Source organism: Flavobacterium foetidum (genome assembly GCF_004634245.1).
GTDB lineage: Bacteria > Bacteroidota > Bacteroidia > Flavobacteriales > Flavobacteriaceae > Flavobacterium > Flavobacterium foetidum.
In genome coordinates, this window is sequence record NZ_SJTF01000009.1 from 1 (window position 1) to 57,671 (window position 57,671).

At 34.5% G+C, this 57,671-nt stretch carries 47 protein-coding genes and 1 tRNA gene (1 of these 48 running past the window's edge); 28 read left to right on the forward strand and 20 right to left on the reverse strand.

Annotated features, from left to right (window positions below; genetic code table 11):
* Positions 1–73, forward strand: a tRNA-Thr gene (locus tag E0W73_RS12195).
* A gap of 180 nt (positions 74–253) precedes the next feature.
* Here E0W73_RS12195 and E0W73_RS12200 read toward each other — a convergent pair.
* The 4 genes from E0W73_RS12200 to htpG form a co-directional block, all read right to left on the reverse strand.
* Positions 254–1,003 carry a DUF4369 domain-containing protein gene (locus E0W73_RS12200; protein ID WP_135222360.1) on the reverse strand — a complete coding sequence of 250 codons (750 nt, stop codon included), beginning with the start codon at positions 1,001–1,003 and terminating at the stop codon, positions 254–256.
* A gap of 135 nt (positions 1,004–1,138) precedes the next feature.
* Complete coding sequence (locus E0W73_RS12205) at positions 1,139–1,960, reverse strand: hypothetical protein (RefSeq protein ID WP_135222361.1); 822 nt, start codon at positions 1,958–1,960, stop codon at positions 1,139–1,141.
* Between the two features lie 574 nt (positions 1,961–2,534).
* Complete coding sequence (locus E0W73_RS12210) at positions 2,535–3,206, reverse strand: hypothetical protein (RefSeq protein WP_135222362.1); 672 nt, start codon at positions 3,204–3,206, stop codon at positions 2,535–2,537.
* A 233-nt stretch (positions 3,207–3,439) separates the two neighbouring features.
* The gene (gene htpG, locus E0W73_RS12215; RefSeq protein WP_135222363.1) at positions 3,440–5,323 is read right to left on the reverse strand and encodes a molecular chaperone HtpG; all 1,884 of its coding nucleotides are present in this window, start codon (positions 5,321–5,323) and stop codon (positions 3,440–3,442) included.
* Positions 5,324–5,525: 202 nt separating this feature from the next.
* On the opposite strand from htpG, the gene E0W73_RS12220 reads away from it, so the two are divergent.
* The 3 genes from E0W73_RS12220 (at position 5,526) to E0W73_RS12230 (ending at position 7,795) form a co-directional block, all read left to right on the forward strand.
* Positions 5,526–6,023, forward strand: a complete 498-nt coding sequence (locus E0W73_RS12220) for a lipocalin family protein (protein ID WP_135222364.1) — start codon at positions 5,526–5,528, stop codon at positions 6,021–6,023.
* A 19-nt stretch (positions 6,024–6,042) separates the two neighbouring features.
* On the forward strand, positions 6,043–6,738 hold the full coding sequence (locus E0W73_RS12225; RefSeq protein WP_135222365.1) for an OmpA family protein: 696 nt from the start codon (positions 6,043–6,045) through the stop codon (positions 6,736–6,738).
* A gap of 106 nt (positions 6,739–6,844) precedes the next feature.
* Complete coding sequence (locus E0W73_RS12230; RefSeq protein ID WP_135222366.1) at positions 6,845–7,795, forward strand: ABC transporter ATP-binding protein; 951 nt, start codon at positions 6,845–6,847, stop codon at positions 7,793–7,795.
* Between the two features lie 57 nt (positions 7,796–7,852).
* Here E0W73_RS12230 and E0W73_RS12235 read toward each other — a convergent pair whose 3' ends face one another.
* A complete protein-coding gene (locus E0W73_RS12235) occupies positions 7,853–10,261 on the reverse strand; it encodes a S9 family peptidase (RefSeq protein ID WP_135222367.1) in 2,409 nt (802 codons plus the stop codon).
* Positions 10,262–10,524: 263 nt separating this feature from the next.
* On the opposite strand from E0W73_RS12235, the gene E0W73_RS12240 reads away from it, so the two are divergent.
* Together E0W73_RS12240 and E0W73_RS12245 are read left to right on the forward strand one after the other, a co-directional pair.
* Positions 10,525–11,532, forward strand: a complete 1,008-nt coding sequence (locus E0W73_RS12240; RefSeq protein ID WP_135222368.1) for a 3-oxoacyl-ACP synthase III family protein — start codon at positions 10,525–10,527, stop codon at positions 11,530–11,532.
* Between the two features lie 89 nt (positions 11,533–11,621).
* Complete coding sequence (locus E0W73_RS12245; protein WP_135222369.1) at positions 11,622–12,293, forward strand: copper homeostasis protein CutC; 672 nt, start codon at positions 11,622–11,624, stop codon at positions 12,291–12,293.
* Between the two features lie 101 nt (positions 12,294–12,394).
* Here the strand turns inward: E0W73_RS12245 and E0W73_RS12250 are convergent, their stop codons facing one another.
* Positions 12,395–14,812, reverse strand: coding sequence for a TonB-dependent receptor domain-containing protein (locus E0W73_RS12250; protein WP_135222370.1), 2,418 nt, complete (start codon positions 14,810–14,812; stop codon positions 12,395–12,397).
* A gap of 332 nt (positions 14,813–15,144) precedes the next feature.
* Between E0W73_RS12250 and argS the strand changes: the two genes are divergently transcribed.
* The 4 genes from argS (at position 15,145) to E0W73_RS12270 (ending at position 23,265) form a co-directional block, all read left to right on the forward strand.
* Complete coding sequence (argS, locus tag E0W73_RS12255) at positions 15,145–16,923, forward strand: arginine--tRNA ligase (RefSeq protein WP_135222371.1); 1,779 nt, start codon at positions 15,145–15,147, stop codon at positions 16,921–16,923.
* Between the two features lie 329 nt (positions 16,924–17,252).
* Entirely contained in the window at positions 17,253–17,957 is a 705-nt protein-coding gene (locus E0W73_RS12260) for a hypothetical protein (RefSeq protein ID WP_135222372.1), read from the forward strand.
* A gap of 618 nt (positions 17,958–18,575) precedes the next feature.
* Positions 18,576–21,803 (forward strand): SusC/RagA family TonB-linked outer membrane protein, encoded by a 3,228-nt coding sequence (locus tag E0W73_RS12265; RefSeq protein WP_135222373.1) that lies wholly within the window; start codon positions 18,576–18,578, stop codon positions 21,801–21,803.
* 1 nt (position 21,804) lies between these two features.
* Positions 21,805–23,265 carry a SusD/RagB family nutrient-binding outer membrane lipoprotein gene (locus E0W73_RS12270; protein WP_135222374.1) on the forward strand — a complete coding sequence of 487 codons (1,461 nt, stop codon included), beginning with the start codon at positions 21,805–21,807 and terminating at the stop codon, positions 23,263–23,265.
* A gap of 106 nt (positions 23,266–23,371) precedes the next feature.
* On the opposite strand, the gene E0W73_RS12275 is transcribed toward E0W73_RS12270, so the two are convergent.
* Entirely contained in the window at positions 23,372–24,274 is a 903-nt protein-coding gene (locus E0W73_RS12275; protein ID WP_135222375.1) for a DUF6607 family protein, read from the reverse strand.
* Between the two features lie 105 nt (positions 24,275–24,379).
* Between E0W73_RS12275 and E0W73_RS12280 the strand changes: the two genes are divergently transcribed.
* The 14 genes from E0W73_RS12280 to E0W73_RS12345 all read left to right on the forward strand — a co-directional run bounded on the left by E0W73_RS12280 (position 24,380) and on the right by E0W73_RS12345 (position 42,960).
* Positions 24,380–26,539, forward strand: coding sequence for a TonB-dependent receptor plug domain-containing protein (locus E0W73_RS12280; RefSeq protein ID WP_135222376.1), 2,160 nt, complete (start codon positions 24,380–24,382; stop codon positions 26,537–26,539).
* Positions 26,540–26,551: 12 nt separating this feature from the next.
* Positions 26,552–27,964, forward strand: coding sequence for an HmuY family protein (locus tag E0W73_RS12285; RefSeq protein WP_135222377.1), 1,413 nt, complete (start codon positions 26,552–26,554; stop codon positions 27,962–27,964).
* A gap of 288 nt (positions 27,965–28,252) precedes the next feature.
* On the forward strand, positions 28,253–29,728 hold the full coding sequence (locus E0W73_RS12290; protein ID WP_135222378.1) for an SGNH/GDSL hydrolase family protein: 1,476 nt from the start codon (positions 28,253–28,255) through the stop codon (positions 29,726–29,728).
* The gene (locus tag E0W73_RS12295) at positions 29,725–31,140 is read left to right on the forward strand and encodes a LysM peptidoglycan-binding domain-containing protein (protein WP_244248481.1); all 1,416 of its coding nucleotides are present in this window, start codon (positions 29,725–29,727) and stop codon (positions 31,138–31,140) included. Before E0W73_RS12290 ends, E0W73_RS12295 begins: the two co-directional genes overlap by 4 nt.
* An 8-nt stretch (positions 31,141–31,148) precedes the next feature.
* The gene (locus E0W73_RS12300) at positions 31,149–32,831 is read left to right on the forward strand and encodes an MBOAT family O-acyltransferase (RefSeq protein ID WP_135222379.1); all 1,683 of its coding nucleotides are present in this window, start codon (positions 31,149–31,151) and stop codon (positions 32,829–32,831) included.
* A gap of 324 nt (positions 32,832–33,155) precedes the next feature.
* Complete coding sequence (ffh, locus tag E0W73_RS12305) at positions 33,156–34,520, forward strand: signal recognition particle protein (protein ID WP_135222380.1); 1,365 nt, start codon at positions 33,156–33,158, stop codon at positions 34,518–34,520.
* A gap of 137 nt (positions 34,521–34,657) precedes the next feature.
* Positions 34,658–35,545: a bifunctional 5,10-methylenetetrahydrofolate dehydrogenase/5,10-methenyltetrahydrofolate cyclohydrolase gene (locus tag E0W73_RS12310; RefSeq protein WP_135222381.1), complete on the forward strand. Its 888-nt coding sequence runs from the start codon at positions 34,658–34,660 to the stop codon at positions 35,543–35,545.
* A 406-nt stretch (positions 35,546–35,951) separates the two neighbouring features.
* Entirely contained in the window at positions 35,952–36,878 is a 927-nt protein-coding gene (locus E0W73_RS12315) for a magnesium transporter CorA family protein (RefSeq protein ID WP_135222382.1), read from the forward strand.
* Between the two features lie 513 nt (positions 36,879–37,391).
* Positions 37,392–38,006: a hypothetical protein gene (locus tag E0W73_RS12320; RefSeq protein ID WP_135222383.1), complete on the forward strand. Its 615-nt coding sequence runs from the start codon at positions 37,392–37,394 to the stop codon at positions 38,004–38,006.
* 9 nt (positions 38,007–38,015) lie between these two features.
* Positions 38,016–38,306: a winged helix-turn-helix domain-containing protein gene (locus E0W73_RS12325; RefSeq protein ID WP_135222384.1), complete on the forward strand. Its 291-nt coding sequence runs from the start codon at positions 38,016–38,018 to the stop codon at positions 38,304–38,306.
* Positions 38,307–38,364: 58 nt separating this feature from the next.
* On the forward strand, positions 38,365–39,756 hold the full coding sequence (locus tag E0W73_RS12330) for a DUF4153 domain-containing protein (RefSeq protein ID WP_135222385.1): 1,392 nt from the start codon (positions 38,365–38,367) through the stop codon (positions 39,754–39,756).
* Between the two features lie 237 nt (positions 39,757–39,993).
* On the forward strand, positions 39,994–40,458 hold the full coding sequence (locus E0W73_RS12335) for a hypothetical protein (RefSeq protein ID WP_135222386.1): 465 nt from the start codon (positions 39,994–39,996) through the stop codon (positions 40,456–40,458).
* Positions 40,459–40,484: 26 nt separating this feature from the next.
* Positions 40,485–42,221, forward strand: a complete 1,737-nt coding sequence (locus tag E0W73_RS12340; RefSeq protein ID WP_135222387.1) for an ATP-binding protein — start codon at positions 40,485–40,487, stop codon at positions 42,219–42,221.
* Entirely contained in the window at positions 42,214–42,960 is a 747-nt protein-coding gene (locus tag E0W73_RS12345; protein WP_135222388.1) for a LytR/AlgR family response regulator transcription factor, read from the forward strand. Before E0W73_RS12340 ends, E0W73_RS12345 begins: the two co-directional genes overlap by 8 nt.
* 28 nt (positions 42,961–42,988) lie before the next feature.
* Here E0W73_RS12345 and rluF read toward each other — a convergent pair whose 3' ends face one another.
* The 5 genes from rluF to E0W73_RS12370 all read right to left on the reverse strand — a co-directional run bounded on the left by rluF (position 42,989) and on the right by E0W73_RS12370 (position 47,441).
* Positions 42,989–43,795, reverse strand: coding sequence for a 23S rRNA pseudouridine(2604) synthase RluF (gene rluF, locus E0W73_RS12350; RefSeq protein ID WP_135222389.1), 807 nt, complete (start codon positions 43,793–43,795; stop codon positions 42,989–42,991).
* A gap of 225 nt (positions 43,796–44,020) precedes the next feature.
* Positions 44,021–44,365, reverse strand: a complete 345-nt coding sequence (locus tag E0W73_RS12355; RefSeq protein ID WP_135222390.1) for an antibiotic biosynthesis monooxygenase family protein — start codon at positions 44,363–44,365, stop codon at positions 44,021–44,023.
* Between the two features lie 160 nt (positions 44,366–44,525).
* Positions 44,526–45,395: an alpha/beta fold hydrolase gene (locus E0W73_RS12360; protein ID WP_135222391.1), complete on the reverse strand. Its 870-nt coding sequence runs from the start codon at positions 45,393–45,395 to the stop codon at positions 44,526–44,528.
* 168 nt (positions 45,396–45,563) lie between these two features.
* Positions 45,564–46,343: a zinc ribbon domain-containing protein gene (locus E0W73_RS12365; protein WP_091496387.1), complete on the reverse strand. Its 780-nt coding sequence runs from the start codon at positions 46,341–46,343 to the stop codon at positions 45,564–45,566.
* A 3-nt stretch (positions 46,344–46,346) separates the two neighbouring features.
* A complete protein-coding gene (locus E0W73_RS12370; RefSeq protein ID WP_135222392.1) occupies positions 46,347–47,441 on the reverse strand; it encodes a Nif3-like dinuclear metal center hexameric protein in 1,095 nt (364 codons plus the stop codon).
* Between the two features lie 193 nt (positions 47,442–47,634).
* Here E0W73_RS12370 and E0W73_RS12375 point away from each other — a divergent pair, with 193 nt between their 5' ends.
* The 3 genes from E0W73_RS12375 to lpxK are packed head-to-tail and all read left to right on the forward strand — an operon-like array spanning position 47,635 to position 49,161.
* Positions 47,635–47,877 (forward strand): DUF2683 family protein, encoded by a 243-nt coding sequence (locus tag E0W73_RS12375; RefSeq protein WP_135222393.1) that lies wholly within the window; start codon positions 47,635–47,637, stop codon positions 47,875–47,877.
* A complete protein-coding gene (locus tag E0W73_RS12380) occupies positions 47,859–48,140 on the forward strand; it encodes a Txe/YoeB family addiction module toxin (protein WP_135222394.1) in 282 nt (93 codons plus the stop codon). Before E0W73_RS12375 ends, E0W73_RS12380 begins: the two co-directional genes overlap by 19 nt.
* Before the next feature lie 4 nt (positions 48,141–48,144).
* The gene (lpxK, locus tag E0W73_RS12385; RefSeq protein ID WP_135222395.1) at positions 48,145–49,161 is read left to right on the forward strand and encodes a tetraacyldisaccharide 4'-kinase; all 1,017 of its coding nucleotides are present in this window, start codon (positions 48,145–48,147) and stop codon (positions 49,159–49,161) included.
* A gap of 40 nt (positions 49,162–49,201) precedes the next feature.
* On the opposite strand, the gene E0W73_RS12390 is transcribed toward lpxK, so the two are convergent.
* Genes E0W73_RS12390 through lipA form a run of 3 tightly spaced genes read right to left on the reverse strand, consistent with a single transcriptional unit; the run spans position 49,202 to position 53,312 of the window.
* Positions 49,202–51,373 (reverse strand): tetratricopeptide repeat-containing hybrid sensor histidine kinase/response regulator, encoded by a 2,172-nt coding sequence (locus E0W73_RS12390; protein WP_135222396.1) that lies wholly within the window; start codon positions 51,371–51,373, stop codon positions 49,202–49,204.
* Positions 51,374–51,398: 25 nt separating this feature from the next.
* Positions 51,399–52,397, reverse strand: a complete 999-nt coding sequence (gene gap, locus E0W73_RS12395; RefSeq protein ID WP_135222397.1) for a type I glyceraldehyde-3-phosphate dehydrogenase — start codon at positions 52,395–52,397, stop codon at positions 51,399–51,401.
* A gap of 48 nt (positions 52,398–52,445) precedes the next feature.
* Entirely contained in the window at positions 52,446–53,312 is an 867-nt protein-coding gene (gene lipA, locus E0W73_RS12400) for a lipoyl synthase (protein WP_135222398.1), read from the reverse strand.
* Positions 53,313–53,644: 332 nt separating this feature from the next.
* On the opposite strand from lipA, the gene E0W73_RS12405 reads away from it, so the two are divergent.
* The gene (locus E0W73_RS12405; protein ID WP_135222399.1) at positions 53,645–54,523 is read left to right on the forward strand and encodes a M48 family metalloprotease; all 879 of its coding nucleotides are present in this window, start codon (positions 53,645–53,647) and stop codon (positions 54,521–54,523) included.
* 81 nt (positions 54,524–54,604) lie between these two features.
* On the opposite strand, the gene E0W73_RS12410 is transcribed toward E0W73_RS12405, so the two are convergent.
* From E0W73_RS12410 to E0W73_RS12430, 5 genes are all read right to left on the reverse strand, one after another.
* Positions 54,605–54,985: a PH domain-containing protein gene (locus E0W73_RS12410; protein ID WP_135222400.1), complete on the reverse strand. Its 381-nt coding sequence runs from the start codon at positions 54,983–54,985 to the stop codon at positions 54,605–54,607.
* A 61-nt stretch (positions 54,986–55,046) separates the two neighbouring features.
* Positions 55,047–55,784 (reverse strand): DUF4184 family protein, encoded by a 738-nt coding sequence (locus tag E0W73_RS12415; protein WP_135222401.1) that lies wholly within the window; start codon positions 55,782–55,784, stop codon positions 55,047–55,049.
* 106 nt (positions 55,785–55,890) lie between these two features.
* Entirely contained in the window at positions 55,891–56,730 is an 840-nt protein-coding gene (locus E0W73_RS12420) for an energy transducer TonB (protein ID WP_135222402.1), read from the reverse strand.
* A gap of 151 nt (positions 56,731–56,881) precedes the next feature.
* Positions 56,882–57,433, reverse strand: a complete 552-nt coding sequence (locus tag E0W73_RS12425; protein ID WP_135222403.1) for an RNA polymerase sigma factor — start codon at positions 57,431–57,433, stop codon at positions 56,882–56,884.
* Positions 57,424–57,671, reverse strand: the final stretch of a protein-coding gene (locus E0W73_RS12430; RefSeq protein WP_135222404.1) for a glycosyltransferase. Its footprint extends 859 nt past the window's final position; only the last 248 of its 1,107 coding nucleotides appear in the window; its start codon lies beyond the right edge, outside the window; its stop codon occupies positions 57,424–57,426. The genes E0W73_RS12425 and E0W73_RS12430 overlap by 10 nt, the downstream gene beginning before the upstream one ends.

A 57,671-nucleotide genomic window follows, 5' to 3' on the forward strand; every position in this document is an offset into this window, starting at 1 on the left:
CCGATGTAGCTCAGCTGGCTAGAGCAGCTGATTTGTAATCAGCAGGTCGTGGGTTCGAGTCCCTCTATCGGCTCAAAATGAAAACCATCTACAAAAGTAGGTGGTTTTTTTATTTTTGGAAATTTTTCCAAAAAATACAAAAATTTCAAATTTCAATAATTTAGAATTTGAGAAAAATTGAAATTTAGAATTTAAAGTATTGGAATTTCTACAAAAAAAAGCCCTGAAAATTCGTCAGAGCTTTTTTGTAGATTTATTCGTTTGTTGTCGCTGGAGCGGCTGTTGTAGCTTTCTGTTGCTCTTTTTTGATGTCAGCTACATATTTGGTTAACTTTTTACCGTAAAGCGATTTCGCGACTTTTGGACTCATTGATTTCTGAATGGTGTCTAAAAACTTCACATTGATGTCGTAAATCTGTGACATGGCAATATAAGGCGCGATTTCGTAATCTTTGTTTGTAAGCGCAAAATTTGTTGCGTAAAGATATTTTCTCTTTATATTAGATTCCTGCTTAAGATTTAGGCTGTCCAATGCCTTCTGGTCCTGTCTTTTTATCGCTTTGAAACGAGGTTCAACCATAGAAAGGTTTTCGTCAATAAAACGAGAATTTATCTTTTCATACTGTTCATACAATTCCTGATTTTTAGAACCTGTAATTTTCGCACCAGCAATAAAATTATCCAAGTCGGTGTTGATTGTCATGTTTCCAGGCTCGGCAAAAAATAAAATATTGTTGTCTAATGAATTTGTCACTCCGCGATCTAAAAACAAATAAAGCATTTCTGGAGATTCTAATTTAATAGTGCTTTCAAAAGCAGAGTTTCCGTCAATTTTGATGCTGTCGATAGCTACCAGGTTGGTGTCAACAATTCGTTGAATGTATAAGGTTCCTTTTTTTAAACCCTTAATGTTTCCCGTGATATGTACCGTATCTGTTGATTCTTTTTTGCTGCAAGATGCTGCAATGATTAAGGCAGCAAAAGCAATAATAGTTTTTTTCATTGGTTTTTAGATTTTGGTGCAAAATAAAGAAAATAGTTTAAATGTAAAGAGGTGGCAGTTTTATTTTTATAAAAAAATAAGTCCCAATCTATTTCTAAATCGGGACCATTCTATTTTAAAAAATCAGAACAAGTATTACATTGATAAGGTGTAAGTTGTGCCGTTTTCGTGCGTGTATGTGTATTTGTTGTCGCAGGTATTGTTTCCGTAATCGACCACGCCATTTAAAAAGGTGTTTTGAATTTTTAGTTTGCCTTGAGAAACATACTCGCAAGAATATTTTTTAATTAATGTTTCTTGGATTGTTAGTGTTACTGTTCCTCCAGTTCCTGATGTTACCGTGTGATTTCCTTCTGTCATTTCATAAACATTGTCTTCCAGTACATATGGAGTGTCGACACCAGCAGTTTGTTTTACAGTACAAGTGCCAGAATTTGTAAATGTACGACCAAGAATATCCGTAAGTTTTCCGTTTGTTACCTTTCTGGTCCATTGCGGTACAGTCGCGGTTGCAGTTGTATTTGTGTATTCGATAGTGCCTTCAAGAAGAAAGTTGTTTAGAGAATAATTAATTCGCTCTATGGTCATTTTGCTTCCTGTGGCGATTACTGGCCCCGTAAGTGTAATTTTAAGTTTTCCTTTTCGTGCAATATTGTTTAATGTGCAACCTGTTCCGTAATCTACTGTATAAACTTTGGGATATTCGGTTCCGCTTGGGCTTTCTACAGTAATATTAGCGCAGTTTGTTACAGGAGTCTCAGCGGGTTTTGCTGCCGGATTGGTATTGGTTATGGTTAATGCATTTTTGATATCTAAATCAGTCAAGGCATCTATTACTACAGAAGCGCTTACAGATGTGGTATCAAACTGATTGATAATGTCATCGTTATTTGAGCATGAGACATACAGAAATGCTGATAAACAAACAGCCGAAAGTACAATTACGGTCTTTTTCATTTGGTTTTTGTTTTAAGATGAGATTAATAAGGCATCCAAATGTAATGAAAAAAATCAGTCATAAAAAAAATCCTTAACACGATTTATCGGGATTTTGAAAATTTAAGTAATTAAAAATCAGTTCTGAAAAATGAATCGTAACTCAGGATTAACTGTATTTAGAATAGAGATTCTATAGAAAACAGCGACCAAAGTATTTTAAAAGATGAAAAAGGATTGGAATCTAAAGACGTGAAAAATATAAGTTCTGGCGGCAGCCATGAGCATCGTATTGATACTTTGAGCAGATGTTTCAGCTAAACTTAAAAAAGATTATCATCTTTTTCTAAATATATGCACAGCCTCCGAATTCAATCGAGAACACCGCCGCCTTCCTGAACTGAATTTTTATATTGTCACCTAATGTTTTTCTTGTAGATTAAAACGTTTGTTTTAAAGTTTTGATTTTCAATGGCGTAAAAATATAAGTTAGGGCTTTTGTAAAAAAGGGGATAATTACCCTTTTTTCAAAAAAATAAATCCCGTAAATTAAATTTTTACAGGATTTTTCAGATTGTTTTAAAAACAAGGCTGATTATTCTACTGCTTCAACGCCTTTTAGTGCATAATCTTCATATCCAAAAATAGAATAATCAACAAATATATTGCCGGTGAGGTCTGGTACATCTTGACGGTCTCTAATTCCGTTCGGATAATCGAGTTTTTCAATAAATGAAGCAAGGAAATAGCCAACTTGGTCGTCTTTTTTGTTTTTTGCTAAATCTAAAATGATTCCGGTAACTAGTTTAGAAAGCTCCACCACGGCGCCACTAATCGGATTGCTGGTTTTGGCCAGGACTTCTATTCCTTTTGTTATGGTGCTGATGTTTGCATCAGTCAAAATTGATTTGATTAATCCGGCATTATCGCGTGTTTTTTTGTCTAAATCAACCGCAATAATCTGCCAACTAAAATCTTTCGGAATTTTATTCTCTTTGTAGACAATGTATCCTGTGTCGCCAAAAGTAATTATGCTTTTGTCTTTTACTTTATTGATAGTCAGAAGAATTCTGGATTGAATAACTCTTGAAACCGCATCTTTGATAATCTCTTTTTTTCGGTTTTCATCATTGGTTTCGAAAAATTCATTAAAATCAGGAAAACTATCAGTTGACTGATTAATAAAACTCATAAATTGGATTTCGCCTTTTCCAAGCAAATCTCCATTTTTGATAATTCGTAATTTGTTTAATCGTACATAAAACATTGTTCTTGGGTTTTAACTGCCTACTCGGTTTAGGATTTTGGGCTGGCTCCTCGATAATCGCATTGATTTGTTGGTGGTATTTTCGTATTAAAAGTATTTCAAAAATATAAGTTTTTTTGTATATATACGTAACGTAATTGTTTTGTTTTTAATGAATTCCTTTTTTGTCAAGTACAAAAAAAATAGCCCTGTAGGCTAGCTTACAGGGCTTCGAGAAAAATTACTATTTTTAATTATTTAATCATTTCAAAACTTCTTTTTACGAAAGCAGTTAAAGCTTCGCCTTTTAATAGATTTTGAGATAATTTAGCCAAATCTAAGGCTTGTTTTACCAAATGCTCTTGATGTACTTTATCTTCTGTATTTAAGATGTTTGAAGCTAGGTCAGAATTGGTGTTTACAACCAAATTGTACATTTCTGGCATATTGCCCATTCCGAACATTCCACCTCCGCCAGTCTGGCTCATTTCTTTCATTCTACGCATGAATTCTGGTTGCGTAATGATAAAAGGAGCGGCTTGAGAGTCCATAGCTTCTAGCTGTACGCTATAAGCTTTCGGAATATAAGCTTCCAAAGAAGTTTTTAAAGCTGCTTTTTCGTCATCAGATAATTTTGAAATTGCATTTTCTTCTTTTTTGATCAAATTGTCAATGTGGTCAGAATCAACACGAACAAAAGTAAGGTCTTTATTGTCGTTTTCGATTTTCTGAATTAAGTGCGAAATAATCGGAGAATCTAAAAGCAATACTTCGTAATTTTTGTCTTTTGCTGCCTGGATGTAAGAATGCTGTGCATCTTTGTTTCCAGCGTAAAGAATTACAAGTTTTCCGTCTTTATCAGTTTGGTTCTCTTTTAGTTTTTCTTTTAATTCCTCCAAAGTAAAATAAGTATCGTCTACTGTCGGATATAAAACAAATGCGCCTGCTTTTTCGTAGAATTTCTCCTCAGAAAGCATTCCGTATTCTAAAACGATTTTAATGTCATTCCATTTTTGCTCAAAATCAGCACGGTTTTCGTTGAATAATGCTTTTAATTTATCCGCTACTTTACGAGTAATATAGTTCGAAATTTTCTTAACAGCGCCGTCAGCCTGTAATCCAGAGCGAGAAACATTTAACGGAATATCCGGAGAATCGATTACTCCTTTTAGCATTGTCAAAAATTCAGGTACAATTCCTTCTACGTTGTCGGTCACGTAAACTTGGTTTTGATACAGTTGAATTTTATCTTTTTGAATCTGCATATCAGTTCCCAGCTTAGGGAAATACAAGATTCCAGTCAAGTTAAACGGATAATCAACGTTTAAGTGAATGTTGAATAACGGCTCTTCAAACTGCATTGGATACAATTCTCTGTAGAAGTTTTTATAATCTTCGTCAGATAATTCAGAAGGCTGTTTTGTCCATGCTGGATTTGGATTGTTGATGATGTTGTCGGTTTCAACAGTTTCATTAACATAATCTTCAGGAGCATCTTCTGGTTTTGGAAGAGTTTCAGTTCTAGTTCCGAATTTAATCGGAATTGGCATAAACTTATTGTATTTGTTTAATAAGCCACTAATTTTAGAATCATCCAAAAATTCTAAAGAATCTTCTGCAATGTGAAGAATGATTTCTGTACCTCGTGAAGTTTTGTCAGCTGGCTCTAGAGTAAATTCAGGGCTTCCGTCGCAAGTCCAGTGAGCTGCTGGCTCGTCTTTGTATGATTTTGTAATGATTTCAACTTTTTCAGCTACCATAAATGCAGAGTAGAAACCAAGACCAAAATGTCCGATAATTCCAGAGTCTTTTGCAGAATCTTTGTATTTGTCCAAGAATTCTTCAGCTCCCGAAAATGCTACCTGGTTAATGTATTTTTCAACTTCGTCAGCCGTCATTCCTAAACCTTGGTCGATAATGTGGATTTTTTTACCTTCCTTATCTACTTTAACCTCGATAATCGGGTTTCCGTATTCTACCTTCGCTTCGCCGATGCTGATAAGATGTTTTAATTTTAAAGTAGCATCAGTTCCGTTAGAAACAAGCTCGCGCAAGAAAATTTCATGGTCGCTGTACAAGAACTTTTTAATTAATGGAAAAATGTTTTCTACTGAAACATTAATTTTACCTGTTGCCATATTTTTTAATTTTTGAGTTTAATTTGATGATTTTCACTTAGTCAAATAAAATACCAATTTTTATAAGGTGACAAAATGTCGGAAATGTTAATTTTGAAAGAAAATAAATAGATTCTAAAACGATAAATATTCGAACGAATCGTATATTTGTGGTACAATAATTGTTAAAAAGGCAAAATAATAATCTAAAAAAATTGTACAAATGAAGAAGAGTATTTTTTTATGCATGATTGCCGCAATGTTTTTTGCGTGTAAATCTGCCTCATCGACAGCCTCAACAGAAACACCGCTTTCTAAAAAATTGGACAGACCGACTCAAGTCGCTATAAAAGGAAACTGGGTATTGACAAACGTAACATACGCTGGTTCTGATTACATCAAAGTAAACTCATTTGACCTTGCAGATTCTAAATGTTTTATCGGAAGTTCATGGAGTTTTATTTCAAATAACAACAAAGGTACAATGACTTTGAATTCTCCAAATTGTACAGCATTTTCTTCTCCTATTGCTTGGAGTATAAACGATCAAGGGCTTTTTGTACTTAAAATCGTTCAAGAAGGAACAAAACGAAAAAATGTTAGAGACGGATATCTGCTTAAAGTTGCCGGTTTGACCGATAATTCTTTCCAGTTGATTGACAATATCAACGTTGGCGGGCAGGTTAAAGATGTAACTTACCAATTTCAAAGAGCAAACTAATATTTAAAAAGAGAAAAAAATGAAAAAGATAACTGTTTTAGGTTTAAGCGTATTATTTGTTGTAACTGGTTTTTTTACTAGTTGTGATTCGGTAAAAAACGCAAATAATACACAAAAAGGAGCAGGAATTGGTGCTGTAGCGGGTGGTGTAATCGGAGCTGTTCTAGGAAATAATTTAGGAAAAGGCGGAAACGCAGCCTTAGGAGCTGCCATTGGAGCTGCCGTTGGTGGTGGTACCGGAGCGCTTATCGGGAACAAAATGGATAAACAAGCAAGAGAAATCGATCAGGCTTTACCAGGCGCTTCTGTAGAAAGAGTTGGAGAGGGAATTCACTTGACTTTGAATGAAAATGCTGTTCGTTTTGATACTAATAAATCAACACTTACGCCTCAGGCAAAAGCAAATCTAGACAAATTGGTTCCGGTATTTAATGACTATGCAGATACCGATATTCAGATTTTTGGATACACCGACAGCACAGGAAAACCAGAATATAACTTAACCCTTTCCGGACAAAGAGCTGCTTCTGTACAGGCTTATTTAGTTTCTAAAGGTTTAAAAGCAAGCCGTTTCAAAACTTCTGGTTTAGGAATTGCAGATCCTATCGCAACAAACGATACTCCTGAAGGGAGAGCGCAAAACCGTCGCGTTGAATTTGCCATTACAGCAAACGACAAAATGGTTAATGATGCTAAAAGCGAAGCAGGAAGATAATTTCCAACAAAATAAATAATCAAAAAAGCTGTTTCATATTTGAAGCAGCTTTTTTTTGACTTTAGAACTTAAACATCGTAAATTTGACCTTTTCTAATTACAACTCATGCTCGACATTCAAAATATCACTTTTTCGTATACCGAAAATCCTGTTATAAAAAATATTTCCTTTACTATTGAGAAAGGTCAGAATATTGCCATTATTGGCGAGAGCGGCTGTGGAAAAAGCACACTGCTTAAGCTTATTTATGGATTGTATGATTTGGATGAAGGACAGATTTTTTATGACGGAAAACCAATTTTGGGACCAAAATTCAATTTGATTCCCGGAATGCCCTATATGAAATATCTTGCACAGGATTTCGATTTGGCTCCATATGAAACTGTTGCAGAGAATGTTGGTAAATTCCTTTCGAACGGTTTTGCCAACATGAAAAAACTACGAGTTCAGGAACTGCTCGAAATGGTAGAAATGGAACAATTTGCCAATGTTAAGACTAAATTCTTAAGTGGAGGACAGCAACAGCGTGTAGCTTTAATACGCGTTTTGGCTTTAGAACCCGAAGTAATTTTGCTCGACGAGCCTTTCAGCCAGATTGATGCTTTTAGGAAAAACGCACTTCGTCGTAATTTGTTCCGTTATTTGAAACAGAAAGGAATTACCTGCATTATAGCTACTCATGACAGTACAGACGCCTTGTCTTTTGCTGATCATGCTATTGTGATGCGCAACGGAGAAGTGATTGTAAAAGATAATCCGAGCAAAATCTATGAGGATCCGCAAACAAAGTATGTGGCTTCGCTTTTTGGCGAAGTAAATGAGATTCCGACTCATTTATTATTGCCTTACGAGGACGAAACACATAGGACTTTAGTATATCCGCATCAATTCAAAATGGTTTCTGAGTCCAAACTTTTGGTGAAAATAAGACGGACTTATTTTAGAGGCGGACACTATTTAATAGAAGCGGTTTATAAAAGACAGTTGATCTTTTTTGAAAGTGAAATCGATTTGCCGCTCGAACAAGAAGTTTTTCTGGCTTTAAACTATTTATAAAAATAAACCCGACAAATTCAATCTGTCGGGTTTTCTTTTTTAAATTCAGTGAGAAAATTAGTTTTTTAAATATTTTTCTAAAAACTGATCTTGTTCCCATAACAGGTGCAAGATATTTTCTTTAGCGGCATAACCGTGAGATTCTTTCGGAAGAATAACCATTCGCGCAGGCGCTCCTAAACCTTTCAAAGCTTGGAAGTAACGCTCTGTTTGTAAAGTAAAAGTCCCAGGATTATTATCTGCTTCTCCGTGAACCAGCAAAATTGGTGTTTTCATTTTGTCAGCATTCATAAAAGGAGACATAGTGTTGTACACTTCTGGAACTTCCCAGTAATTTCTTTGTTCTGTCTGGAATCCGAATGGAGTAAGGGTTCTGTTGTAAGCACCGCTTCGGGCAATACCGCAGGCAAAAAGATTAGAATGCGTCAATAGGTTTGCTGTCATAAAAGCGCCGTAAGAATGTCCTCCAACAGCCACTTTTTTCCTGTTGATGTACCCCAAGGCATCAACGGCATCTATAGCAGCTTCTGCATTAGCGACCAGCTGCGAAACAAAATTATCATTTGGTTCTGTCGTTCCTTCCCCAATAATTGGAAATGCGGCATCATCTAAAACTACATAACCTTTGGTCACCCAATACACAAAAGATCCGTAATACGGAAAAGTAAACTCATTTGAGTTTTGTGTAGATTGTCCCGCACTATTTTTGTCTTTGTATTCAGCAGGATAAGCCCAAATTAAAAGCGGTAGTTTTTCTTTTTTGGTTTTGTCGTAGCCGGCAGGAAGATATAAAGTTCCCGAAAGTTCTACACCATCTTTTCTTTTGTATTTGATTACCTCTTTGCTTACATTTTTAATGCTTTCAAACGGATTTTTAAAAGCTGTAATTGGTGTTAGGCTGTTCTTTTTGTGAATGTTTCTAAAATAGTAATTCGGATATTCGCTTTTTGACTGAATTTGAACTAGCACTTTTCCTGATTTAACATCGATTTCAAGCAAGTCTTCTTTTTTATCTTTATATGGAGAAGTATAAATACGCTTGGTCTGAAGCGTTTTGGTATTAAACTCATCAATAAAAGGAAATTGACCGTCTTTGGTATATCCTTCACCAATACGATAAGCGTTGTCTTTTTCGAGAGATAGTACGTGCCTGTTGTATTCATTCTTTTTGGTTTCAAAATTACCTGGGTCAGAATACACGTCTTGAGCGTTTCTATCTGTAATTACTTTTGGAGTTTGAGCAGGATTTGACGGATTTATTAAATATGTCTTGGTATTACGGGTATCGTACCATTGATCTGAAAGAATGGCAATACTATCGGTACCCCAAATAATATTGTCGAAACGTTGCTGTGTTTTGGCAAACGAAACCGGATTTTCGGTAAAAGGAGCATCCCAAAGAAATAATTCGTCTCTATATTCAACCTTATTTGCGGGATCACCTTCATCTAGAGCCACAACATAAGCTAAAGAAGCCGGTTTGTCGTTTCTCCATGTCATTTCTCTTTTTCCTTTTCGGACAGCCATAAAACCTTTTGGCATGATTTCGCTTAGCGGCACTTCGTTTACGGTCTTGATTTCTTTTCCTCTTATGTCGTAAACAACGGTTTTAGAAGGGAATCTGTATAACGGAACTACGTAAGAAAATGGTTTGTGAATGGTAGTCAGCATGATGTAATTTCCGTCTGGCGATATTCTTTCACTTGAAAACATAGCCGCTTCTTTAAACAAAACAGCATTTCCGTTTAAGCTTACTTTGTACAATTCAGAAGTAATGATGTTTTCAAAATTGATTTCGTCATTTTTGTTTTTAAGCATGTCTGGATAAGTTCTGTTTTGAGATTTTTCCCCAGATGCATTAGAAATAATTGGGCCAGTCGGCAAATCTTTTTTAGAATCAAGCAAAGGCTTTCTGTTTTTTGGAAGCATTTTCACCAAGATTGTTTCGTTGTCTGGCAACCAACTAAACGGATTTCCAAGATTGGCATTTACAGTGGCTTCTGTCAATCTAGTAGCTTGAGCAGAGGCTACATCCAAAACCCAAAGCTCTACTCCAGTAGCTGTAGTGTTCGAAAAAAGTATTTTCTTGTCGTTTGGAGACCAAGCTATATTGCTGATTTTTGGGTTTGCAGGAAGACCCGTAACTTGTATGTCGTTTGTACTGTTAACTTTGCGTATCTTAAGGTTGGTCGTATAAGTTACTGTGCTTGAAATATTAGTAATCGGATTAATTCTTAAACCAGCTAGACGAAGTTCTTCCTGATTCAGATCATCTAAGGTTTTGTAAGTACTGCGGTACATTAAGAGCAGATTTTCGTTTTTAGTATCCATAGACACTGTTGGAGCTCTTTCGTAATCGGCTAAATCCAAAATTGATTTAGAGGGTTTTTGGTATGTCAGATTCTCCTGCGCCACGGCGAAAAAACCAACATTCAGCATTAAAAATAAAGTAGCCTTTAATTTCATGTTTTGTTTTTTTTGGGATTAAAAAATGGTGGTAATGATTGTTTGTCTAAATACATTTAGACTTGTTACAATTTACACCGCTAATTTAATTCTTTTTATCTTTTGGCAGATTTATTTGTTTTTTTTGAATTAAAAAGCGCATAAGTTATCTCATTATTAGAAGATAATAAATTGTCGATTACGAAAAAAATAGTAATTTGTACGCTTATGTTTTAAAGTATGCGTAAATTTGCAATCCAATTTTTTAATAAATAATAAAGAGTATGTATCATTCAAAAATAGCGGGCTTAGGATATTATGTTCCTTCTAATGTTGTGACTAATGATGATTTGTCTAAGATAATGGATACCAATGACGAATGGATTCAGGAAAGAACCGGGATTCAGGAAAGGAGGCATATTATTCGTGGCGAAGATACCACAACCTCGATGGGAGTTAAAGCAGCTGAAATTGCTATAGAGCGTTCTGGAGTTGCCAAAGAAGATATCGATTTTGTTGTTTTTGCTACATTAAGTCCGGATTATTATTTTCCGGGACCGGGTGTTTTAGTACAAAGAGATCTTGGCTTAAGAACAGTTGGTGCCTTAGATGTAAGAAATCAATGTTCAGGATTTGTTTACGCACTTTCTGTTGCAGACCAATACATAAAAACGGGAATGTATAAAAACATTTTGGTGATTGGTTCAGAGGTACACTCAACAGGTTTGGATATGACCACACGCGGACGTGGTGTTTCTGTGATTTTTGGCGATGGAGCAGGAGCGGCTGTTTTGAGCCGTGAAGAAGATTTGACTAAAGGAATTTTATCGACACATTTACACTCTGAAGGACAACATGCCGAAGAACTGGCTTTGCAAGCGCCTGGAATGGGAGCAAGATGGGTAACCGATATTATTGCAGATAACGACCCGAATGACGAAAGTTACTATCCTTATATGAACGGACAGTTTGTGTTTAAAAACGCTGTTGTTCGTTTTGCGGAGGTCATTAATGAAGCATTGGAAGCAAACGGATTGCAGATTTCGGATATCGATATGCTGATTCCGCATCAAGCAAACTTGAGAATTTCGCAGTTTATTCAAAACAAATTTAAACTGAGCGATGATCAGGTTCATAATAATATTCAGAAGTACGGAAATACAACTGCCGCATCTATTCCGATTGCTCTGACAGAAGCTTGGGAAGAAGGAAAAATAAAATCTGGAGACACTGTTGTTTTGGCAGCTTTCGGAAGTGGATTTACCTGGGCGAGCGCAATCATCAAATGGTAGCATTTCATCTTAATTTTATATTAAAACCTGCTTAGATAATGAGCAGGTTTTTTATTTTTGGCAAGGAATAGTTTTTCGAAAAAACAAAAATGAAAAAAAATCAACTCGAAATAGCGTGCTTTAATTACGACTCAGCTTTGATTGCGCAGGAAAACGGAGCAGACAGAATCGAACTTTGCGAAAACATGAAATTGGGAGGCACAACGCCAAATTCGATTTTGGTTGTAAAAGTTCGCGAAAGCCTGAACATAAAAATGCATGTCATTATAAGGCCTCGCGGTGGTGATTTTGTTTATTCTGACGAAGAACTCACCGAAATGAAACAAGACATCAAACAATATAAAAAATTGGGAGTAGATGGTTTCGTGTTCGGAATTTTAAAAGACAACGGGAAAATCAATAAAAAGCAAAATAAAGAGCTGGTACATCTGGCGCATCCGCTTTCTTGTACTTTTCATCGCGCTTTTGATGTGGTCAAAAATCCAGAAAAAGCAATTGAGGACTTGATTGAATGTGGCTTTAAAACCATTTTGACTTCTGGTCAGGGAGTTGATGTTACAGAAGGAATTTATGCTTTAGAAAGACTGCAGCAACTGGCTGGCGACCGAATCGAGATTATGCCAGGCGGAGGCCTTCGGTCTTCAAATATCAAATTGATTTCAGAAAAACTAGAGCCAACGTTTTATCATTCATCAGCAATTACAAACGGAACAGAAACAGCAAATCCTGAAGAAATAAAAGAATTACGGAATTTTTTATAAAATTCAAATCAATAAAAAAAAAGGCCTGAAGTTGGCAAAAACTTCAGGCTTTTTCTTTTCTACAGGTATGCTAAAAAATAAAATTATTTCCAAAAAGCGGTTTAGAACATACCGCCGCCACCCTTATTGGTGTTGTCTTCTCTTTGTTTACGTTGCAGATTTTTGATTTTTGCACCTCCAAAGTTATAAGTTAATCCTAGATATACTGTTTGACTTTCCCATGTAAATTCTCCAGTTTGTGGGTAAGGATAGATTCCGTCAAACGAATATTTCATCGTATTGAAAACGTCATTAAATCTAACGCTGATATTCATTTTGTTGTCTAGCAAAGTGTAACGCGTCCCAATATCCATTTTATACATTTCATTTCGTTTCTGCTGAATATCTTCAACTGGACCTCTGAAAAAACCAAACAATAAAAAGCTTAAACGTTTGGTTGGTTTGAAATTTGAGTTCATACGAGCATTAAATGCAGAAGTTGTCACACTTCTCTCCTTGGGAGCACTTGTGTTGGATGTTTCATCAAAAACAAAAACTACACCTTGTTGTTTAATGCTTGAAAAGTCGATAGAAGGCTGGATATCCCACCATTTTGTAAGTTTGTAGTTGAACGACGCATCAAAACCGTATGAAGTATTGTCGTCATAATTCATAAAACTCAAAACTTGTTTGTATCCTGATGGATCATTAGGATCCGGGCTCAACGTTCTGCTGATTTGGTCGTTTATGCTTCGTACAAATACTCCTGCAGTAAAAGTTCCTTTTTCAAATGTTTTGGTATAATTTACTTCAACAGAATTTGTAAACTGTGGTCGTAATGTAGGGTTTCCGTAAGACGTTACCAATGGAGTAGAAAACTCACGTATCGGTTTTGTCTGCTCCAAACTCGGACGGTCAACACGACGGCTGTAGCTTAGCTGCAGCATGTTTTTGTCATTCAAATTATAGGTTAGATAAGCTGATGGGTACAATGTAAAATAATCGTCTGTAAACTTATCTTGCCCATAATTCAAATTAGCCACAACTTTGTAGCTCTCAAAACGAGCGCCAACCTGATAGCTGAATTTTTTATATTTCTGTCCAAAAGTCACATACCCAGAATAAATATCAGTATCATAAGTATAATTCGAAATCTGGTCTTCTAGAGCAACAGCAGGATTTCCAGTATTGTAATTGTTTTCTGTTCTGGTTAATCTTGCTTCGGCACCAGCTTCAAGCGTAGTTTTTTCGTTTAGCGGATTAACATAATCGACATTTAGCGTGGTTAATTTTCTGGTATCGGCAATATTGTCACTATAAACTATAGAGCTTGCTGTATTGTCTGGTCTAGTAGTCTGCGTATCGAAAGAAGCATTTTGAGACACTTTTGTATCACTATAATTTCCTTCAAAATCAAGGGTATGGCCTTCTTTTTTAAAGATATGTTTGTATGCTAAATTGTAAGTTCCCGTTTTATTTGGACCTGCATATCTTGATTTCTGAAAAACATTCAAAATGTTTGGATCATTATTGTCGTAATCGATATTAGTGTCTACAAGACCTGTTCCTGTTGATTTGTTTTGGTTAGTATAAATCGAAATTGTATTATGGTCATTAATCAAATAATCCATTCCGACTTTATATAAATAATTATCATTGTCGTTAGAAATGTTAAGGTTTTGGGTCACAGCCTGATCTAATCTCTGAATATGCCCATCATTAAAATAAGTTCCGAAGTTGTTTCCAGCATTTCCAAAGAAATTTACTTTACCGGTTTTGTAGTTCAAATCCAAAGACTGATTGTATTTAGCCGTCTCGCCAAAAGTGATACCACCGCTGTAGCTTCCGTTAAATCCGGTATTAGCATTTTTGTGCAGAACAATATTGATGATTCCAGACATTCCTTCAGGATTGTATTTCGCACTTGGATTGGTGATTAATTCAATTTTCTTGATAGAAGTTGACGGAATCTGTTTCAGCAATTGCGCAGGGTCAATATTCGACGGACGTCCATCGATTAATACACGAACGTTATCGTTTCCTCGAAGCGAAAGTTTACCATCTTGATCCACATTCACAGACGGAATATTGTTCATAATATCCGATGCTGAAGCACCTGCAGTTGTCAAATCTTTTCCGACATTCACTACTTTTCTATCTATTTTTTGTTCGATTGTAGAACGTTCTGCCACAATATTTACTCCTTTCAGTTGTGTTGCTTCTTCTTCTAGCGCAACATTAACAGTGGCTGTTTTTTTGTTTTCGCTCAGAAGAACAGAACCAACATATTTTCTAAATCCGATATACTGAATTTCGATTGTGTAGCTTTTTAAGGCAATGTTTTTAAAAGAAAAGTCTCCGTTGTCGTCTGTATTAACGCCAGAAACTACTTTGTCGTTCTCTTTAAGCGAAACTGTTGCGTAAGAAATAGGTGCATTGTTAGATTTTTCGGTAATTTTACCACTGACTGTTCCAGTGTTCTGGGCTTGTGCTGCTGCGATTACGCCCAGTAATGCGAGCAGAAAGAATTTTAATTTCATGTTAGTTATTGATTCTTTTGATTGATTGATGATGATGATTGTTGTTAGCTTTGTTTTTTTTTTTTTCTTTTTTTTTGACTTCAGTAAAATTTGAAGTCCCTATTAAGACTCACTTATGGAAGATATGTTACAGTATAAATTAAAAAAAGATTAAATTTTTTTTTGAGGCCCTGTTTTGTAAGACTTTAAGCTTTTGTTTTTTTTTGTAATTCTAATGCTTTGCAGGAGTTGTTTTTTATTAAATTCTAAGTGTTTTGTTAAATTTAATATGTTTTTGATTTTCTGTAATTGATGAATAAGCATTATCTTTGCTCACTTTAAAATAAGTTTACATGTCATTACCGCAAATTCTTACACCTTCTATACAAAAAGCAATTCAGGCATTATTTGATGTTACTGTTGATAAAATCGAATTTCAGACCACCAGAAAAGAGTTTGAAGGAGATATTACGATGGTTATTTTTCCGTTGTTGAAAGTAATCAAAAGCAATCCTGCAGAACTAGGAAATAAAATCGGAACCTATCTAGTTGAAAATGTTTCTGAAGTCGCTCGCTTTAATGTAGTTTCAGGTTTTTTGAACATTGTGATTTCTGACAGTTACTATCTAAATTTCTTTAACGGAATAAGAGAAAATAAACAGTTCGGATTTGTATCTCCAGATCCGGCAGAGAAAGCCGTAATGGTAGAATATTCTTCGCCAAACACCAACAAGCCGCTGCATTTAGGACACGTTCGTAACAATCTGTTAGGATATTCTGTAGCCGAAATTTTAAAGGCATCAGGTAAAAAAGTCTACAAGACACAAATCATCAATGATCGTGGTATCCATATCTGCAAATCGATGTTGGCTTGGGAAAAATTCGGAAGCGGAGAAACTCCCGAAACTTCTGGATTGAAAGGAGATAAATTGGTGGGGAAATATTATGTGGAATTTGACAAGGCCTATAAATCTCAAATAAATAGTTTAATAGAAAACGGAAAAACCGAAGACGAAGCAAAAAAACAAGCGCCAATTATTGTTGAGGCGCAGGATATGCTTAAAAAATGGGAAGCTGGTGATGAACAAGTTATTGAACTTTGGAAAAAAATGAACCAATGGGTTTATGATGGTTTTGCGACTACTTATACCAACCTTGGAGTCGATTTTGATAAATATTACTACGAAAGCAATACCTATTTATTAGGTAAAGATGTTGTTCAGGTTGGTCTTGACAAAGGCGTTTTCGAAAAAGATCCAGACGGCTCAGTATGGATTGATTTGACCGATGAAGGACTGGATCGCAAAATTGTTTTACGCTCCGACGGAACTGCAGTTTACATGACACAGGATATCGGAACTGCGATTCAGCGTGTAAAAGATATGCCAGATGTTGGTGGAATGGTTTATACAGTTGGTAATGAGCAGGATTATCACTTTAAAGTGTTGTTCCTAATCCTGAAAAAACTTGGTTTTGACTGGGCTTCAAGTCTTTATCATTTGTCTTACGGTATGGTTGATTTGCCTTCTGGAAAAATGAAAAGCCGTGAAGGAACTGTTGTAGATGCCGACGACTTGATGCAGGATATGACCGATACGGCCCAAAAAATATCAGAAGATTTAGGAAAATTAGACAGTTATAATGCTGAAGAAAAAGCCAAATTATACCAAACAATTGGTTTGGGAGCTTTAAAATATTATATATTAAAAGTAGATCCAAAAAAGCGAATTCTTTTTAATCCTGAAGAATCTGTAGATTTTGCGGGAAATACAGGTCCGTTCATTCAGTACACTTACGCAAGAATTCAGTCAATTATTCGTAAAGCTGATTTTGATTTTTCAGCTCCAGCTCAAATTACAGAACTGCATGAAAAAGAAAAGGAACTGGTAAAACAAATCGAGCTTTTCCCAGAAGTAATTCAGAATGCTGCACAGAACCATAGTCCCGCATTAATAGCGAATTATACATATGATTTGGTAAAAGAGTATAATTCATTTTACCAGTCGGTGCATATTTTAGGAGAAGTAGATTTGGCTAAAAAGATATTCAGAGTACAGCTTTCTCAAAAAGTAGCTGAGGTAATAAAAGGCGCATTCTACTTGTTGGGTATTGAAGTGCCGGAGAGAATGTAGTTGATGTGCTATAAAATATTTGGGAGCCGATAATTGACTTAAATTATCGGCTCTTTTTTTATATAAATAACTGATCGCGATAATTTGTTGTGAACAAGATTATTGAATGTAGCAGGATGACATAGAGCTGAGTGAATTTTCGGATAAAGACACAAAATAAAATTTGCAGTTATGGTTTTTATATTTATGTTTACGGTAAGAAAATTTTTAGTAATAATAGCTTTTAGGCTGGTGATTACGAGATGTTTAGATGACTTTTACTGTTAAAAATAATAATCGAGGAAGCCGAAAATCGTGAGAGTAGGCACAATTTTTTAAACCCAAAAATAATGATGAAAAAACCTTTACTACTTATTATGCTATTTTTAGCATTTACAGCAGCAAAAGCGCAAGATTTAATTGCCCCTTCTTATGGATTTTCCCATAGTAAAACAGCTTACATTACATTAGTAGACGGAACTGAACTTAGTGGTACTATCAGAGATATCGATAGAGACAAAGGATTAATTGAATTTATTAAATTACAAGATGCAGCTGGAAAAAAGCACAAATTAAAACCAGAAGATATTAAGCATATGTATTTACCGCCAAGCGGACTTGATAATTTAGGGAAAAAATTAGATTTCATCTCTGATTTTAAGCAATGGAACGATGACAAATTAAACCAAGAATACATTAAAGAAGGATATGCTTATTTTGAAACTGCTGAAGTAAAAATTAAGAAAAAAACTTCAAAATTATTAATGCAATTGTTAAATCCTGCATTCAGTAAAGAATTTAAAATATATTGTGATCCTTATGCTAAAGAAACTGCATCTTTAGGAGTTGGAGGAGTAAAATTCGTGGGTGGCGATGCTAAATCTTATTATGTTGCTAAAAAGAATTCACCAGCATTCTTGCTAAAGAAAAAAGAATACAAGAAAGAGTTTCCAACATTGTGGGAGGGTTGCGATCAATTGATTTCATCAACTCCAGAACCAAAATGGACAGATCTAACAAAGCATGCGATTACTTTTTCTCAGTGCAGCATCTAAATAACAGTATTTAGTTAGAGGTATCTAATTTATAAAAGAGCCGATAGTTGTCATACTATCGGCTCTTTGTTTTTTGCGATTACCCCTAAAAAACATGAAGTATTAAAATAAGACATATTTTCTATCCTTGTGATGTTTTTGTAGGAAATAACATTTGTTTTATTTATGTTTGTCTAAGAATTCTGAAAACAATATACCACACCTCTATATTGTAAAATTATTTTCTTCTTTGGTTTAATAGCATAAATACAAGCTATTTATTTCCAAAAGTGTAATTCCATTCAAGCCTCTTTACGACAGAAAATACTTTCCTTACATTTATTTTTATCTATTTTGAATTAGTAAGCTTTTAGTAAAAGTAATCAAGGATCCAACCGTCTAAATTTTTTTTAGACGGTTTTTTTATTTTTTCTTCGGCATTGAGTGCGATTCTTTATTTTAAATGCTTTGCGTTATACTTTCCTTTTGTATTTATTTTTTGTAATACTTTACTCTATGTAAGTGTTGTTTCTTATTTATAAGTAAACTAAATATTACATTTTAAATGTTAAATAAATATAATTTCTTGTTAAAATTGTTGTAAATTTTTAAGTTCGCTCCAAATTTAAATCTCAAAATATGGAACTAAAACTAAAAAGAATCGCGTTTTTATTATTTGCGCTAAGTGTGCAGGTAATATTCGCACAAGAAAGAACAGTTTCTGGTAGAGTTTCTGATAATGAAGGAATGCCTCTTCCAGGTGTGAGTGTCTTATTAAAAGGTACGAAAATAGGAACTCAAACAGATTTTGATGGAAAGTACTCCATTAAAGCATCGTCATCTCAAATTTTAGTATTCAGTTATCTGGGTATGAAAACACAAGAAATTGAAGCCAAGTCAGCAACAATCAATGTTAAAATGTTGGGAAATGCGCAAGAATTGGAAGGCGTTGTGGTTACAACTGCTATGGGAATTAAAAGGGAGAAAAAGTCTTTAGGTTATTCGTCTCAAAAGTTAGACGAAAAGGCAGTAAACTCTACTCCAACTAACAATTTTTTAAACAACTTGTCTGGTAAAGTGTCAGGATTGGAAGTTAAGACCAATTCAAATTTTGGAGGATCTACCAATATTGTACTTCGTGGGGCAAAAAGTTTGACTGGAAATAATCAGGCATTGGTGGTTGTTGATGGTGTTGCGATAAATAACTCTAACTTAAATGATTCTTACTCTCGAAACGGAAGACGAGGTTTTGATTTCGGAAATTCAGCTTCAGATATTGATCCTAACAATATTGAATCGATTACGGTACTTAAAGGTGCTGCCGCAACGGCATTATACGGGAGTCAAGCGTCTAATGGGGCAATCATGATCACAACTAAAAAAGGACAAAAGAATACTGGCTTGGGTATCAGCTTCAGTTCCACAACTTCAATAGGGCAGTTTGATAAAAGTACTTTTGCTAGATATCAGAAGGAATATGGTGCGAATGGTTATTCGGGAGCAAATGACAGTTTTTATGAAGACGATGTTAATGGAGACGGGATTCCAGATAATATAGTAGATATGACAGCTGATTCGTCTTTTGGAAATGCATTTGATCCTTCTTTAAAAGTATATCAATGGAATGCTTTTGCTCCGGGAAATCCAAATTATGGCAAAGCTACTCCTTGGACTGCAGCAGTAAATGATCCAAGAAGTTTTTTTCAAAGATCGTTTACAACTGTTAATAATTTAGGATTCAGTGGTGGAGACGATAAAGGGTCTTATAACTTTAGTTATACCAATAATAATGAAACTGGAATTTTACCAAACAGTAAACTTAATAGAAATATTATTAATGGGAATTTCACAAGAAATTTGAGCGACAAAATTAAAACCAATGCATTTTTTACGTTTTCCGATCAATCAACTATCGGAAGAAACAGTACAGGATACAATGATAATATTCTAACAGGTTTTAGACAATGGTGGCAGACAAATGTGGATATAAAAGAACTCAAACAGGAATATTTCAGAAATAGACAAAACGTTACGTGGAATATGAATAATCCACTAGAAGGGGATTTCAACCCCGCTTATTGGAACAATCCTTATTTTGATCGTTACGAAAATTATTCATCAGACGGAAGAACCAGAATCCTTGCAGGCGGAAGTCTTGCAGTTGATATTACTAAAAATTTAAATGTTTTAGGTCGTGTAACTGTAGATGCCTCTAATGATAAGCAAGAAGTAAGAAAAGCTAAAGGAAGTCATGCAGAAGAATTTGGGATATTAGATTTGGATGAAACTTCAGGATATAATTTATATACTAGAAATTTTCTGCAGACAACTTATGATTTTATCGCTACTTACGATTTAAAATTATCTGAAAAAGTTTCTGGTAAAGTTTTGGCAGGATCAACTTTTATAAAGTCCAAATCTGATATTTTTAATCAATCAACAATTGGTGGTATTGTAGCGCCAGGGCTTTATACTCTTGGTAATTCTATGTCATTTGTTGCTCCTATAGAATCTGAAATTGATTACGCTAAATTAGGTTTGTATACACAGGCTTCCATTGATTACAATCGAACTGTGTTTATTGAAGGATCTTACAGACGCGATCAATCAAGTGCGCTGCCAATAAACAACAATAAATACAATTACTACTCAATCGGTACAAGCTTTATTGTTTCGGAATTACTTAAAAAAGATTGGCTAAACAATCTCAAACTTAGAGCAAACTATGCTGTTGTTGGTAATGATCCAGTTCCAGGGCTATTGGGGGCAAAAGTTAATAATGGTCTAATAGATGGTAATCTCATGTTTACAAACAGTACTACGTATGTAGATTTTCCTTCTCTAAGATCAGAAAAACTTAAAAGCTGGGAGTTTGGTGTCGAATCTTCAATGTTTAAAAATAGATTAAGTTTTGATGTTTCTATCTATCAATCAAATGCGGTTGACCAGATTTATAATGTTCCTCAATCTACTTCTACAGGTTTTTCAAATTCACAAATTAATGCCGGAGAAATGCAGAATAATGGGGTTGAGGTTTCGTTGTCAGGAACTCCAATTAAGACTAAAGACTTTCAGTGGGATATTACGGTTAACTGGTCTAAAAACAAGAATAAAGTGCTTTCTCTTAATCAGGGAAGAGATAATCTACAGTTAGCAACTTGGCAGAATGGAGTTAGTTTAAATGCTACAGTAGGTAAGCCATATGGTACCATGAGGGGAACTGATTATGTTTATACCAATGGAGAAAAAACTGTTGATGAAGATGGGAACTATTTAATGGTTGATGACCAAGTTATCGGAAATATCCAGGCTGACTGGATTGGCGGTATTTCAAATAGATTGGCTTATAAGAATATTTCTTTGAATTTCTTGATAGATATGAAAAAAGGAGGAAGCGTATATTCTTTGGATCAAGCTTATGGACAGTATACTGGGCTTTATCCTGAAACAGCAGGGCTTAATGATTTAGGTAATCCAGTGCGAAATTTTATTGCTGACGGAGGAGGAATAATATTAGAGGGTGTCTATGAGGATGGCAGTCCAAATAAATCTAGAATAGAAGCAAACTATGTAGGGTCTGGTTTCGGAACAGATGTTGAGCCAATGAAAAAGTTTATTTATGATGCGTCATATATAAAACTACGAGAAGTAGGTTTGACTTACACACTTCCAGAGAAATATCTTAAAACAACTTTTGCAAAGTCACTTTCATTAAGTTTACTTGGAAACAATTTGTGGATTATTCATAAAAACGTTCCGTATGCCGATCCTGAAGCAGGTACTTCGGCAGGAAATGTACAAGGATTTCAATCAGGTGTAATGCCTACAGTTAAAGTATATTCATTTAATATTAAAGCTACTTTTTAAAATGAAAAATATAGTATCAATCATAGTTTTGTCATTGTTAATGGCAAGTTGTGTAAGTGATGACCCAACAGGGAATGAAGATAAGGACAGATCTTACGGAGTGCCTGCAGAAACTTTATTTACAAATGCACAGAAAGAATTGACGGATCAATTGACAACCCCTAGTGTAAACTTAAACATAATTAGATATTTTACACAATACTGGGCAGCAACTCAATATAATACCGAAGCTAGATTTAATATTACGACAAGAAATATAGCTAATTTTCACTGGAATGCTTTGTACAGATCAGTTTTGGGTAATTTGCAAACAGCAAAAGAAGTAATTGCCACAGAAATCAAGCCTGACCTCATGAGTGCAGATGAATGGGCTAAACAGCAAAAAAATAAAGAAGCCTTAATTGAAATTCTACAAGTTTATGCTTTTCAGGTCCTGGTGGATAGTTTCGGAGATGTGCCTTATACCGATGCGTTAAGAGTAAAGGAAGTTGTCTTGCCAAAATATGATGACGATGCGGTTATTTATCCTAAACTAATTGTAAGATTAGATGCCGCAATTGCAAACTTAAATGAAAGCAGCGGGTCTTTTGGAAAAGCAGATTTTATTTATGGTGGAGACGTATCAAAATGGAAAATCTTTGCGAATACACTAAAGTTAAAAATAGGTTTAAACTTGGCTGATGTTGATGCGAGTCTTTCAAAAGCAACTGTGGAAAGTGCTTATAAGGCTGGGGTTATTCTTAATAATAGTCAAAACGCAATATTTGCATATCCGGGAGCATCTCCAATGTATAACCCTATATATGCTAACTTGGTTGCAAGTAATAGAAACGATTTTGTCGCTTCTGTAACCATAGTAAATGACATGAATACTTTGAAGGATCCTAGAAGAGCCGCATATTTTACTACAATCGATGGGGTTTACAAAGGAGGTCTTAATGGTCCAACCAATTTATATCAGAATTTTTCGCATATCAGTGATAAAATAAAAGAAGCTAATTTTCCAGGTGTGATAGCAGAGGCCACTGAAAGTAATTTTTACTTGGCAGAAGCTGCAGCTAGAGGATATGTTGTAGGAAACAATGCGGAATTCTATTACAATAATGCAATCAAGGCTTCATTTGAAAATTGGGGTATTGCAGCTGAGGCTGATGCATATTTGGAATCCCCTGATGTTAAGTATTCAACTGCTCCGGGTAATAACTATAAAGAAAAAATCGGTAGACAAGCGTGGATTGCGTTCTTTAACAGACCAATGGAATCATGGAATTCATATAGAAGACTTGATTTTCCAGTTTTAGTAGCACCAGCAAATGCTGTGGCTGCAGCAGAGGGGCAAATTCCAAAACGTTATACCTATCCTATAAACGAGCAAACTGTTAACAATGCAAATTGGGCCGCCGCATCGGCAGCTATTGGAGGAAATAAATTGAAAACCCACGTTTTTTGGGACAAAAATTAATTGTAATGTGTGCTTGAGGCAGGTAAAATAAATCCACCAATAATTTTAGCTACAAAAAGCCGGAAGTTACTAAAACTTCCGGCTTTTTTATAACAACTAATTCTAATTACTTAACAAATTTGTCAATGATTTTATCTGTTTCTGCTTTTGCAGTGTCTGGTTTTAAATCAAATAATAAAGAATAAAGTGCTTTTCTGTCCACTTTAGCTTCTAAATTTAAATCCTGGTGTCTGTCAAAAAGAGTCTGCCATTTGTCACGAACATTTTTCCAAAGTGCATTATTGGCAACCCACCATTTTTGAGCCGCCTGACATTTAATGTCTGGCACTTTAGTGTACACGTCAAATCCTTTTTCTTGGGCTAATAAAACATCTTTTCCAGCATCGTCACGAACCAGTTTGTCGTTATCTTGCTCATGATTCCATCCTGTAGCAGTAATTTCGTGAATGTTTCTTCTTTTCAAAACATTATAATCGTTGCGTTTTGTCTGCTCTCTTCTAGGAAGCGGAGCATCAGCAACGTTTGCCCAGTAATCTTTTCCGTCAACGTGTACCCAAGTCGAAGAACCTTCGTAACGAGGACTGTCATCAACTTGATATACTTTTTGTGTCCATTGACCTTTAACCGCTTTTTTATCAAGTTTCTTGTATTTCCAAGAATTTCCTTTATCGAAAGAATATAAGTCTGTGTTTTCGTATAGCCAATCTTGTCTCCAGTGTTTAATAATCATATCATCACTTACAATTAATAAGTGCTGCATTACGATTTTATTTGGAGTATCTTCTAATAACTGAACCCATTCTAAAGCAGATTCATGCTTAGTTTCAGATGGTTTATATGATGCAGAATCTTTGGGGTATGAGAATGTTTCGGTGAAATTAAACTTCACTTCATAACAACCGCACATTGATTTAATAGATTTTATGTCTTGTTGTTTTTTGTCTTGACTAAATCCAAGACTGCATGTTAAAGCCACAGCGGCTGACAGTAAAAGGCTTTTTGAAATCATAACTTATGGTTTTGTTTTTAAATTTTTCGCAAATATATAAATTTTATTTAGAACAATTAAAAATAGTTATATATTTGCATCGATTATTAAGACTGAATAAAAATAATGAGAATAAATATTACCCTTTTTGCTGTGCTATTATTAAGTAATTATTCTTTTTCTCAGCAAAAAGACACCATAAACTCGTCGGAAAAATTATCTGAAGTTGTTGTTACAGGACAGTTAGAGCCTCAATCAATTAAGAAGTCAGTTTTTAATGTTCGAGTAATTTCTAAAGAGGATATTAAACAATTAGCAGCTAATAATCTTTCAGATGTTTTGAATCAGTATCTAAATATTAGTATTAGAACTAGTGGTAGCGATGGACGTTCTACTGTGTCAATGTTTGGACTTGATGCGCAGTATTTTAAAATTCTGATAGATAACATTCCATTAGTAAGTGATACTGGAATGGGAACTAATGTTGATTTAACTCAAGTTAACCTTGATGATGTAGAACGTATCGAAATTATAGAAGGTTCGATGGGAGTTACTCACGGAGCTAATGCAGTAAGTGGTATTTTGAATATCATCACAAAAAAGGGTGGTGGTTATAGATGGCAGATTAGTGCAACGGTTCAAGAAGAAACGGTGGGTAACGAGTATGCACTTTTTGATAAAGGAAGGCATATTCAATCGGCTAAAATAGCACATAATTTTAATGAACATTGGTTCGTAAATATTGGTGGAAATCGTAACGATTTTGCTGGGTTTTATGATAATAAAAAGGGTAAAGATTATGGTTTTAATGATGGTTTACGTGGTTATGAGTGGTTGCCGAAAGATCAATTGGTAGGTAATGCAATGTTAGGCTATCAAAAAGATAATTTCAGGATTTTCTACAAATTCGACTACTACGGAGAAAATGTTCATTTTTATAGTCCAATTTTAATTCCACAGGATAATTATCCTTTTCCTGAAACGTACTTTACAAACGATAAACGTTTCTTAACAAATCGTTTTTACCACCATTTAAATTCTAATGGAAAACTTTTTTCTAGACTGAATTATAATATTTCTCTATCACATCAGAAGCAAGAACGTGATGTTGAAAAATTTAATTATCAAATTGAAACAAAAGATGAGTTTGCGAATGATAGGCAGACTTATCAATCCAAAGAAGTTTTTTACTCTACAGGAACATTGAGTAATTTCTTTAATAATCCTAAAGTTGATTTTCAGTTAGGTTATGAAATTACCAATGAAAATGGATTTTATGACGCATCGGCTGGTACTTTTAAAGATGACCAACAGCAAGCAGTTGATATAAGAAAAAGGCTTGAAAATTATGATGTCTTTTCTGTTGCTGAAATTAGTTTAAGCGATAAGTTTTCGATTCGTCCTGGTCTTCGTTATTCTATTCAATCAAAATTTGATAATCAATATGCGAGTTCATTAGGTTTAAGATACCTGTTTAAAAAAGGATTAGAGGCTAGAGCTTCGTTAGGGAAGTCATATCGTACCCCTAATTTTGATGAACTTTACACTTATTTTGTTGACTCGAATCACAACATTCAAGGTAATCCTGACTTAGTTCCCGAAAGTAGTACTTCTTATGAGTTAAGTTTCAAAAGAGCTTGCGCTTTAGGATCAGGTGCTCAAATAGCTAACAATTTAGCGGTAACTTATATGGATGTTGATGATAGAATTGATATGGTCTTGACACAAGTAGTACCAACCCAAGTTTATGAGTACGTAAACATCAACAAATATAAAATGTGGAATATTTCAACAACAGAGCAGTATACCTACAAGGGTTTTACTGCAAAAATTGGAGCCGCTGTTGTTGGAATCTCTAGGAAATTGGATTTGGCGGCTTTGAATCTAACTTCTGATGATAAATTTCTGTATTCACTGCAATTAAATTCTAGCGTTTCTTATAACATACCTAAATGGAATACATTGTTTGCAGTTTATTATAAATACAATGGAGAGCAACAAAGGTTTGTTGCTGGAACAGACACAGATGGAAATGCTAAATTCTTTTTAGAAGGGATCAGGCCATATAGTTGGATGGATGCTTCAGTTCGTAAAACTTTCTTTAAAAATCAATTTGAAGTTACAGTTGGAGCTAGAAATTTATTTGACATTACAAATGTTCAATCGGTAAGAAATGCAGGAGGGGATTCGACAGGAGGTGCTCATGCGGCAGGCAGTACGGATCTGTTATTAGGATACGGGCGTTCCTATTTTTTAAAACTAACATATAATCTAAATTTTAATTAATAAATCACTAACATGAAAAAGAATTTTATTTTAATACTATCTTTTGTATTGCTTGCTCTTGGAGCTTGTAGTAGCGACGATGAAGTGGCACAGCCAAATGCTGTAGCTTTTGCTTCGACTTCATTAAACTTATCTGCGGAAACTACTCCAATCGAGATTAAATTTGCATCTCCAACGGCAGCAGCAGGATCTTTAACTTTAACTTACACTGAAACAGCAGTTGCAAATGGTACAGATTATAGTACAACACCTGCAATAGCTGCTAGTAAAGTAATAGTTCCTTTCGAGAAAAATGTATCTACTGTATCTTTTACTTTCAAAAAATTAAAAGAAGCTATAGAAGGTGAAGTAAAGAATGTGGTTTTCACTATCAGTAGCGTTACGATTAATGCTGTAATTTCGGAAAACAAATCAATTCAGGTAAATTTTAACGAAACTGCATCATTAGGGACTGCTTTAGCACCTGAAGTTGGTGGACCTTTCCAGCAAAATCAAGTATATGTTGATTTAAGCAGTGGTAAAATGACTAGTGTTCTTAGAACATCTTGGGACCTTGGGTTTTATTCTGGTGCAGATTTTAAAGTTGTAATCAATACTTCTGTAAAAATGTCTGCTAAACAAACTACAAGTACAAATATTGATGAAGTTCAAGTAGAAGATGAAACGATGCTTATTAATCAAGGTAGTGGAATTGTGGCACAAGTTGATGATCCATCTGGAGATATTACTAAAACAGCTATCGCAACAATTTCTTCTACTGATTCTGAAAATAAAGTATATGTTGTTAATTTAGGAAGTAATCCTGGTACAGCTGAACCAACTGTAGGAGCTGAAGGTTCTGCGACTGGAACTTCTAGAGGGTGGAAAAAAATTAGAATTTTAAGAAGCGGAAACGATTATAAAATTCAATATGCAGATTTAGCGGCAACAACTCATCAAGAAGTGGTAATTACAAAAAATGCAGCTTACAATTTTACATTCTTTAGTTTGTTAGATAAAAAAACAGTAAGTGTTGAGCCACAGAAAGCGCAATGGGATTTAAACTTTACAACTTTTACAAATACGACTCAAGGACAAACAGGATTATCTCCTTATCATTATGCTGATTTTGTTTTAAGCAATCTTAAAGGTGGAGCATTAGCGTATCAAGTTTTAACTAGTGAATTTGCTTATGACACATTTACATTGGCAAATGTAGCAAGTGCTAAATTTACAGCTGATCAAAGAAATATTGGACCTAATTGGAGAGGTACTAGTGTTGCTGGTCCAAGTGGTTTTCCAGTTTCTCAATTTGTATTAAGAACAGATCGTTTTTATGTTGTGAAAGATCCGGCAGGAAATGTGTATAAATTGAAATTTACAGGAGGAGCAAATGCCGAAGGAAAACGAGGATATCCAACATTCCAATACGCTATCTTGAAATAATTTTTAAAATGAAAAATCTAAAAAATATAAAGATTGTTCATTCTAATATATAATGCACAGCATTCAAAATTTAGTTAATCATTAGCTTTGTTTTTTTTATTTTTTTTATTTTTTTTTGATAAAGGGGTTAGATTCGTCTAGCCTCTTTTTTTTATCTAGTTTCTTGTTAAAATGAATTAGAAATAAAATGTTATTCTATCTTTGCAAAAATTTTTTCTGCAGTAAATTAACAATAACTTAATTGGTTTAATTTTTGCATTAGAGTTCTTCATAATTATATAATTAGTAGTGGGTACAAAATCATATTTTTTTAAGTCTTTTGCAATCGTTGCATTGGCGTTGGTTGCTTTTATTGGGTTCAAACAAATCCTTCCAGATAAAATATTTTCAGAAAGTAAATTAGATTCCAAAAATGTATTAATTGACAGCCTTCTCTTAGAATCTGTTGCCGAAGATTCTTTGGCTTTAGACAACGACAGCATTTCTGAAGAAGACCGAAAACTCAATCGCCAGAAGATTGTTTATGATGAAACGGGAGGAATCGAATTTCCGTCAGAAACATTTGAAAATTATAAAGGATATCAATATCTCATTCACTTTTACGAAAAATTGTACCAGCTGGAAAAAAATCCGCAGGCAAAGGTTCGTATTGCCTACTACGGAGATTCTATGACCGATGGAGATTTGATTGTACAGGATGTTCGTGCCAATTATCAGGAACGCTTTGGAGGAAATGGAGTAGGTTTTGTTTCGATTACATCAGAATCTGCGGCTTCACGCGGGTCGGTGAAATCAAAATATTCTAAAAACTGGAAAGCACAATCATATCTTAACGTTAAAAAACCAACGAGTCCTTTTGGTGTTAACGGGCATGTGTTTTTTGCAAACGACCACTCCAATCCAACTTGGGTGCAGTACGAAGCTGGGTTGAATAAATATTCTACATCTCTTGATAATGCAACCTTATTTTATGGGAAATCATCTAAAAAAGGAAGTGTCAATTTTATTATCGGGAAAGATACGCTGAAGAAAAGCCTGTTGCCAAATAATTTAGTAAATACTTTAAAAGTTTCTTCAGGAAGCATCAAGTCATTTAAAGCTAATTTTATTCATGCAGATTCTATTCCGATTTTCGGATTTAATTTTGACAACGGAGTAGGAGTGCATGTTGATAATTTTTCGCAACGAGGAAATTCGGGACTACCGATTTCGATATTCGATGCCAATGTAATGCAGGCTTTTAATGCTAACTTGAAATACGATTTGGTTATTCTTCATTATGGAACCAACGTATTGAATTACGGTACTAAAAACTATTCATGGTACGAAAAAGGAATGACCAAAGCGGTTAACAAAATCAAGGAATCGTTTCCAGGGGTTTCAATTCTGATTGTCTCTACTGCCGACAAATCGACAAAATATGATTTGGAAATGAAAACAGATTCGGCCGTAGTTCCTTTGATGAAAGCACAGAAAAAATACGCTTTAGAAACCGAGTCAGGTTTCGTCAATCTGTATACATTGATGGGGGGCGACGGATCTATGGTAAAATGGGTTGATGAAGCTCCTGCCAAAGCCAATAAAGATTACACGCACTTTAATCAGCGTGGTGCAAAAGCAATTGGAAAACTATTGTACGATCAGCTAAATAAAGGCTACGAAGAGTACAAAATACTTAGAGAAAAAAGAGATTCGGGATCCAAACAGGGAACGGTAAGGAAATCCAGACCCGATTCCGTCTCCGTAAAAAGTGACAGCTTATGATGAATAAACTTATTGTTGTCTTTTGTTGTCTGTTTTTTTCAACAAATGATAAAAATCCAAAATCAGAGTCAAATCCAATACCCAAAAACATGATTCAAAAAGCCGATACTGCAGCAGTTGAAACTTCTTCTGGCAATCCGATTTATAATGCAGGTGCGTTAGAGGCTTTTTTTCAGAAGCTGAAAGAAAACGAAAAGCAGCGAAGCCAGAAAATCAATATTGTTCATATTGGCGATTCACATATTCAGGGAGATTTAATGACCAATGAAGTTAGGAAACGCCTTCAGCAGGAATTCGGAAACGCCGGCCGAGGTTTGGTTTTTCCGTATCAGTTGGCCAGAACAAACGGTTCCTACAACGAACGTTTTAAATCGAATCGGATCTGGGAAAGTTATCGAAATATATATCCGGTAAAGAGTAATCCGATCGGCTTATGCGGTATCGGACTCTGGAGAGACAGCGGCGGATTTGTTATGGAGATGAATGTAAAAGATCCGGCCTATAAATTCAATACCATAAAAATTATTACGCCTCAGAATCAGAATATGTTTGACCTGGCGGTTTCGTCAAAGGTAAATCTGATTCAAACAACAGAAAAAAAGGTAGTTACTCATAAAATTAAAAAAGGAGAAGTACTCGGAACAATCGCAGACAAATACAATGTTTCGATTGTCGAAATAAAAAGAGCTAATAATCTGAAATCGAATAACATTCGCGCAGGCAGAACTTTAAAAATTCCAACAAACGAAACCAAGCCTAAAACAATTTCGATGTCAGAATTTGTGCCGTTAGAAATACAATCTGATTCGTTTTCGCATTATTATAATTCAGAAAATGCCTTAAGCCGCATTTTTTTGGTGCCTAATAAAGAAGCCTCAAGTTACGAGTTAAACGGTTTGGTTTTAGAAAAAGACAATCCTGGAATAATCTATAGCGGTATTGGAGTAAACGGCGCTAAATATTCGGATTATAATAAGTATCCATTGTTTTTTGAACAACTAAAAGCATTGCATCCTGATTTGCTTGTTTTTTCGCTTGGGACTAATGAAAGTTATGACAAGTTAGACGCCGGAAAATATATCAGCGAACTGAGGGAGTTTATAGGCAAGATAAGGGAGCAGAAAATAGAAGCGCCAATCATAGTCATGACCCCGCCGCCGTCATTACTGAGAAGAAAACCAAATACTTATATCGATGATTATACAAAGGGAATTATCGATACAGCAAAAAATGACAGTTTTGCTGTTTGGAACTTATATGATGAATTTGGAGGGATGAGCGGTATACGTCAATTGAAAGCCCAGGCCTTAATTGGGCCAGATTGGGTTCACTATTCTAAAAAAGGCTACGAAAAACAAGGAAAAATGTTTACAGAGGCTTTATTAAAAGCTTATAATTATTATAAAAACTAAAGATAACATTGACAACAATAGAGAGCATCAATAACTGGTTTATTGAAAATTTTGGTGCAATTACGATGGAAAAAGTTGAAAGCTGGTTTGTGTACAATCCGGACGAAAAACTTTTGTTTAATACCGGTTTATTCTTAGGCTTATTTCTGGTTTTCTATTTTGTGTATGGATTTTTACGCAAAACATTTTATTTAAGATTAACGTATGTTATTCTTTTCTCGCTTTTCTTTTATTACAAATCAAGCGGGATTTATTTTCTTTTATTGTTACTTTCTTCGGTTGTGGATTATGGTTTAAGCCAGATTATTTACAAAGAAAGCAAGGACAATGTCAAGAAAATATATTTGGTTATAAGTGTGATTTTGAATTTAGGATTACTTGGATATTTCAAGTACATGAATTTTATGATTGGCACTTATAATGATATGTTCAATGGAAATCTGAAGTTTCATGACATATTCCTACCAGTTGGAATTTCTTTCTATACTTTTCAATCGATGAGTTATATCATTGAGATTTATCGAGAAGAAATAAAACCGACCAAGAATTATATCGAATATTTGTTTTTCGTATCGTTTTTTCCACAACTGGTTGCAGGACCAATTGTACGTGCAAAAGATTTTCTTCCTCAGATTTATCAAAAACTGAATTTAACGAGAGAAGATGTTAATAATGCGCTGTTTTTAATTATCGGAGGTCTGATTAAGAAAACCGTAATTTCAAATTATATTTCGGTAAACTTTGTCGATCGTGTTTTTGATACGCCTTTGAGTTATACTTCTTTTGAGAATTTAATGGCCTCTTACGGATATGCGATTCAAATCTATTGCGATTTTTCAGGATACTCCGATATGGCAATTGGTATTGCTTTGTTGTTAGGGTTTAAATTGCCAGCCAACTTTAGAACGCCTTATAAATCGACATCGATTACCGATTTCTGGAGAAGATGGCATATTTCGCTTTCAACTTGGCTGAAAGATTTCTTGTATATTTCGATTGGAGGAAATAGATCGGGTTCTTTTGCAGGATATTTGTTTCCAAGTTTATTTTTCTTCGGGTTATTGCTTTGGGGAATTTCAAATTATAATGAAAGTGTAATTCCGCTTCTTGTGGCAGGAATCAGTATACTGATTTTCTGTTTGTCATTTTTGCTTTCGAGTAAGAGAAAACAAACTTTGGTAACCAATTTCAATTTATTCACAACAATGCTTTTGGGCGGACTTTGGCATGGCGCAGGAGCACAATTTATTGTTTGGGGAGCATTGCACGGATTAGCATTGGCGGTTCATAAAATATTCATGGAATTGTTTCCTTCAAAAAAAGACCAAAAGCCAAATTTTCTATGGAGGTTTTTCTCAATTGTTATCACATTCCATTTTGTGGTTTTCTGTTGGATTTTCTTCAGAGCAAGAGATTTCGAAACAGCATTGCAGGTTATCAATACAATCGGACAATTAACATTCGAACCAGAACTTTGGAAAACGATAGTGATTGGCTACAAAAACGTATTCGGATTGATGTTGTTTGGTTACGTTTGGCATTTCTTGCCAGAAACAGTCACCAACGGAATGAAATCTGTTTTTGATAAAACACCAATCCTGGTAAAAGCAATTATCTTAGGTTTCGTTTACTGGATTGTTTACGCAACAGCAGTAGCGGGTTCACAGCCGTTTATTTATTTCCAATTCTAATTATAAGGTTCGTAGCTACAAAGGCACAAAGGCGCAAAGGTTTTTCCTCTTGCGCCTTTTTCTTTTGCCACAAAGACACAAAGACGCAAAAAAAATTTCTCTCGCAGATTTAGCTGATTTTGCAGATTATTTTTATTTTAAGAATAGAGAATCTGTTTTGATCTGCAAAATCTGCGAGAGAAAAAATAAATTCGAGAAATTAGTGTAATTCGTGGCTAAGAAAAAACTTTGCGTCTTTGTTCCTTTGTTCCTTTGAACCTTAAAAAATAAATTGCCTGAAACATCTAATTAGATTATCTTTGCACCTCAAATAAAGAAAATAGTATGTTTGATAATTTAAGTGATAAGTTAGATAAAGCGTTCCATATATTAAAAGGACACGGTAAGATTACAGAAGTAAACGTAGCCGAAACTTTAAAAGAAGTTCGTCGTGCTTTACTTGATGCCGACGTTAACTTTAAAATTGCTAAAGATTTTACTGCTAAAGTAAAAGACAAAGCAATAGGACAAGACGTACTTACAACCTTGCAACCGGGACAATTATTGGTAAAGCTAGTTAAAGACGAGCTTACCGAATTAATGGGTGGAGACGTTGCTGGTGTAAACCTTTCAGGAAATCCGACAGTAATTTTGATGTCAGGACTTCAGGGGTCTGGTAAAACGACTTTCTCAGGAAAATTAGCCAACTTCTTAAAAACAAAGAAAAACAAGAAACCACTTCTTGTAGCGTGTGATATCTACCGTCCGGCGGCGATAAATCAGTTACATGTTGTGGGAGATCAAATAGGTGTTGAGGTTTACTCAGAACCAGAAAATAAAAATCCTGTAGAGATTGCTCAAAACGCAATCAAACATGCCAAAGCAAACGGATTCAATGTCGTGATTGTCGATACAGCAGGTCGTTTGGCAGTAGATCAGGAAATGATGGACGAAATTGCGCGTGTACACAAAGCAATTCAGCCACAAGAAACATTGTTTGTTGTAGATTCTATGACAGGACAAGATGCTGTAAATACAGCAAAAGCGTTCAACGATATCTTGAATTTTGATGGAGTTATCTTAACGAAATTAGATGGTGATACTCGTGGTGGAGCGGCGCTTTCAATCAAATCGATTGTAAACAAACCAATCAAATTTGTAGGTACTGGAGAGAAAATGGAAGCAATTGATGTTTTCTATCCAGAACGTATGGCTGAACGTATCTTAGGAATGGGAGACGTTGTGTCTCTTGTTGAAAGAGCTCAGGAGCAATTTGACGAAGAAGAAGCAAGAAAACTTCAAAAGAAAATCGCTAAAAACGAGTTTGGTTTTGATGATTTCTTAACGCAGATTCAACAAGTAAAGAAAATGGGTAATATGAAAGACTTGGTTGGAATGATACCAGGAGCTTCAAAAGCGATGAAAGATGTAGAAATCGAAGATGATGCCTTCAAACATATCGAAGCAATCATTTATTCGATGACGCCGGCTGAAAGAAGCAAGCCAGCCATTATCGACGTAAAAAGAAAAGCCAGAATCGCAAAAGGTTCGGGAACAAAAGTCGAGCAGGTAAACCAGCTGATGAAACAGTTTGACCAAATGAGCAAGATGATGAAGATGATGCAAGGCCCAGGCGGAAAAAACCTGATGAAAATGATGGGAGGTATGAAAGGGATGCCGGGTGGTATGCCAGGAGGAATGCCGAGATAAAATAAGAAAAAGTTTCAAGTTTAAGGTTTCAAGTTATGAGACTAAAATTTGAAACTTTTTTAATTACATAAAAATTTAAGTTCTGTAAATAACTTGAAACTTTAAACCTGAAACCTGAAACAAAATAAACACAACACATGCAGCTACTAGACGGTAAAAAAACATCTAACGACATTAAAAACGAAATTGCGGCCGAAGTTCAATCTATAAAAGCAGCCGGAGGAAAAGTGCCTCATTTGGCAGCGGTTTTAGTTGGAAACAATGGAGCAAGTTTAACTTACGTAGGAAGTAAAGTGAAATCTTGTCAAGAAATCGGATTTGATTCTACTTTAGTAAGTCTGCCGGAAACGATTACCGAAGACGAACTGCTTGCTAAGATTAAAGAGTTAAACGAAGATGATAATCTAGATGGATATATCGTTCAGTTGCCATTGCCAAAACATATCGACGAGCAGAAAATTCTATTAGCGATCGATCCAGATAAAGATGTAGACGGATTTCATCCAACTAACTTCGGAAGAATGGCACTTGAAATGGAAAGTTTTATTCCAGCAACACCATTCGGAATTATGGAATTGTTAGAGCGTTACAAAGTAGAAACCGCAGGAAAACATACCGTTGTAATTGGAAGAAGCCATATTGTAGGACGTCCAATGAGTATTTTAATGAGCCGTAAAGGAAATCCAGGTGATTCTACAGTTACTTTAACACACAGTCGAACTAAAGATTTGGCAGAATTCACTAAAAATGCCGATATCATCATCACTGCTTTGGGAGTTCCAGAATTCTTAAAAGCGGATATGGTAAAAGACGGAGTAACCGTTATTGATGTTGGAATTACACGTGTAGAAGATGCATCAAACGCAAAAGGATACGTTATCAAAGGTGACGTTGATTTTGACGGAGTAAGTAAAAAAGCATCATTCATCACGCCAGTTCCAGGTGGAGTAGGACCAATGACAATTGCGATGCTGCTTAAAAATACACTTTTGGCAAGAAAAATGAGAAGCGCAAGAAATCAATAATTTTTTTTTTCAAAATATTACACAAAGCCTGTTCAATTGAGCAGGCTTTTTTATTGTATTAATTTTTGAAACACATAGAAACATAGAATTGATTTTTCCGTAAAAGAATATAAAAGAGAAACTAGTTTCTCTCACATAGCTAAAGTATCTATGTTTTTTTATAATAAGTGAAACGCCTTTTTACGGTAACAAATATCTATGCTTCTATGTGTTTAAAAAAAATCTTCCCAACCAGCCATTTTAATATATAATTAATACTTTAAAATTTCGGTTCTTAAAAATAAAGGATACTTTTGCAGCGCTATAAAAAACACTTCTCCAAATGGACGATTATTATTATTCGTTAGTATTAAATTAAGCAGCTTTTGAAATTTCAAAATGCTGCGTTAAAACCCTGTATTTTGAAATGAAAGCCTTTTACACTAACAACAACGGATTAGTAGAAATCCAAAAATGGACTTCAAATTGCTGGATTCACATCGAATCTCCAACAGAATCAGATAAAAATTACTTGCTGCAAGAACTTCAGGTTCCTGAAGCATTTTACAATGATATCGAGGATATCGACGAAAGACCTCGTATCGAAATCGAAGATGGCTGGACGCTAATCATTATGCGAATTCCCATTAAAAGCGGCGATGTCAAAATTCCTTTTCATACCGTTCCACTCGGAATCATTTTTAAAGATGATATCTGCGTTACCATCAGTTTTTATAAAACAGAAATAATCAAAGATTTTGTTGCCTATTCACAGCGCAAAAACATCGAAATAGAAGACAATTTCAATCTCGTTTTAAGATTGCTTTTATCATCAAGCGTTTGGTATTTGAAATACCTAAAACAAATCAATCAGAAAATAAAACTAGCAGAAGATAATTTAGAGAAATCAATCAAAAATGAAGAATTACAAGCCCTGCTTCAAATCGAAAAATGTTTTGTATTCTTCATCACATCTTTAAAAGCAAATGATGTTTTATTTCAAAGAATCAAAAATTTAAAAGCTCACAAAGCCAGTTACGACCCAGAATTGTTAGAAGATGTCGAAATCGAGCTAAATCAGGCGCAAGACACGGCCAATATTTACAACAACATCTTAACGGGAATGATGGATGCTTACGCCTCTGTAATCTCCAATAATATGAACAATATTATGAAACAGATGACGTCAATTTCTATCATCTTAATGATTCCAACCCTCATCGCCAGTTTGTACGGAATGAACGTCCCAAACGGTCTGGAAGAAAGCAAATACGGAATCTGGATATTACTTTTAGTTTCTATACTACTTTCCACTTTTGGAGTCTTTTTGTTCAAAAGAAGAAGATGGTTCTAAAAACTTAAAAATAATTCAAAGCCTGTTCGTTAAGAATAGGCTTTTTCGTTTTTATATTTTGGGCGTGACCGTGTCCCGATAAGAGGGCAAACATACTTTGCGTTCATGCGCCCTCTTATCGGGACACGGTCGGGCTATCCATGCTACTTCGGTAGCTTATTCCTATCCCTCACGCAATCTTGTGTAGCAAGAAAGTTTCTCTCCTGCAAGGTTTTCAAAATCTTGTAGGTATTGTATATGAGGTCCTAAATATTTTGTGGGATAGATTTCCCTAACGCAACTTTATGATAATAAGAAATTCCGTTCCTGCAAGGTTTCCAAAACCTTGTAGGTATTATAAATTTAGTCCTAATTTTTTTTTTGGATAGATTTTTTGAGTTCAAATAAATCTTAAATCCTACAAGGTTTTGGAAACCTTGCAGGATGCTAAATTGTTTTTTTAAAAATTATTTCCAACTTTTTATTTGCCATTTCAAAATAAACAATAACTTTGCGTCTCAAAGTACTTTAATTATGAATCAGAAGCACCAAGAAGATTTAGCACATATCCGTTCCATGATGGAGCGTTCTTCAAGATTTATATCCTTAAGTGGTTTATCGGGCGTTTTTGCCGGTTTGTCTGCGATGGTAGGTGGAATGTACGTTTATTTGCTGTTTAAATCAAACGGCATAGATTATTTTACAGACGAACACAGATCATATTCATTTGCTTTAGTAAAAGAGTTATTTTGGATCGGAGTCGCCATAATGTTTTTTGCGGTGCTGTTCGGCATCTTTTTTACAATCAGAAAAAGCAAAAAATACAGTTTGCCAATTTGGACATCGGCGACAAAAAATATGCTTTTTAATCTTGGAGTTCCGCTTGTAGTGGGTGGCATTTTTTGTCTCGCTTTGATCTATTACGGAATCTACGGTTTTGTAGCGCCAGCAACCTTGATATTTTACGGACTTGCTGTAATAAATGCCGAAAAATATACATTTTCTGATGTAAAATATTTGGGATTCTCACAGTTATTGCTAGGACTAATTTCTCTTTTTTTAATTGGGTACGGCTTAATTTTCTGGATTATTGGTTTTGGAATTCTGCATATTTTGTACGGATTAATGATGTTTAGAAAATACAAATAAAACCTGCCCATGGGAATTATTGATAAGTTAAATAAAGATTTCGAAAGCCGTGTCAGATTAGGTATCATGTCTATTCTGATGGTCAACGAATGGGTAGATTTTACTGAGATGAAAACGCTTCTTAACATCACAGACGGTAATTTGGCCAGCCATTCTGCAGCGCTGGAAAAGGCAGAATACATTGAGATTAAAAAAGAATTCGTCGGCAAAAAGCCAAAAACTTCTTATCAGGTTACAGAAAAAGGTAGACAGGCTTTCAAAGAGCATTTGTCTTACCTCGAAAAATTAATGAAATCATAAAAACTAAAAAATTTTGTCTAATAACTTTGAAACACAAAGTACTTTTAAAAATGAAATCATGAAAAAACATCAAATTATTTTAGTCAGCAGTCTTGTTTTTGCGCTGCTTTTTTACAAAGAAGCTCTAGGAGTTAATTTGGGTATTTTTGGCATCTTTTTGACCGCCATGATTTGTTTCTTGTATCAAGATCGTTTTGTCAGCCGTACACATCTCATTTTGGTAATTACTTCGGTCTTGTCGTCAATTGCTTTTGCTTGGTACGGAGATTTTCCATCATTTTTGGCGCTGGCTTTGTCTGTTCTTTTTCTGCAGTTTAAAACCCAGCATAACGAAATCAAAATACTGCAGATTTTCCCGCTTATCTTTTTAAACGGAATAGCTTCGTTGGGGCGTATCTTCATTTTCAGTCAATGGCTCCCAAAAAAAGAGGTCAAGAATGATACACTGAAAAAGTTTATAGCATATTTATTTATTCCAACGCTGTTTTTGGTTTTGTTCTTTACGGTTTATTCCTTCGGAAGTGATCATTTCTCTTCTTTATTTAAAGATTATACCCTTGATATTGATCTTCCAGTTCTGTTCTTGATCAGTATGGTCGGATTTTATATTTCGTTCAGTTTTTGGAATTATTGGGTTCCAGAGATTAGTTTTCAATACAATTCAAAACTGAATAACGATTTTGATTCATCCGTTAAAAACAATCATAAAAATACATTTTCGTTTCTTGATTTAGATTTTGAAAGACGAAGTGGCGAGATTACGCTTTTGCTACTCAATGCAATGCTTCTCGTTTTTATTGCGACCTACAATTACGAACAGTTTTTTGAATCGAGCGAAATTTCCAAACTAAGCGCAGATACGCACGAAAGAGTAAATGCTGTGATTTTTTCAATTATTATGGCGGTTGGCGTGATTTTATTTTATTTTAAATCAGGTTTCAATTTTGATGAAAAGGCCGCAAGACTCAAAAACTTATCCAAAATCTGGATTGCCCTAAACATCGTTTTAATTATAAGCGCTTTGCTTAAAAATGCCGAATATGTTTCTTTTTTCGGTTTAACCTATAAAAGACTCGGTGTATTTGCTTTCTTGATTCTTGCGGTTATCGGACTTGTACTAACATTTTACAAAATAGTGAAACAGAAAACCAATGCATTTCTTTTTAATAAAATGGTTTGGTTTTTTTACGGAACAATTTTGTTATGCAGTTACATCAACTGGGGGAATTTGATTACCACATATAATATTGCCGTAAATAAAGGAGTAGAGCCTTATTTTTTGTTTGAATTAAATTTTAATGATGAACAGCGCGCAACTTATTTCAGGACTTTAAAAAACGAAACCATTACAAAACAATACCATAATGAAAATAGTATTTTAAGTCATAAAAATGATTCCTTTTTGTCAAAGGCTTTGTATTATGAGTTTGTAGATACACAGACAAAGTAAGAATTGTTCATTTTTTGGATTCCCATCTTTTACGAGGTGGGATTTTTTTTTAACCATTTGTTTCAGACGGTTATTTTTTGTTGTTCGTCTTATTTTTATGTTATTTATCGACATAACACTAAATGTTATAGGAAAATCTTTATTATATTTGACTTCTGAAAATTTTAATTTTTTATGCCTTTTGTAAGAAATTAAAATACTTCATTAAACTATTAATTTAACCCAAGAACATTTACCATGACACAAATTACCCCTAAACCACTATCGCCAATTGAAAAAATTTATCCACCAGGAACACAATTAGATGTTACGCTAAGTCCAGACAGTGTTGGAAAAATAAAATTTCCTGAAAGAACCGATAGAATGCTTTTGTCGCCACTTGTTGAAGCTTATTATAATAAAGAAACAGGACTATTGGTTAGAGCTGTTGTTTTTGTGGCTCGTAAAGAAACCAAAAATTTGGATTTTCGTATTTATCAAAATTGTTATATCGACCTTGATGGAAATCCGCAACTGCAATTTTTTATTTCGTACGATTTAGTAGAAACAAAAGAAACAGATTTTTTGGTTTATGAAGTTGCCTTTTACGCAAATGAGATACCGTACGGACCATTGTCTCAAATTAAAACAATTCAGAGTTTTCTTTGGGATGTAGATCCTGTTGGTTCAAGAGGAACAGAAACGAATGTCCAACACAATTAAAGTATTTCATAAATAATAAAAGGACAATGATTAAAAATGTTTTTTTTATTACTTTATTCTTTACACTCAAATCTCTTATTCTTTTTTCACAGGACAAAAAAACTGCTAATCTTTTAGAATTACAGATAAAAGCAAAAGTTTTAAAATACAATGATCAAATCAATTTTAATAAAGCGCAACGTTTCTTTTTTGAGAACAACTGGGATTCTACTTTAGTTTATTCGATGAAACAGCTTAGCAAGACTAAGAACAAAGAATTAAAAGACTATTGTCATTATTTTAGAGGGATAAGCTTTCAGAATAAAAAAATTTTAGATCAGGCAAAAAAAGAGTTTGGTCAAATCTCTTCTGGATTTGATTTTTATTACAAGGTCAATTTTTCCTTGGGTGAAATAGCATTGCAACAAAATAAATTTGAAATAGCATTGTCTTATTTTAATTCGATTGATAAGTTACATGAACGTTCTTACGATTTTAAAAAAAGCTCTGTTTCTCATAATATAGGATTATGTTATCTACATTTAGGAAATTTTGCTAAAGCCGAGAAATATTTGTTTGAGAGTACGAGACTGCAGGAAATAGAAAAAGATAGTTTAATGCTTGTCGGGTCGTACATGGATATTGCCACTTTATACTACGAACAATATAAAGACAATCTGGCAATTCCTTATTTTAAAAAAGCATATGATCTTTCTAAAAAAGTAAAATCATTCGAATTAAAAAGAACTGCAACCTTAAATATGGCTGTAGTAGAAGAAAACAGAAAGAATTTTTCACAGGCTTTGGTCTATAGAAAAGAATTCGAAGCCTGGAAAGATTCCTTAAACGATCAAAATAAAGTCTGGGCCATTGCCGATCTTGAGAAAAAGTTTGCTATTCAGCAAAAACAAAAAGAAGTCAATGTTCTGGCTGCAGAAAATAAAGCAAAAATAGCCGAAAGAAATGGGTTTCTCATTTCTTCGGTTTTATTGCTGATTTTGTTCGGTACAGGAGTCTATTTTTACAGACAGAAAATTAGAAGCAGTAAAATTATCTTAAAGCAGAAAGAAGAGCTTGATGAACTGAATGCAACAAAAGACAAATTGTTTTCTATTGTCAGCCATGATTTAAGATCGTCTGTAAATGCTTTAAAAACAAGCAACGGAAGACTGCAGGAAAATCTGGAAAACAAGAATTATGAAGAACTGGATACACTGCTTCATAACAATAGTACAATTGCCAACGGAGCTTACAATTTATTAGACAATCTGCTCAATTGGGCTTTGTTGCAGACCAAACAGACTTATTTTTATCAAGAATCGCTGCATTTGGCGTCAATCGTACAACAAGTAGAATACAATTATAAGCCATTGATGCTGAACAAAAATATCTCTTTTACAAGCAATGTTCCTTCTGGAGAATATGTTTTTGCAGATATGGATTCGCTTAAAATTGTTATTAGGAATTTTTTAGACAATGCTATTAAATTCACAAAAGAAAACGGCTCAATAAGTATTTATACAAGGCCATCTTCAGAAGAGTATTGTTATTTGGTTATTGAAGATACTGGGTTAGGAATGAGCAAATCAACTCGTGATGAGTTGCTTAAAGATTCGGTATTGCTTTCTAAAAAGAAAAACGATGATATAATCGGAACTGGTCTCGGAATGCAGTTGTGTAGAAGCATGATTTATAAAAATGGAGGTAAACTCGATATAGAGAGTGAGGAAAATATCGGAACGAAAATTATTATTGCACTACAAAAGTTTAAAAATCATGGATAATATAAACGTACTTGTTATAGAAGACACTGTTTCAGAAAGTGATGCACTCGTAAAAGTACTTTCGGCCAATAATTACAATATTGTCGGAATTGCCGCAACCTACAATCAGGCGTTGGAAATGTTTTACAACAATGTGGTAGATATCGTAATTATTGATGTCTTTCTGGATGGAAAGCCAGACGGGATTACATTTGCAGAAACCATCAACATTGTTCCAAACAGTGTAAAACCTTTTGTTTTTTTAACGAGTTCAAAAGATCGTCAGATTTTTGAAAGGGCAAAATTGACCAAGCCTTTCAGTTTTTTAATGAAACCCTTTAACGAACTTGAGATTCTGTATGCCTTGGAAATGGCTGTTGAAAAATTTTATGAGCAGACCAATGTTTTTCATAGCGAAGACCAAAATACGGTGATAAGCAATGATTCTCTTTTTATTAAAAAAAATAAAGCTTTAAAGAAAGTCCGTATTGAAGATATTGTTTACATAGAGGTAGAAGACCGATATTGTAACATTATTACAGAGACCGAAAAATTTGTAATCCTCATTTCGCTAACCAAAATCATGCATCTTTTTGATGCGTCCAAATTTTTTCAGACGCATCGAAATTATATTGTGAACTCAAGCAAAATCATAGAAATAGTTCTGAGTGATAACCTGATTGTTTTAAAAGGAAATCACAATGTGACTTTAAGTGAAAAATATAAAGATCTGGTCAGCAGGTTTACTGTTTTGAAATAATTTTAAAAGTCAGCAACGAATGAGTTCGCTAATTGTTTCTTCTTCTAAATTTCGGGTCGTTTCGGTTAATGGTTGCACTGCGTCTTGGGGTTTCCGGTTTTGGCAGACTCGCTTCTTCTGTTTTGCTCGATGGCGCAATTAGTTGATTCAGTTCCTTAATTTCTGCATCGGTTAAATCACGGTAGCGTCCTACAGGAACATCCAAAGAAATATTAATGATTCGAATACGTTTTAAAGCAGTTACTTCATAGCCAAGATATTCGCACATTCTTCTAATCTGGCGATTCAGACCTTGCGTCAATATAATTTTGAACGTGTTTTTACTAATTTGCTCCACTTTGCATTTTCGGGTCACAGTATCCAAAATCGGAACACCATTTCCCATACGCTGAATAAAACGCTCCGTAATCGGTTTGTTTACCGTTACGGTATATTCTTTTTCGTGATTGTTTCTGGCACGAAGAATCTTGTTTACGATATCTCCGTCATTAGTCATAAAAATTAATCCTTCACTGGCTTTGTCCAATCTTCCAATCGGGAAAATTCGCTTTGGATAATTAATATAATCAACAATATTATTTCGCACTTCTAGATTGGTGGTGCATTCAATTCCCACCGGTTTGTTGAAAGCTAGGTAAACCATTTTTTCGTGCTTCTCAACGATTAATTTTCCATCAATACGCACTTCGTCATCTGGCGAGACTTTTGTTCCCATTTCTGCTACAGAACCATTAACCGTTACACGTTTTTCATCAATCAGCTTATCCGCTTCACGACGTGAACAAAAACCAGTTTCTCCAATGAATTTATTAAGACGTTTCAAATTTTCTTCCATAGTGCAAAAGTAGCTAAAAATTTGATTTTAGATTTCAGATTTCAGATTTTAGATTTCAGATTTTAGATTTTTCACAATCTTGTCATTTCTACCGAAGGGAGAAATCACACTAGAAACTCCGCAATCAAATTCGTCAATCTTTGTCGAGTTACGAGTGTGATTTCTCCCTTCGGTCGAAATGACGAAACTCAAAAAAACTTTGTGCCTTTGAATCTGTGAATCTTTTTAAGAATGAAAAATAGAGCTATCCTCCGGAGTTTCTTTCCTGTCAAACATGCCGTAATCACGAACTACAGTTGCAATTCGTAAATGATACTCTTTAAAAATTCCGTTTCTTCCCTTAGCCTGCGCATCACGATGCATTTCAAGATTTCTCCATTGCTGAATGCTTTCTTCATCTCTCCAAAAAGATAAAGACAATATTTTTTGAGGATCAGCGAGACTCTGAAATCTTTCAATGGAAATAAATCCATCAATAGTATTTAATTCTGGACGAAGACTTGCAGCAATATCCAAATACTCATCTTTCTTGCCTTCGTTCGGGATAACTTCAAAAATTACAGCAATCATTTTAATTGTAGATTTTAGAATTCAGATTTTAGATTTGAGAAAAAAAAGTGTTTTTATGAGCTTAATATCAGCAAATTTAAGAAAAGCCTTTGCAACTTTGCAACTTTGTCTCTTTGTTACTTTAAGCCTTCAGAAAATAAAAACTTAGTGTCTTAGCGACTTAGTGGCTAATAACCTCAGAACCTTCAAAAAGAAACTCAATCACTTTATCATACAAATCGTCATTGTGCATTCCATGACCTAAACCTGTTGTTTCAATAAACTGACTATTTTTCCAATTGCTGGCTATTTTTTGTCCTTCGGCGAAAGCCACAATTTTATCAGAAGTATCGTGAGCAATAAACCCCGGAACAGTAAATTGGGAGGCAAATTTTTGTCCCGAAAAGTCTTCCAGCTTAAAGTTGAAACGATTTATAAATTTACTTTCTAAAAGAGAAAGCATTCTTTTGTTTAGGCTCAGCATTGAAATATAATTATCAATCAGCGTTTTTAAATCGGATGGAGCGCCAAGAATTACCATTTTGTTTATACTGGTATTCGGAAATAAATGTTGATGATAAACGCAGGCTGCACCTCCAATAGAATGCCCAATAATAATTTCAGGCTGATATTTTTCGACGGCTTTATTGATGAATTCGGCATAAAGCGGCACATTAAATTCTTTACCGCTGCTTTGTCCGTGAGCTGGAGCATCAAGAGCGATTATCGTACTTCCTGATTTTTGAAGATGAGGAAGTGTTTTTTTCCAGCGTGCAGCATTGCTTTCCCAACCATGAACCAAAAGAATTTTGGTCTCATTTCCTTTCCAGATATAAGTTTGAAAATGGTGTTCGTTATGATGAAAGATTTCTGTTTCTGTATCTCTCAAGATTTTTGGAAGTTGTTCTTTTTTGAATCGGCCAATTCTAGGCTGGCTAAAAAGTGCATATGAAAGTTCCATCGCTTTTTGCGGACGCACGTAACTCAAAAAGTTAATATAAGAGCCAACTGATTTTAATGTTATGAAGCGTATTCCTTTTTTAATTCCCAAAACTTAAATTTTTTCTAAAGGTAAAAAAAGGTCTGCCACGAATTACACAAATGAACGCGAATTTTTTATTCTCAGCATTATATATTGACAAAAAAATTAGTGAAATTAGTGAAATTCGTGGCGAAAAAAAGCAAAAAAAAAAGTCCCGACTAAATCGGGACTTGATATTTAGAATTTTGCGAACAATTGTTCCATTTTTTCTTTTTCTTCTTCAGCTAATTGCGTGTCAACTAAGATTCTTCCAGAGTGCTCATCAGTGATGATTTTCTTTCTTGAAGCAATTTCAACCTGAGTTTGAGGTGGAATTGTAAAGAAAGATCCTGCAGAAGCTCCTCTTTCGATAGAAACTACAGCTAATCCGTTACGAACACTGCTTCTGATTCTGTTGTAAGCTGCCAATAATCTGTCTTCGATTTGTGCTGCATACTCAGCAGATTTCTCAGTTAAGAAAGTTTCTTCTTTCTGAGTTTCAGCCATGATGGCATCCAATTCAGATTTTTTATGTTTTAAGTGAGAGCTTTTAGCATCAAGTTTTTCTTTTAAGTTAGAAATAACTTCTTTTTTGTGCTCGATAGAAGCTTTCATCTCTTTGATTTGCTTTTCAGCCAATTGAATTTCTAATTCCTGAAATTCAACTTCTTTTGTCAAAGAATTAAATTCTCTGTTGTTACGTACTGATTCTTGTTGTTTAGTGTACTTTTTAATAACCTCTTTATGCTCCTCAATAGCAATTTTCTTTGCTTTGATTTGCTCCTCAATCACTTCAAGTTCACCTTTCAGTTTCTCTGAACGAGTGCTCAAACCTGCAACTTCATCTTCTAAATCTTCAACCTCTAAAGGAAGTTCTCCTCTAACGTTTCTGATTTCGTCAATTCTAGAGTCAATAAGCTGTAAATCGTATATTGCTCTTAACTTGTCCTCAACACTTAATTCTTTCGTATTCGTCATATTTTATAAGTACTTAACTGGATTTGTATTTTCTTCCGATAAAATGATTGCAAAATTAAGAATTTTTTTTCGAAGATAATCAACAATATAATTTTTTGTATAGCGTTCACTCTCAAAATGACCGATATCGGCCAAAAGTAACTTGTTTTCAGCTTCATAAAACTGGTGATACTTCAAATCGGCGGTCAAAAAAGCATCGGCTCCAGCCTGAATAGCGTTTTTTATAGCAAAGCTTCCAGACCCTCCAAGTACGGCTACTTTTTTTATTTTTTTGCCTAAAAAAGCAGAATGACGAATTCCGTCGGCAATCATTTTATCTTTTACAAAATGAAGAAAATCTTTTTCGTCCATTTCATTTTCAAATTCACCAATCATTCCTAAACCAATTTTCTGATGCTGGTTTTGTAAATCGTAAATTTCATAAGCGACTTCTTCGTAGATATGATTGGCAAAAAGGGCTTTTAAAATGCGAGATTGCAAATGTTTTTCAAAAACAACTTCGATTTTGATTTCTTCTCCCGTATGAAGTTTTCCTTTTTCACCAATAACAGGATTGCTGTCTTCATTTCCCTGGAAAGTAAAAAATCCCTGCGTATTAAAACTGCAGTTGTCATAATTGCCAATTTTTCCTGCACCGGCTTCAAATAAGGCGTTTCTAACTTTATCGGCATTATCTGGAACTGTAAAAGTGACTAGTTTTTGAATGAAATTATTTTTAGGAACTAATATTTTAGTATTGGTTAATCCTAATGCATCACATAAAATTTTATTTACACCTTGTGAATGATTGTCAAGTGCTGTATGAACAGCAAAAATGGCAACATCATTTTTAATGGCTTTCAAAATAGCTCTTTCGACATAATTTTTTCCTGTAATTTTTTTGATTCCTGAAAATAAGATAGGGTGGAAACATACAACAAGATTACAGTTTTTTGCAATAGCTTCGTCAATTACATTTTCTAATGCATCATGGCAGACTAAAACACCTGAACAGTCAGTTTCTGAGTTTCCGACTAAAAGTCCAACGTTGTCAAAATCTTCGGCGTAAGCCAAAGGAGCCATTTCTTCCAGAACGGATATGATATTTTTGATTTTCATTTTTATGTTTTGTTTCAAGTTTTGCCTGTTTCAAGTTTCACGTTTAAAAAAGAAGGCTTGAAAAGTAAAACAAATTAACGAATAAACAGTTCAATTTTAAAATATATTGAAGGTTTTGCAAAAATTAGTAACATCAGTAATACGATGTTACTCATGTTACTTTTCGTATATTTGTAAATCTAAATCAAAAGTCATGACTACAATAAAAATTAACGAACGTACTAAATCAGGAAAGGCATTTATGGCAATGTTTGAAGCCTTTTTTAAAGGTGTAGACGGAATAGAAGTAGTTGAAACCGATTCAAAAAAAAATAAAAAGGAAGATGGTTTTTATTCTGCTGAATTTATTGAGAAGATTAAAAAAGCAGAAGAAAACATTAAAAAAGGAAAAACCACAAGATTAAATCCTGAGGATATATGGGGAAGTATTTTGTAGACTTTGAGGATACTGCTCGTAACGATTTAAAAAATCACTATAAATCTGGGAATAAAGCCACTATTAAAAAGATTGAAAAAATACTTTTAGAATTGACAGAGACTCCTTTTATTGGCGAAGGACAACCAGAAGAGTTGAAATATAATTATAAAGGTTATTGGTCAAGGAAAATCAATAAAAAAGACCGTTTAATTTATAGAGTAGAAGAAGAAATAGTTACAGTTATTATCGTTTCTGCAATGGGTCATTATTCAGATAAATAACAGTATGAAATTACTTCGAAAAATACTTTTCCCGTTCGCCGTTTTATACGGATTTATCACTTCAATCCGTAATTTTCTTTTTGATAAAGGAGTTTTAAAATCTACTTCATTTGATTTTCCGGTTATTGCAGTGGGGAATTTAAGCGTGGGCGGAACTGGAAAAACGCCTCAAATAGAATATTTGATACGTTTGCTTTCAGATAAATATAAAGTTGCAACCTTAAGCCGTGGTTATAAAAGAAAATCAGAAGGTTTTGTTTTGGCTAATGAAAATTCAAATGCTGAAATTTTGGGAGACGAACCGTTTCAGTTTTATCAAAAATTTCCTTTTGTTATGGTTGCGGTTGATGCTGACAGGACAAACGGAATCAAACAACTGTTGATGGAGCAGATAACTCCAGAAATTATTTTGCTTGACGATGCTTATCAGCACCGAAAAGTAAAAGCAGGTTTTTATATTTTACTCACTTCATACGGAGATTTGTACGCTGATGATTTTATGCTTCCAACTGGGAATTTGCGTGAAAGCAGGAGCGGAGCAGAAAGAGCCAGCATTGTGGTAGTTACAAAATGCCCTAAAGTATTAACCGAAGAAGAACAGTCTCAAATTAGATTAAAGTTAAAATTAAAACCTTCGCAGGAGGTCTTTTTTACTTTTATAGATTACGATATTTTTATTTATGGGAAGAATAAAAAGCTTGCTTTAGATGAAATAAAATCTGAATCTAAAGTGCTTTTGGCTGGAATTGCAAAACCAAAACCATTTTTTGATTATTTGAAAAATGAAAGTGATGAATGTCTTACTTTTCCAGATCATCATCATTTTTCTGATGCAGATTTAAATGCAATTCGAAATAAAGCAAACGGAAGAAAAATAATTACTACCGAAAAAGATTATGTAAGATTGAAAGATTCGGAGTTGATAGACCAATTGTATTATCTCCCTATAAAAAGCTCTTTTATTAACCGTCAGCAAGACTTTGATAGTGCGATTTTGGAGTATGTAGAAATTTGTGTCTAAAAGAACTTAGCGACTTAATACATCTCACAACCTTAGAATCTTAGTTGAAAAACTTAGCGATAGTGCTGTAAAAGTCGTCTGGCACAAAAGGTTTTGTAATTACATCATCCATTCCGAAAGAGATTAACATATCGCGGTTTTCATCTAAGGAAATTGCTGTCAGTGCGATTATAGGTGTTGATTGGTCAAATTCGCGAATAAGCTTTGTGGCTGTTGTGCCGTTTATTCCAGGAAGATGCACATCCATCAAAACCATATCAAAATGTTTTGTTTTTAATAGTTCAACTGCTTCTTCGCCATTTTCAATAATTTCACAGCTTATGGATTTGTTTTCAAGCATTTTGCGAGTAATCATCTGATTGATTTTATTGTCTTCAACTAATAAAATCGTTTTGTGCTTTAATTGTTTGTCGCTGTATGGCTTGATTTCTTGTTGTGTTTCCAACGGCTCGTTATTGATTTTAAAGTTTAGTTTGAATGTAAAAGTTGATCCTTTTCCGACCTCGCTTTTTAGTTTGATTTCACCTCCCAATAATTCGATCAGTTTTTTTACAATAGTAAGGCCTAATCCGGTTCCGCCATATTTACGGTTAACTTCTATAGATCCTTGCGAGAAGCTTTCAAAAACAGTCTGAAGTTTATCTTCAGGTATGCCAATTCCGGTGTCCACAATTTCGAAATACACAATAGCGTTGTCATTTTCTTTTGTTTCCAATTTTGCGATAACATCTACATGGCCATTGTGTGTAAATTTTAAGGCGTTGTTTATCAGGTTCAAAATAATCTGCGACAACTTAGTCGGGTCTCCAATCAAATGGTCGGGAATCGCCTTGTCAATTTCTAAATTGAAATAATTTTTATTGGCCAAAGCCAATTCTTTTAAAGAGCTTTGAATATTAAACAACAGCTCTTTGAGGTTGAAACTTATATTTTCGACCTCGACTTTGGTTGAATCAATTTTGTTTATTTCGAGGATTTCATTGATAAAAGTCGTCAAGTAATTGCCAGAAAACTTAAGCGACTCCAGATACTTTAACTGTTTTTTCTTTGGTTTGTCTTCCAGCAACAAATGTGTAATTCCGTTGATGGCGTTAAGCGGAGTGCGTAATTCGTGGCTCACGGTCGACAAAAATTCGGATCTTGCTTTTGATGCTTTTTCGGCATTGTTTTTGGCCAAAATCAATTCTTTGTTTTTCTCTCGAAGCAGCAAATTGTTTTGATTTCGAATAATATTATTTTTATAAAGCGCAAGACTTAAAAGAGATAGGATAGAAATGAGCGCAATAGCTAGAATGCTTACTAATTTAGAATAACGGTAGGTTTTAAGCTGGATTTTTTCTTCACTCTCTTTCTTAATTGTATTGTTCAAAGCCTGATTTTTTTTGAATTTTTGAAATTCGTTAAAATCTATTTTTGAGTTTTTAATCTTCAAAAGATAATTTTCAATTTGATAATGTTCTTCAAGATAAGAATAAGCCAGATCAAAATTCCGGTTCTGTTTGTAATATTGGCTAATTGCCAAAACGATTTTTGATTTTTGATGAAGATCGTTCTTTTTGGCATTATATTTTAAGGCATCATTAAGATAAATAAGCGCTGAGTCGTTGTGTTTTAGTTGCGTCTCAATGAGCCCTAGCTGGTAGTAAGAATCTGCTTTTGTTTTTAAGATTTGCGGATTGTCCTTTTTTTGAATGATGCTTCTAAATGTCTTAACCGCCTGAACTAACTCGTTGCTGTTTTTTAAGGCCATAGCCTTTTGATAATCTAAAGTCTCGGCATAATCGGGAATGTTCAGTTTTTTTAAGAGGTTCTTAGCTTTTGCATAGTACAAATCGGCTGTCTTAGAATCTCCTTTTGCTGTATTTGTAATTGCGATATAATGCAATGCAAGGACTTTTGTGCAGTTGGGTTCTAAGCTGTCAAATAAAACAAGTGTTTTGTGGAAATTTTCTAAGGCCTTGTCGTACTTGTGCTGATTGTAATAAATTTTGCCAAGTTTGAATGTTTGATTAGCAAGACTTTCTTTTTTTTCATTCCTTGTACATAGATTAATAGATTTCTGGGTGTAAAGAATTGCCTTATTGTAGTTTTTACTGCTTATATTTAAATTGGCTTGTCTGTTGTAATAGTAAATACTGTCTGTATCCTTATTTGTTTGAGGATACAAAAACAAAGAAAAAAAACAAACAGCAATAAAAAGACAGTATTTCATGTTTGGCATTGCTTTACGATGAATCTTATTTCGTTCTTATAAGCAAGATCAAATCAATCAGTCTTGACGAATACCCGATTTCGTTATCATACCAGCCAACGACTTTTGCCATTCGGTCAATTACAGAGGTGAGCTGTGCATCAAATAAACACGAATGCGTATTGCCAATTACGTCAACTGAAACAATAGGATCTTCTGTGTAATCTAATATTCCTTTTAAATTTGTTTTTGAGGCTTCTTTAAATGCTTTATTAATTTCTTCAATGCTTACATTTCGTTTTACATTAAAGGTTATGTCTGTCAATGAACCATCGGGAACAGGAACGCGGATACCACAACCTCCGATTTTATCATGCAGTTTCGGAAAAATTTTTGTCAATGCTTTGGCTGCTCCCGTAGTGGTCGGTACTATAGACTGGCTGGCTCCTCTCGAACGTCTCAAGTCTTTATGAGGCTGGTCGTGAAGGCTTTGGTCGGTTGTGAAAGAATGTATCGTTGTAATGTAAGCCTGTTCTATGCCACACAATTCTTCGATGATTTTGATCATCGGAGCGGCATTGTTTGTAGTACAGCTCGCATTAGAAACAATAGTCTCGGTTCCGTCCAGAATAGTTTCATTTACTCCAAGAACAACAGTTTTTATTGTGTCAACTTCGGAAGGGGCAGAAAGTATTACCTTTTTTGCTCCCGCTTCTAGATGCAGATTTAAATCTTCGTGTGTTTTGAATTTTCCAGTCGATTCAATCGCAAAATCAATATTATGGCTTTTCCAGTCTAGATTTGAAATTTTCTTTTCATGAAAGAAATAAAAATGCCTGCCGTCTACAATTATTCCGTTTTCATCATAACTTACTTCATAAGGCAGAACACCGTGAATACTGTCGTATTTAATCAAATGTGACATCGTTTTGTTGTCTGCAAGATCGTTGATGGCAACGACTTCAATTTCAGGATGGTTCACGAGAAGACGAAATAAATTTCTACCAATTCTCCCAAAGCCATTAATGGCAATTCTTGTTTTCAATCTTTGTTTGGTTGCTTGTTAAGTTGTTTAACAATCAGTTAAATATTTTTATAAAATGTGTTTTTGAGCTTTATATGAAGAGCGCACCAACGGACCGCTTTCTACATGTCTGAAGCCTAAATCAAGACCAAATTTCTCATATCTTGCAAATTGATCAGGAGTTATGAACTCCTTAACCGGAAGGTGTTTTTTGGTCGGCTGCAAATATTGCCCAAGCGTAACCACATCAACGTTGGCATTTCGTAAATCTGTCATGGTCTGAAAAACCTCTTCTTCTGTTTCACCGAGCCCCAACATAATTCCAGATTTGGTTCTGTTGATTCCTTTTTCTTTTAAGTAGCGCAATACTTCTAGGCTGCGGTCATATTTTGCTTGAATTCTGACTTCACGTGTCAATCTTCTTACGGTTTCCATATTGTGAGACACCACTTCCGGGTTAGCTTCAACAATACGATCAATATTTCTTTCAATTCCTTGAAAATCCGGAATTAATGTCTCTAGAGTTGTATTCGGATTCATTCTTCGAATGGCTTTTACGGTTTCCATCCAGATAATAGAACCGCCGTCTTTTAAATCATCACGATCTACACTTGTTATAACGGCATGTTTGATGTTCATGATTTTGATAGAACGAGCAACTTTTTCAGGTTCGTCCCAATCTACAGTTTCAGGCCTCCCTGTTTTTACGCCACAAAAGCCGCAAGATCGTGTGCAGACATTTCCTAGAATCATAAAGGTAGCCGTGCCTTCTCCCCAGCATTCTCCCATATTCGGGCAACTTCCGGAAGTGCAAATTGTATTTAAGCTGTATTTGTCGACCAAACCGCGAAGTTCAGTATATTTTTGTCCAATTGGCAGTTTCACCTTTAGCCACTTAGGTTTTGCAGGTGGTATATTTTCAATGACTGTTTCCATATCTCATAAATCTGAGTACAAAGATAATGAATGTACTTTATTTGGTGATTTGTTTATCGCTAATTTTGATTCCAAAAACCGTCTGACTTTAACAAAAACGCATTGGCAATTGTTGAAAAAGTAGGTTAAAAATATGGATTTTAATCAGTAAATTAGTTGTAAATAAAGTTTTTCTGCGACAAATTTGTAATACAGCTAAGATAATCGTAGTTGGTCGATCGCTGTGCTTGTAAATTTTATATCTTTAATTGTTAGAAAATAAACGTTAAGGGATAAGATTTGAAAATTTATTAGTAATACATTTGGTGTTAAATTTTAATATTTATTTGAAAATGGAAAAGAAATTTATTGTACTAGGAGTTTTGCTTGCTTCTTTTGCCGTTACAAAAGCCAACGCACAAATTAATTTGGGCGAAAAAGCGATTGGAGCGGTCCAAAAAGGAGTTACAGCATTTACATTAACCAATGCCGATGCGGCCGCCTTGTCTAAAGAGGCTGTTGCCAAATTAGATGCAGAAAACGAAGTAGCGGGGCCAAACGATGGTTATACGTTACGCTTAAACAGGATTTTTGGAAAACACGCAATTGGAGATGGCTTTACTTTAAATTATAAAGTTTATAAATTGAAAGAAGTAAATGCCTTTGCTACTGCAGACGGAAGCGTTCGCGTTTATTCTGGCCTAATGGATATTATGGATGATAATGAATTATTGGCTGTAATCGGGCACGAAATCGGGCACGTTGCAAACAACGATTCAAGAGACGCAATGCGTGCTGCATATCAAAAAGAAGCTTTGATTGACGGAGTTTCTTCTCAATCTGCAAAAATTGCGTCTATTACTGATAGCCAGTTAGGGAAAATAGGGAGCGCGTTAATAGACAGCAAACACAGCCGTACACAAGAATCTGAAGCCGATTTGTATGCGTATAATTTCCTTAAAAATAACGGTTACGATGTAAATGCCGAAGAGTCTGCTTTCAGAATCTTAGCAAAAATGAGCGAAGGTGCCGATTCTTCCTTTATTACCAGAATGATGAGTTCTCATCCTGACTCTAAAAAAAGAGCTGATGATGCCAGAAAAAGAGCCGAAAAAGACGGACTTTATAAGCCATATGTACAGAAGAAAATCGACAATTCTGTGCCAGTTGTGAAGAAAACGACAACAACTAAAAAAACAACCACAAAGAAAACTACAACCAAAAAGAAATAATTTCTTGAAAAAAAACTAAAGCCGGCTGTTGTTATTCAATCGGCCGGCTTTTTATGTTTTAAAATATTGTAAGATAAAATGTTATCCTAACACATGAAATGCTAATACTTTTTGCACTTCATAAACATTTACAGATTTGTTGAATTGTTTTACGATGCTCGGTTGCAATTCGCTCGAAACCCAGATTTTCAATTCGGCATCAAGATCAAAAGTTCCGGCAGTCTCTACGCTAAAACGAGTAATGCTTTTGTACGAAATAGATTTGTATTCAGTTTTGCTTCCGGTTAATCCTTGAACATCTACCAGAATTAATCTTTTATTAGTAAAGATAAAAGTGTCACGAATCAATTTAAAACCCATTTCGATTTGTTCGTTATCGGTTAAAAGCTGTCCATATTTTTTAAGTAATTCGTCTTGGCTTACAGTGCCGGCGTTTCCCATAAGGGCTGAAAATAATCCCATTGTTATATCTTTTGTTGGTTAAATGAATAGTCTAAATAAAGAGTAAAAGTAATTGATTTTGTTAATTTTCTATATTTAATTTTGATTTAATTAGGAGAGGAATTGTGGTTATAGCAATCATGAAAGAAGCGATAATGGATACAACTAAGTTTCCAATATTTAGAGTATTGGGATGAATTGCAAATCGAATAAACAAAATAGCTAGAGTATATAAGAACACAGTGGTCCAATATGGTTTGTTAATTGAGGTTTTAAAAGTAAAATTCTGCGGAAGCTGGAGGAAAGCTATAACTATAATAACGCTTCCAATAAGAGTACTAGTGTGCTGTGTGATTTTCCAAACAGGAATCTCCTTTTCAAAAAGAACAACGCTATATTTCAAAATGTCAATTTGATTAACAAAATAGCCATGTTGGTGTGTGAAAGAATCCCAAAAAAGGTGTGAGAATATTCCAATTAATGAAGAAATTATTATAATGAGCCAGTTTTTCTTGAAATAGACATTCCAATTGAAATCGTTGAAAACAGATACTCTATTACTAATAAAGTTTGGAAGGTTTGAGATTAAAAGATTTCGTGTTAGATTATGAAAGACAAAAGCTAATAAAAGAGCAAGAGGTAAATCAAACCAGAAAATTCCATACAAAGTATGGCTGTAATTGCTTTTGACTGTCATTCGTAAAAAGTATTCGAAATCGGGAGTTAAACTTCCAATTATTAGAGCAGTAAGAGAAAACCATGATTTAGGTAAAAATCGTAAAGGTAGAATTATGGCAGGATGAGAAAAGGTGAAAGGCATTAAATTTGAACTTTAAATAGATTATAAATTTAATGAACTTTACTTTTCCTATTTAAAAAAACAACAAAAAAAAAGCAGAACCTAAATTCTGCTTTTTTGTTTTGATTTATTCAATCTCTGTTTTTACAGTAATCGGAAGGCTGTATGCAGTACGGACAGCTTTTCCGTCTACCATTCCAGGTACCCATTTCGTTTTTAAAGATTTCAAAACTCTAATGGCTTCTTTTCCCATTCCGTAACCAGGATCGTTTCTAACAATGATATCAGTAAGAGATCCGTCTTTTTCGATAACAAAAGAAACATATACTTTTAATGTCTTTTCAACATCAAGTTCAGGTCGGTTAAAGTTTCTGCCTACATAAGTGTAGAATTTTTCTATACCACCCGGAAATTCAGGAAGTTTGTCCAATGCACTAGTTGGTACAGGAGTCAAGATTTCTGGTTTGTCTCCAGTGCCGTTAAGAACTCCATCGCCATTTCCGTCTGATGGAATTGCATTTTTTACATTTCCGTCGCCATTCCCAGTATTAGATAGAGGTACGACATTGTCTGTGTTTTTGGCAATATCCGGCGTTGCTTGATTTTCAGGTACAATCAAGGGGTCTACCAATTGTTTCGTCTCGATTACATCTGTTGTGGCTGCCTGTTGTGCAGGTGGTGGAGCAACTTCTTCTGTCTTAGGTTGAACAATTTCATTAGACAAATCTACAGGAGTAAGTGGTTCCGAATCTAATGGAATAGGTTCTTGCACAACATTTGGTGTCGTAAATTTACTTATAAGCACAGGCACACTTCCTAGTGCAGTTATTAACAGCAAACCCATAAATAGAGCAGTGACAGTGGTTTTAGGATTTTCCTGGCGTAATTGATACGCACCATACTCTTTGTTTTTATTTTCGAAAACAAGATCAGTCCACTTGGTTTCGTAAAGGCTTAATTTAGACATAATTTTGGGTTTTAAGGTTAAGTAACTTTAAATCATAAGCAATAAATTTTGGGTTGAGCTGACAATCTAAAAATAGCCAGTTTTAATGTGACAAAAAAGTTTTTTAAGAATAAAACTAAGAATATCTTATTCTTTTAATAAAGATAATAAATTATCTGTTACGTTCGATAATTTCTGCCAATAATTTTTTGGCGCGAAGAAGTTTTACTTTTACACTGCTTAGAGGCTCGTCAATTTTAGCTGCAATTTCCTGATATGTCATTTCCTGAAAATAGCGCAACTGAATTACTTCTTGATAGTGGGGTTTTAATTCTTTGATGCATAAAAGAAGTCTGGATAGATTCTGTTCTTTAATTAAAGCATCTTCTGCAGAAGGAGTTGGGTCTGCAATATTATAGGCTTGCTGGTCTTCGTTGTCGGTAATTTCGATAAAAAGATTGGTTTTCTTTTTTCTCAATATATCGATATACACATTTTTTGCAATTGCAATAAGCCAGGTGTTGAATTGAAATTCGGGATTGTAAGAGCCAATTTTGTCAAATGCTTTGGCAAAGGTTTCTATAGTAATGTCTTCTGCGGTGGTTTCGTTTTCGGTGCGTTTGAGCATGAAGCTGTAAACCTCATTCCAATAATGGTCTAATAAAAAAGTAAAGGCGATTTGATCGCCTTTTTTTGCTTTTTCTATTTTAGAATTTATTTCCAATATACTGGTTTTGAAAAGATATTAGTTATAAAGATATTAATTTGCGTTAATATAAGCGCAATTTCTACCACAGGAAACCAAAATTTTAGGTCATTTTCTTTAAGTTTCCCTGCAGAACATCCAATTACTGTCCAAGTTATGGTATATCGAGCTGCGAGTATTGCCAATACTGCTATCCATTGAAATTGAAATGAAAGCAGAATAATTGCTAATAAAAAGAAGAAAAACTGGGAGCAGA

Excerpts from the sequence above, each read along its gene's own strand:
- E0W73_RS12260 (WP_135222372.1), top strand. The coding sequence starts at position 17,253 with ATGATGAAAAAACCTTTACTACTTATTATGCTATTTTTAGCATTTACA.
- E0W73_RS12340 (WP_135222387.1), top strand. The coding sequence starts at position 40,485 with ATGATTAAAAATGTTTTTTTTATTACTTTATTCTTTACACTCAAATCT.
- E0W73_RS12410 (WP_135222400.1), bottom strand. The coding sequence starts at position 54,985 with ATGGGATTATTTTCAGCCCTTATGGGAAACGCCGGCACTGTAAGCCAA.
- ffh (WP_135222380.1), top strand. The coding sequence starts at position 33,156 with ATGTTTGATAATTTAAGTGATAAGTTAGATAAAGCGTTCCATATATTA.
- E0W73_RS12330 (WP_135222385.1), top strand. The coding sequence starts at position 38,365 with ATGAAAAAACATCAAATTATTTTAGTCAGCAGTCTTGTTTTTGCGCTG.
- E0W73_RS12200 (WP_135222360.1), bottom strand. The coding sequence starts at position 1,003 with ATGAAAAAAACTATTATTGCTTTTGCTGCCTTAATCATTGCAGCATCT.
- E0W73_RS12405 (WP_135222399.1), top strand. The coding sequence starts at position 53,645 with ATGGAAAAGAAATTTATTGTACTAGGAGTTTTGCTTGCTTCTTTTGCC.
- E0W73_RS12205 (WP_135222361.1), bottom strand. The coding sequence starts at position 1,960 with ATGAAAAAGACCGTAATTGTACTTTCGGCTGTTTGTTTATCAGCATTT.
- E0W73_RS12225 (WP_135222365.1), top strand. The coding sequence starts at position 6,043 with ATGAAAAAGATAACTGTTTTAGGTTTAAGCGTATTATTTGTTGTAACT.
- E0W73_RS12325 (WP_135222384.1), top strand. The coding sequence starts at position 38,016 with ATGGGAATTATTGATAAGTTAAATAAAGATTTCGAAAGCCGTGTCAGA.
- E0W73_RS12295 (WP_244248481.1), top strand. The coding sequence starts at position 29,725 with ATGATGAATAAACTTATTGTTGTCTTTTGTTGTCTGTTTTTTTCAACA.
- E0W73_RS12355 (WP_135222390.1), bottom strand. The coding sequence starts at position 44,365 with ATGATTGCTGTAATTTTTGAAGTTATCCCGAACGAAGGCAAGAAAGAT.
- argS (WP_135222371.1), top strand. The coding sequence starts at position 15,145 with ATGTCATTACCGCAAATTCTTACACCTTCTATACAAAAAGCAATTCAG.
- lipA (WP_135222398.1), bottom strand. The coding sequence starts at position 53,312 with ATGGAAACAGTCATTGAAAATATACCACCTGCAAAACCTAAGTGGCTA.
- E0W73_RS12380 (WP_135222394.1), top strand. The coding sequence starts at position 47,859 with ATGGGGAAGTATTTTGTAGACTTTGAGGATACTGCTCGTAACGATTTA.
- E0W73_RS12230 (WP_135222366.1), top strand. The coding sequence starts at position 6,845 with ATGCTCGACATTCAAAATATCACTTTTTCGTATACCGAAAATCCTGTT.
- E0W73_RS12250 (WP_135222370.1), bottom strand. The coding sequence starts at position 14,812 with ATGAAATTAAAATTCTTTCTGCTCGCATTACTGGGCGTAATCGCAGCA.
- E0W73_RS12375 (WP_135222393.1), top strand. The coding sequence starts at position 47,635 with ATGACTACAATAAAAATTAACGAACGTACTAAATCAGGAAAGGCATTT.
- E0W73_RS12320 (WP_135222383.1), top strand. The coding sequence starts at position 37,392 with ATGAATCAGAAGCACCAAGAAGATTTAGCACATATCCGTTCCATGATG.
- E0W73_RS12390 (WP_135222396.1), bottom strand. The coding sequence starts at position 51,373 with ATGAAATACTGTCTTTTTATTGCTGTTTGTTTTTTTTCTTTGTTTTTG.
- rluF (WP_135222389.1), bottom strand. The coding sequence starts at position 43,795 with ATGGAAGAAAATTTGAAACGTCTTAATAAATTCATTGGAGAAACTGGT.
- E0W73_RS12235 (WP_135222367.1), bottom strand. The coding sequence starts at position 10,261 with ATGAAATTAAAGGCTACTTTATTTTTAATGCTGAATGTTGGTTTTTTC.
- E0W73_RS12280 (WP_135222376.1), top strand. The coding sequence starts at position 24,380 with ATGAGAATAAATATTACCCTTTTTGCTGTGCTATTATTAAGTAATTAT.
- E0W73_RS12315 (WP_135222382.1), top strand. The coding sequence starts at position 35,952 with ATGAAAGCCTTTTACACTAACAACAACGGATTAGTAGAAATCCAAAAA.
- E0W73_RS12365 (WP_091496387.1), bottom strand. The coding sequence starts at position 46,343 with ATGACGAATACGAAAGAATTAAGTGTTGAGGACAAGTTAAGAGCAATA.
- E0W73_RS12210 (WP_135222362.1), bottom strand. The coding sequence starts at position 3,206 with ATGTTTTATGTACGATTAAACAAATTACGAATTATCAAAAATGGAGAT.
- E0W73_RS12240 (WP_135222368.1), top strand. The coding sequence starts at position 10,525 with ATGTATCATTCAAAAATAGCGGGCTTAGGATATTATGTTCCTTCTAAT.
- htpG (WP_135222363.1), bottom strand. The coding sequence starts at position 5,323 with ATGGCAACAGGTAAAATTAATGTTTCAGTAGAAAACATTTTTCCATTA.
- E0W73_RS12335 (WP_135222386.1), top strand. The coding sequence starts at position 39,994 with ATGACACAAATTACCCCTAAACCACTATCGCCAATTGAAAAAATTTAT.
- E0W73_RS12420 (WP_135222402.1), bottom strand. The coding sequence starts at position 56,730 with ATGTCTAAATTAAGCCTTTACGAAACCAAGTGGACTGATCTTGTTTTC.
- E0W73_RS12345 (WP_135222388.1), top strand. The coding sequence starts at position 42,214 with ATGGATAATATAAACGTACTTGTTATAGAAGACACTGTTTCAGAAAGT.
- E0W73_RS12220 (WP_135222364.1), top strand. The coding sequence starts at position 5,526 with ATGAAGAAGAGTATTTTTTTATGCATGATTGCCGCAATGTTTTTTGCG.
- E0W73_RS12275 (WP_135222375.1), bottom strand. The coding sequence starts at position 24,274 with ATGATTTCAAAAAGCCTTTTACTGTCAGCCGCTGTGGCTTTAACATGC.
- lpxK (WP_135222395.1), top strand. The coding sequence starts at position 48,145 with ATGAAATTACTTCGAAAAATACTTTTCCCGTTCGCCGTTTTATACGGA.
- E0W73_RS12415 (WP_135222401.1), bottom strand. The coding sequence starts at position 55,784 with ATGCCTTTCACCTTTTCTCATCCTGCCATAATTCTACCTTTACGATTT.
- E0W73_RS12265 (WP_135222373.1), top strand. The coding sequence starts at position 18,576 with ATGGAACTAAAACTAAAAAGAATCGCGTTTTTATTATTTGCGCTAAGT.
- E0W73_RS12310 (WP_135222381.1), top strand. The coding sequence starts at position 34,658 with ATGCAGCTACTAGACGGTAAAAAAACATCTAACGACATTAAAAACGAA.
- E0W73_RS12270 (WP_135222374.1), top strand. The coding sequence starts at position 21,805 with ATGAAAAATATAGTATCAATCATAGTTTTGTCATTGTTAATGGCAAGT.
- E0W73_RS12370 (WP_135222392.1), bottom strand. The coding sequence starts at position 47,441 with ATGAAAATCAAAAATATCATATCCGTTCTGGAAGAAATGGCTCCTTTG.
- E0W73_RS12285 (WP_135222377.1), top strand. The coding sequence starts at position 26,552 with ATGAAAAAGAATTTTATTTTAATACTATCTTTTGTATTGCTTGCTCTT.
- E0W73_RS12245 (WP_135222369.1), top strand. The coding sequence starts at position 11,622 with ATGAAAAAAAATCAACTCGAAATAGCGTGCTTTAATTACGACTCAGCT.